Annotated in this window: 54 protein-coding genes (2 of these 54 running past the window's edge); 20 read left to right on the top strand and 34 right to left on the bottom strand. The window is 70.7% G+C overall.

Translation table 11 applies throughout. The annotated features are described in order from the left end of the window. On the bottom strand, positions 1 to 277 hold the beginning of the coding sequence (gene mmsA / locus EDF42_RS12295) for a multiple monosaccharide ABC transporter ATP-binding protein (protein WP_123338695.1). It extends 1,274 nt beyond the left edge of the window; only the first 277 of its 1,551 coding nucleotides appear in the window; it begins with the start codon at positions 275 to 277; its stop codon lies off the left edge, out of view. A 102-nt stretch (positions 278 to 379) separates the two neighbouring features. Continuing rightward, positions 380 to 1,510: a multiple monosaccharide ABC transporter substrate-binding protein gene (gene chvE / locus EDF42_RS12290; protein ID WP_123672475.1), complete on the bottom strand. Its 1,131-nt coding sequence runs from the start codon at positions 1,508 to 1,510 to the stop codon at positions 380 to 382. Positions 1,511 to 1,691: 181 nt separating this feature from the next. On the opposite strand from chvE, the gene EDF42_RS12285 reads away from it, so the two are divergent. Beyond that, entirely contained in the window at positions 1,692 to 2,741 is a 1,050-nt protein-coding gene (locus EDF42_RS12285) for a substrate-binding domain-containing protein (protein ID WP_123338697.1), read from the top strand. Positions 2,742 to 2,928: 187 nt separating this feature from the next. Here EDF42_RS12285 and EDF42_RS12280 read toward each other — a convergent pair whose 3' ends face one another. From EDF42_RS12280 to EDF42_RS12265, 4 genes are read right to left on the bottom strand one after another with little or no spacing between them, the layout of a single operon-like run. Beyond that, the gene (locus tag EDF42_RS12280; protein WP_123291928.1) at positions 2,929 to 3,882 is read right to left on the bottom strand and encodes a carbohydrate ABC transporter permease; all 954 of its coding nucleotides are present in this window, start codon (positions 3,880 to 3,882) and stop codon (positions 2,929 to 2,931) included. Between the two features lie 3 nt (positions 3,883 to 3,885). After that, positions 3,886 to 4,854, bottom strand: a complete 969-nt coding sequence (locus EDF42_RS12275; RefSeq protein WP_123672474.1) for a carbohydrate ABC transporter permease — start codon at positions 4,852 to 4,854, stop codon at positions 3,886 to 3,888. 34 nt (positions 4,855 to 4,888) lie between these two features. Then, a complete protein-coding gene (locus tag EDF42_RS12270; protein ID WP_123672473.1) occupies positions 4,889 to 6,196 on the bottom strand; it encodes a sugar ABC transporter substrate-binding protein in 1,308 nt (435 codons plus the stop codon). 4 nt (positions 6,197 to 6,200) lie between these two features. Next, entirely contained in the window at positions 6,201 to 8,192 is a 1,992-nt protein-coding gene (locus EDF42_RS12265; RefSeq protein ID WP_123672472.1) for a glycoside hydrolase family 127 protein, read from the bottom strand. Positions 8,193 to 8,365: 173 nt separating this feature from the next. On the opposite strand from EDF42_RS12265, the gene EDF42_RS12260 reads away from it, so the two are divergent. The 11 genes from EDF42_RS12260 to EDF42_RS12210 all read left to right on the top strand — a co-directional run bounded on the left by EDF42_RS12260 (position 8,366) and on the right by EDF42_RS12210 (position 22,456). Next, on the top strand, positions 8,366 to 9,379 hold the full coding sequence (locus EDF42_RS12260) for a LacI family DNA-binding transcriptional regulator (RefSeq protein ID WP_123672471.1): 1,014 nt from the start codon (positions 8,366 to 8,368) through the stop codon (positions 9,377 to 9,379). 503 nt (positions 9,380 to 9,882) lie between these two features. After that, a complete protein-coding gene (locus tag EDF42_RS12255; protein ID WP_123672470.1) occupies positions 9,883 to 11,658 on the top strand; it encodes a xylulokinase in 1,776 nt (591 codons plus the stop codon). Then, positions 11,655 to 12,365 (top strand): L-ribulose-5-phosphate 4-epimerase, encoded by a 711-nt coding sequence (locus EDF42_RS12250; protein ID WP_123672469.1) that lies wholly within the window; start codon positions 11,655 to 11,657, stop codon positions 12,363 to 12,365. The genes EDF42_RS12255 and EDF42_RS12250 overlap by 4 nt, the downstream gene beginning before the upstream one ends. Further along, entirely contained in the window at positions 12,362 to 13,918 is a 1,557-nt protein-coding gene (gene araA, locus EDF42_RS12245) for an L-arabinose isomerase (protein ID WP_123338705.1), read from the top strand. Before EDF42_RS12250 ends, araA begins: the two co-directional genes overlap by 4 nt. Positions 13,919 to 13,944: 26 nt before the next feature. Then, positions 13,945 to 15,210 (top strand): D-arabinono-1,4-lactone oxidase, encoded by a 1,266-nt coding sequence (locus EDF42_RS12240; protein ID WP_311316783.1) that lies wholly within the window; start codon positions 13,945 to 13,947, stop codon positions 15,208 to 15,210. A gap of 13 nt (positions 15,211 to 15,223) precedes the next feature. Further along, positions 15,224 to 15,490 (top strand): DUF2510 domain-containing protein, encoded by a 267-nt coding sequence (locus EDF42_RS12235; RefSeq protein ID WP_311316766.1) that lies wholly within the window; start codon positions 15,224 to 15,226, stop codon positions 15,488 to 15,490. A 482-nt stretch (positions 15,491 to 15,972) separates the two neighbouring features. Next, the gene (locus EDF42_RS12230) at positions 15,973 to 16,905 is read left to right on the top strand and encodes a cation-transporting ATPase (protein WP_123672467.1); all 933 of its coding nucleotides are present in this window, start codon (positions 15,973 to 15,975) and stop codon (positions 16,903 to 16,905) included. 217 nt (positions 16,906 to 17,122) lie between these two features. Further along, entirely contained in the window at positions 17,123 to 18,790 is a 1,668-nt protein-coding gene (locus EDF42_RS12225) for an ABC transporter substrate-binding protein (RefSeq protein ID WP_185040924.1), read from the top strand. Beyond that, positions 18,787 to 20,529 carry an ABC transporter ATP-binding protein gene (locus EDF42_RS12220; RefSeq protein ID WP_123672465.1) on the top strand — a complete coding sequence of 581 codons (1,743 nt, stop codon included), beginning with the start codon at positions 18,787 to 18,789 and terminating at the stop codon, positions 20,527 to 20,529. Before EDF42_RS12225 ends, EDF42_RS12220 begins: the two co-directional genes overlap by 4 nt. Then, the gene (locus EDF42_RS12215) at positions 20,526 to 21,461 is read left to right on the top strand and encodes an ABC transporter permease (RefSeq protein WP_123291939.1); all 936 of its coding nucleotides are present in this window, start codon (positions 20,526 to 20,528) and stop codon (positions 21,459 to 21,461) included. The genes EDF42_RS12220 and EDF42_RS12215 overlap by 4 nt, the downstream gene beginning before the upstream one ends. Next, positions 21,458 to 22,456 (top strand): ABC transporter permease, encoded by a 999-nt coding sequence (locus tag EDF42_RS12210; protein WP_123672464.1) that lies wholly within the window; start codon positions 21,458 to 21,460, stop codon positions 22,454 to 22,456. Before EDF42_RS12215 ends, EDF42_RS12210 begins: the two co-directional genes overlap by 4 nt. A gap of 1 nt (position 22,457) precedes the next feature. Here the strand turns inward: EDF42_RS12210 and EDF42_RS12205 are convergent, their stop codons facing one another. The 5 genes from EDF42_RS12205 to EDF42_RS12185 all read right to left on the bottom strand — a co-directional run bounded on the left by EDF42_RS12205 (position 22,458) and on the right by EDF42_RS12185 (position 27,301). Further along, entirely contained in the window at positions 22,458 to 23,435 is a 978-nt protein-coding gene (locus EDF42_RS12205) for a squalene cyclase (RefSeq protein WP_123672463.1), read from the bottom strand. Positions 23,436 to 23,508: 73 nt separating this feature from the next. Further along, positions 23,509 to 24,828, bottom strand: a complete 1,320-nt coding sequence (locus EDF42_RS12200; RefSeq protein ID WP_148067769.1) for a GNAT family N-acetyltransferase — start codon at positions 24,826 to 24,828, stop codon at positions 23,509 to 23,511. Positions 24,829 to 24,857: 29 nt separating this feature from the next. Continuing rightward, the gene (locus tag EDF42_RS12195) at positions 24,858 to 26,333 is read right to left on the bottom strand and encodes a cryptochrome/photolyase family protein (protein WP_123338715.1); all 1,476 of its coding nucleotides are present in this window, start codon (positions 26,331 to 26,333) and stop codon (positions 24,858 to 24,860) included. 38 nt (positions 26,334 to 26,371) lie between these two features. Further along, positions 26,372 to 26,734 (bottom strand): hypothetical protein, encoded by a 363-nt coding sequence (locus EDF42_RS12190; protein ID WP_123291944.1) that lies wholly within the window; start codon positions 26,732 to 26,734, stop codon positions 26,372 to 26,374. Positions 26,735 to 26,761: 27 nt separating this feature from the next. After that, positions 26,762 to 27,301 carry a hypothetical protein gene (locus EDF42_RS12185; RefSeq protein ID WP_148053785.1) on the bottom strand — a complete coding sequence of 180 codons (540 nt, stop codon included), beginning with the start codon at positions 27,299 to 27,301 and terminating at the stop codon, positions 26,762 to 26,764. Between EDF42_RS12185 and EDF42_RS12180 the strand changes: the two genes are divergently transcribed. After that, the gene (locus EDF42_RS12180) at positions 27,300 to 27,518 is read left to right on the top strand and encodes a hypothetical protein (RefSeq protein ID WP_123338717.1); all 219 of its coding nucleotides are present in this window, start codon (positions 27,300 to 27,302) and stop codon (positions 27,516 to 27,518) included. The two genes, EDF42_RS12185 and EDF42_RS12180, sit on opposite strands and share 2 nt — an antisense overlap. 50 nt (positions 27,519 to 27,568) lie before the next feature. After that, complete coding sequence (locus EDF42_RS12175; RefSeq protein WP_123338718.1) at positions 27,569 to 28,105, top strand: hypothetical protein; 537 nt, start codon at positions 27,569 to 27,571, stop codon at positions 28,103 to 28,105. Between the two features lie 48 nt (positions 28,106 to 28,153). Here the strand turns inward: EDF42_RS12175 and EDF42_RS18990 are convergent, their stop codons facing one another. The 6 genes from EDF42_RS18990 to EDF42_RS12150 form a co-directional block, all read right to left on the bottom strand. Continuing rightward, positions 28,154 to 28,294 (bottom strand): hypothetical protein, encoded by a 141-nt coding sequence (locus tag EDF42_RS18990; protein ID WP_165901085.1) that lies wholly within the window; start codon positions 28,292 to 28,294, stop codon positions 28,154 to 28,156. Between the two features lie 17 nt (positions 28,295 to 28,311). Continuing rightward, positions 28,312 to 28,839: a hypothetical protein gene (locus EDF42_RS12170; protein ID WP_148053786.1), complete on the bottom strand. Its 528-nt coding sequence runs from the start codon at positions 28,837 to 28,839 to the stop codon at positions 28,312 to 28,314. A gap of 11 nt (positions 28,840 to 28,850) precedes the next feature. Next, positions 28,851 to 29,552, bottom strand: coding sequence for a signal peptidase I (locus EDF42_RS12165; RefSeq protein ID WP_123338720.1), 702 nt, complete (start codon positions 29,550 to 29,552; stop codon positions 28,851 to 28,853). Further along, positions 29,549 to 30,433, bottom strand: coding sequence for a hypothetical protein (locus EDF42_RS12160; RefSeq protein ID WP_123672461.1), 885 nt, complete (start codon positions 30,431 to 30,433; stop codon positions 29,549 to 29,551). The genes EDF42_RS12165 and EDF42_RS12160 overlap by 4 nt, the downstream gene beginning before the upstream one ends. Next, positions 30,430 to 31,029: a TasA family protein gene (locus tag EDF42_RS12155; protein ID WP_148067767.1), complete on the bottom strand. Its 600-nt coding sequence runs from the start codon at positions 31,027 to 31,029 to the stop codon at positions 30,430 to 30,432. The genes EDF42_RS12160 and EDF42_RS12155 overlap by 4 nt, the downstream gene beginning before the upstream one ends. 92 nt (positions 31,030 to 31,121) lie before the next feature. Beyond that, positions 31,122 to 31,676, bottom strand: coding sequence for an alternate-type signal peptide domain-containing protein (locus tag EDF42_RS12150; RefSeq protein WP_123672459.1), 555 nt, complete (start codon positions 31,674 to 31,676; stop codon positions 31,122 to 31,124). Between the two features lie 356 nt (positions 31,677 to 32,032). Here EDF42_RS12150 and pnuC point away from each other — a divergent pair, with 356 nt between their 5' ends. Both pnuC and EDF42_RS12140 read left to right on the top strand, forming a co-directional pair. Then, positions 32,033 to 32,698 (top strand): nicotinamide riboside transporter PnuC, encoded by a 666-nt coding sequence (pnuC, locus tag EDF42_RS12145; RefSeq protein WP_123291957.1) that lies wholly within the window; start codon positions 32,033 to 32,035, stop codon positions 32,696 to 32,698. A gap of 127 nt (positions 32,699 to 32,825) precedes the next feature. Then, complete coding sequence (locus EDF42_RS12140; RefSeq protein ID WP_123672458.1) at positions 32,826 to 33,536, top strand: hypothetical protein; 711 nt, start codon at positions 32,826 to 32,828, stop codon at positions 33,534 to 33,536. On the opposite strand, the gene EDF42_RS12135 is transcribed toward EDF42_RS12140, so the two are convergent. The 6 genes from EDF42_RS12135 to EDF42_RS12110 all read right to left on the bottom strand — a co-directional run bounded on the left by EDF42_RS12135 (position 33,533) and on the right by EDF42_RS12110 (position 40,726). Beyond that, entirely contained in the window at positions 33,533 to 34,756 is a 1,224-nt protein-coding gene (locus EDF42_RS12135; protein ID WP_123672457.1) for an ABC transporter permease, read from the bottom strand. The two genes, EDF42_RS12140 and EDF42_RS12135, sit on opposite strands and share 4 nt — an antisense overlap. Next, entirely contained in the window at positions 34,753 to 35,679 is a 927-nt protein-coding gene (locus tag EDF42_RS12130) for an ABC transporter ATP-binding protein (protein WP_123338726.1), read from the bottom strand. Before EDF42_RS12130 ends, EDF42_RS12135 begins: the two co-directional genes overlap by 4 nt. A gap of 145 nt (positions 35,680 to 35,824) precedes the next feature. Beyond that, entirely contained in the window at positions 35,825 to 37,486 is a 1,662-nt protein-coding gene (locus tag EDF42_RS12125; protein WP_123672513.1) for a glycoside hydrolase family 13 protein, read from the bottom strand. A gap of 68 nt (positions 37,487 to 37,554) precedes the next feature. Continuing rightward, positions 37,555 to 38,460, bottom strand: a complete 906-nt coding sequence (locus tag EDF42_RS12120) for a carbohydrate ABC transporter permease (protein WP_111084433.1) — start codon at positions 38,458 to 38,460, stop codon at positions 37,555 to 37,557. Then, positions 38,460 to 39,416, bottom strand: coding sequence for a carbohydrate ABC transporter permease (locus EDF42_RS12115; RefSeq protein WP_185040923.1), 957 nt, complete (start codon positions 39,414 to 39,416; stop codon positions 38,460 to 38,462). The genes EDF42_RS12120 and EDF42_RS12115 overlap by 1 nt, the downstream gene beginning before the upstream one ends. An 11-nt stretch (positions 39,417 to 39,427) precedes the next feature. Continuing rightward, complete coding sequence (locus tag EDF42_RS12110; RefSeq protein WP_123672456.1) at positions 39,428 to 40,726, bottom strand: ABC transporter substrate-binding protein; 1,299 nt, start codon at positions 40,724 to 40,726, stop codon at positions 39,428 to 39,430. Between the two features lie 132 nt (positions 40,727 to 40,858). Here EDF42_RS12110 and EDF42_RS12105 point away from each other — a divergent pair, with 132 nt between their 5' ends. After that, entirely contained in the window at positions 40,859 to 42,115 is a 1,257-nt protein-coding gene (locus EDF42_RS12105) for an ROK family protein (RefSeq protein WP_123672455.1), read from the top strand. On the opposite strand, the gene EDF42_RS12100 is transcribed toward EDF42_RS12105, so the two are convergent. After that, positions 42,021 to 42,740, bottom strand: coding sequence for a CoA pyrophosphatase (locus EDF42_RS12100; RefSeq protein WP_123672454.1), 720 nt, complete (start codon positions 42,738 to 42,740; stop codon positions 42,021 to 42,023). The two genes, EDF42_RS12105 and EDF42_RS12100, sit on opposite strands and share 95 nt — an antisense overlap. Before the next feature lie 147 nt (positions 42,741 to 42,887). Next, positions 42,888 to 43,718: a siderophore-interacting protein gene (locus EDF42_RS12095; RefSeq protein WP_185040922.1), complete on the bottom strand. Its 831-nt coding sequence runs from the start codon at positions 43,716 to 43,718 to the stop codon at positions 42,888 to 42,890. 113 nt (positions 43,719 to 43,831) lie between these two features. On the opposite strand from EDF42_RS12095, the gene EDF42_RS12090 reads away from it, so the two are divergent. Both EDF42_RS12090 and EDF42_RS12085 read left to right on the top strand, forming a co-directional pair. Further along, positions 43,832 to 44,368 carry a hypothetical protein gene (locus tag EDF42_RS12090; protein ID WP_123672453.1) on the top strand — a complete coding sequence of 179 codons (537 nt, stop codon included), beginning with the start codon at positions 43,832 to 43,834 and terminating at the stop codon, positions 44,366 to 44,368. Next, on the top strand, positions 44,365 to 44,979 hold the full coding sequence (locus tag EDF42_RS12085) for a bifunctional 2-polyprenyl-6-hydroxyphenol methylase/3-demethylubiquinol 3-O-methyltransferase UbiG (RefSeq protein WP_123672452.1): 615 nt from the start codon (positions 44,365 to 44,367) through the stop codon (positions 44,977 to 44,979). The genes EDF42_RS12090 and EDF42_RS12085 overlap by 4 nt, the downstream gene beginning before the upstream one ends. A 28-nt stretch (positions 44,980 to 45,007) precedes the next feature. On the opposite strand, the gene EDF42_RS12080 is transcribed toward EDF42_RS12085, so the two are convergent. Continuing rightward, positions 45,008 to 45,457, bottom strand: coding sequence for a DUF4279 domain-containing protein (locus tag EDF42_RS12080; RefSeq protein ID WP_185040921.1), 450 nt, complete (start codon positions 45,455 to 45,457; stop codon positions 45,008 to 45,010). Between the two features lie 129 nt (positions 45,458 to 45,586). Between EDF42_RS12080 and EDF42_RS12075 the strand changes: the two genes are divergently transcribed. Next, complete coding sequence (locus tag EDF42_RS12075) at positions 45,587 to 45,835, top strand: hypothetical protein (RefSeq protein ID WP_260235419.1); 249 nt, start codon at positions 45,587 to 45,589, stop codon at positions 45,833 to 45,835. A gap of 113 nt (positions 45,836 to 45,948) precedes the next feature. Here EDF42_RS12075 and EDF42_RS12070 read toward each other — a convergent pair whose 3' ends face one another. The 8 genes from EDF42_RS12070 to EDF42_RS12035 form a co-directional block, all read right to left on the bottom strand. Further along, positions 45,949 to 46,932 carry a glycoside hydrolase family 16 protein gene (locus EDF42_RS12070; RefSeq protein WP_123672450.1) on the bottom strand — a complete coding sequence of 328 codons (984 nt, stop codon included), beginning with the start codon at positions 46,930 to 46,932 and terminating at the stop codon, positions 45,949 to 45,951. A gap of 274 nt (positions 46,933 to 47,206) precedes the next feature. Beyond that, positions 47,207 to 48,400, bottom strand: coding sequence for an alpha-hydroxy acid oxidase (locus tag EDF42_RS12065; protein ID WP_123672509.1), 1,194 nt, complete (start codon positions 48,398 to 48,400; stop codon positions 47,207 to 47,209). A gap of 128 nt (positions 48,401 to 48,528) precedes the next feature. Beyond that, positions 48,529 to 50,004, bottom strand: coding sequence for a rhamnulokinase family protein (locus EDF42_RS12060; protein WP_123672449.1), 1,476 nt, complete (start codon positions 50,002 to 50,004; stop codon positions 48,529 to 48,531). Between the two features lie 21 nt (positions 50,005 to 50,025). After that, complete coding sequence (locus EDF42_RS12055; RefSeq protein ID WP_123672448.1) at positions 50,026 to 52,110, bottom strand: bifunctional aldolase/short-chain dehydrogenase; 2,085 nt, start codon at positions 52,108 to 52,110, stop codon at positions 50,026 to 50,028. 4 nt (positions 52,111 to 52,114) lie between these two features. Further along, entirely contained in the window at positions 52,115 to 53,287 is a 1,173-nt protein-coding gene (rhaI, locus tag EDF42_RS12050; protein ID WP_123291971.1) for an L-rhamnose isomerase, read from the bottom strand. A 404-nt stretch (positions 53,288 to 53,691) separates the two neighbouring features. Continuing rightward, entirely contained in the window at positions 53,692 to 55,998 is a 2,307-nt protein-coding gene (locus EDF42_RS12045) for an alpha-L-rhamnosidase (RefSeq protein ID WP_123672447.1), read from the bottom strand. Positions 55,999 to 56,118: 120 nt separating this feature from the next. Then, the gene (locus EDF42_RS12040; protein WP_235036067.1) at positions 56,119 to 56,925 is read right to left on the bottom strand and encodes a carbohydrate ABC transporter permease; all 807 of its coding nucleotides are present in this window, start codon (positions 56,923 to 56,925) and stop codon (positions 56,119 to 56,121) included. Between the two features lie 86 nt (positions 56,926 to 57,011). Then, positions 57,012 to 57,090 carry the end of a carbohydrate ABC transporter permease gene (locus EDF42_RS12035; RefSeq protein ID WP_243649937.1) on the bottom strand. It continues 857 nt past the right edge of the window, so the window shows 79 of its 936 coding nt (coding positions 858–936); the start codon falls outside the window, past its right edge; the stop codon is at positions 57,012 to 57,014.

Raw genomic sequence — 57,090 nt, 5'->3', positions numbered from 1 at the left:
GCGCGAGCTCCTGGTGGATGATGACGACGCCGGCTGCTTCGGAACCGTTGATGTCGTGGAACGCGACGGGCGACCCGTCGAGCAGGATCTCGCCCTCGAAGGAGCCGTGCGGGTAGACGCCCGACAACACCTTCATGAGGGTCGACTTGCCGGCGCCGTTCTCGCCGCAGATGGCGTGGACCTGGCCACGCTCGACCTCGATCGAGACGCCCTGCAGGGCCTTCACGCCGGGGAACGTCTTGGTGATGTCACGCATCTCGAGGATCGTGTCCGTCACGTCGACCGCCTTCCGTGGTGCGCGCCGTGGCGCGCGGATGGGGCGGACGGGAGGCACGGGGCGGGGTCGACCCGTGCCTCCTGTCCGACAGGTGGGTTGCGACTACTTCAGGTCGGCTTCGGTGTAGTAACCCGAGTCGACGAGGACTTCCTTGTAGTTGTCCTTGGTGACGACCGTCGGCTGGAACAGGAAGGTCGGGACGACCTTGACCTTGTTGTCGTAGCTCTTCGTGTCGTTGACCTCGGGCTTGTCACCGGTGAGCAGGTCCTCGGCCATGGTGACCGACTGCTTGGCGAGCTTGCGGGTGTCCTTGTAGATGGTCGAGTACTGCTGACCGGCGATGATCGACTTGACCGAGGCCGCCTCGGCGTCCTGGCCCGTCACGATCGGCAGCGGACGGTCGCTGGTGCCGTAGCCGGCACCCTGCAGCGCCGAGATGATGCCGATCGAGATGCCGTCGTACGGCGAGAGCACGCCGTCGAGCGTGGTGCCGCCCGAGTACGACTTCGCGACCAGGTTCTGCATGCGGGCCTTGGCGGTCGCCGGGTCCCACTGCTGCGTGGCGGCCTGCGAGAGCTGGTCCTGACCCGACTGGATCTTCAGCGTGCCGTCCTCGAGGTACGGCTTGAGGGTCTTCATGGCGCCGTTGAAGAAGAAGCTGGCGTTGTTGTCGTCGAGCGAGCCGGCGAAGACCTCGATGTTGAACGGGCCCTTCTCGCCGGTCTTCTCGCCCTTGTCGTCGAGGACGCCGAGGCCGGTGAGCAGGCTCGTCGCCTGGTCGACGCCGACCTTCTCGTTGTCGAACGACACGTAGTAGTCGACGTTCTTGTTGCCCGTCAGCAGGCGGTCGTAGGAGATCACCTTGATGCCGGCCTTGGCGGCGGCGTCGAGCTGGTCGGAGAGGGCTCCGCCGTCGATCGACGCGATGATGAGGACCTTCGCGCCCTTCGTGATCATGTTGCTGACCTGCTGGGCCTGCTGCTGGACCTTGTTGTCGCCGTACTCGAGGTCGACCTTGTAACCGGCCTTCTCGAGGTCGCTCTTGACGGCGTCGCCGTCCTTGATCCAGCGTTCCGAGACCTTGGTCGGCATGGCGACGCCGACGAGGGCGCCCTTGTTGTCGCTGCTGCTGCCGCCGCCGTCGGTGGACGCGCGGCCACCGGCCGAGCAGCCGGCGAGTGCGATCGCGATGCCGAGGGCTGCAACGCCCGCGATGATCCTGCGCTTCGTCATCGAAGTACCTCTGTTCCTCTCGCGTCGTCCTCGACGCGCTCAGGTGCCGGGGCTGCTGTGCCCCGAGGGATGTGCTCGTGTGAGCGCTCACATACTGGGGCTTTCGTAACGGGGTGTCAACTCGACCTGACCGTTTCGCGATCTTGCCGCGCGGGCCGGACTGCGCGGTACGGTTGGCCTCGTGACGACCACGACCGCCCCAGGGGGCACGGGCGGCAAACGCCGGAAGGCTCCGACGATCTTCGACGTCGCCGAGCGCGCGGGCGTCTCCCACCAGACCGTCTCGCGCGTCATCAACGGCGACCCGACGGTCCGCGACGCCTTCCGCACGCAGGTCACCGACGCCGTCCACGACCTCGGCTACCGGCCCCGCGCCGCAGCCCGCGCACTCGCCGGGGGGCGGAGCCGCGCGCTCGGCATCATCACCGCCGGCGACGCGCTCTACGGCCCGTCGAGCACCGCGATCGGCTTCGAACGTGCGGCCCGGTCGGCCGGGTACCACGTGCTGCTCTCGACCCTGCCCGAGGACCCGACGCCGTCCGACCTGTCCGGTGCACTCACGACGCTGCTCGCGCAGGACGTCGCCGCGATCGTGCTCGTCGCCGCCGACAACCGGGTGCTCGACGCCCTCGGATCACTCACCGTGCCGGTCACCGTGCCCGTCGTCGTGTCGAACGCCGTGCAGCGCGACGCCGTGCGGACCCCGGCGGCGTCGACCGTCGCCGCCGTCGCGATCGACCAGGCCGCCGGGACGTCGCTCGTGATGGAACACCTGTTCGGGCGCGGGTACCGGCGGATCGTGCACATCGCCGGCCCGCCCGTCTCGCAGGAGTCCGAGGTGCGTCGCGCCACGTACGTCCGGATCATGCAGGACGCCGGCCTCGAGCCCGTCGTGCTCGACGGCGACTGGACCCCGGGGAGCGGGTTCGCGGCCGCACGGCACATCGACGTGACGGCCGTCGACGCGGTGTTCGCCGGCAACGACCAGATGGCGCTCGGGGTGCTCCACGCCTTCGCCGACGAGGGCCTGCGCGTGCCCGACGACATCGCGGTGGTCGGGTTCGACGACGTCCCCGAGGCCGCGCACTTCACCCCGCCGCTGACCACCGTGCGGCAGGACTTCCGGGCGATGGGGGAGCGGGTGCTCGACACCGTGCGGGCCCTGGTCGAGGGCGAGCCGCTCGACGAGACCCTGCTGGCGCCCGAACTCGTGGTGCGCCGGTCGGCGTAGAGCGCACGGTGCGGTGTTGTGCGGCCGGTGCGAGGTTGGTCGCTCGGTGCAGCGCTACAACCCCGCATCGAGCGGGCAACCCCGCACCGGCCGATGGGCGGCGCACGGTGCGAGGTCGTGGCCGTCCCGCACCGAGCGGGCAACCCCGCACGGTGCGAGCGGGCCCGGCCCCGAGCCGACCCGACCGTCAGCCCTTCAGCGCACCCGACGACAGGCCTGCGACGTAGAACCGCTGCAGTCCGACGTAGAGCGCGATGCACGGGATCATCGCCACCACCGACCCGGCGACGAGGTTGCCGTACGACACCTGCCCGTACGCCCCGGTCTGCAGGTTGAGCAGCGCCACCGGCAGCGTGTAGAGCGAGTCCTTCGTCAGGAAGGTCAGCGCTCCGAGGAACTCCGTCCACGACGCCAGGAACGCGTACAGCGCAGCGGTGGCCGCGCCGGGCAGCAGGAGCGGGCGGAGCACCGACACGACGACCCGGAAGCGTGAGGCCCCGTCGACGAACGCCGAGTCCTCGAGCTCGGTCGGGATCGACTCGAACGCGTTCCGCATCACGAACACCCCGAACGGCAGGTTCACCGTCGTGTAGAACAGCACGAGCCCGAGCAGCGAGTTCGTGAGCTTCATGGCGTTCATCTCGAGGTACAGCGGGGTGAGGATCGCCTGGAACGGCACCATCATCGTCAGCAGCACCAGACCGAACACGATGCCCGACCCGCGGAACCGGAAGCGGGCGAACCCGTACCCGGCCATCGTGGCGATCACCGCGGTCAGCACCGCGGTGGCGATCGACACGATCAACGAGTTGAACACGCCGGTCAGCAGGTGCGACGACGAGCTGAAGACGGCGGCGAAGTTCTGCCAGCCGAGCTGGAAGAAGGTCGCGGGGTCGGCGGCCTGCGTGATGACGGCCTCGGACTGGAACGCCCGCAGGATCGACCACAGCAGTGGGACACCGAACACGAGCACCGACCCGACGCCGGCGATCACGTACAGGGTGCGCTTGACGGCGGTGTCGCGGGGGTGCCGGACGCTGCCCTGGTGGTGGCGCCGGCGGCGTCCGTCGCCGGTGGTGGTCAGCGTGCGGGTGGACAGGTCCGGCGCCGCGAGGCCGGCACGGGAGGTCGTGGTGCTCATGGCTCAGTCCTTCTCTCGCAGTGCCCAGAACTGGAACACCGTGACGGCGGCGATGACGACGACCAGGGCGATCGACTCGGCGGTCGCGGCGCCGAGCTGCAGGTTGACGAAGCCACGGTTGTAGATCGCGTTGACGATCGTCGTGGTCTCGGTCCCCGGCCCGCCCTGGGTCAGGATGTAGAACTGGTTGAACGCGAGCAGCGAGCCGATCACCGAGATGATGGCGCTGAGGGCGATGGTCGACCGGATCATCGGCAGGGTGATGAGCCGTTCGGTCTGCCACCACGACGCGCCCTCGAGCTGGGCCGACTCGTACACCTCGTCGGGGATGCCCTGCATGGCCGACATCAGGAGCACCATCGTCAGGCCGGACACCGCCCAGACCACGAGCACGCAGATGAGCAGCGTGGCGAGGGGGCCGTTGACGAGCCAGGCGGTGCTGCCGTCGGTGATCCCGAGCCAGCGGAGCACCATGTTGACGGCTCCGGAGTTCGGCTGCGCCTCGAGCACGAGCATGAACGACAGCGTGGTCAGGCCGACGACGTACGGCAGGAAGAACACCGTCCGCAGCAGGGTGCTGCCCCGTCGCCGTGCCCGGATGAGCACCGCCAGGAAGTAGCCGAGCACCAGGATCGGCACTGTCACGATCGCGGTGTACAGCAGCGTGTACCCGATGGCGTGCACGAACGTCGGGTCCTGGAACAGGGTCAGGTAGTTCTGCAGCCCGATGAACCGGTACGGGCCGATCAGGGGCCAGTTCGTGAACGAGATGTAGAGCGCGAACACGAGCGGGGCGAGGACGAACACCGCGACGAAGACGATCGCCGGGGTGACGAGCACGGCGCCGGCGCGCGGCGGGTGGGTGAGCGACCCGCGGGACGGACCCGGGCGGCCCGAGCGGCCCGGACGGCCAGCGCCGCGCCCGACGGTCGGGCGGCCGGCGCCGGTCCGTCGGTTGGAGATGGTGGTCATGTCTGCACCTCTCTGTGCAACGAGCGAGCGAAGGTCAGGCCTGGACCTGGTCGAGGATGCGGGTGTAGTCCGCCTGCGCCGTCTTCATCGCGGCAGCGGTGCCCGAGCCGAACACGGCCTCGCGGAACATCGCGAAGTACGGTGACGACGGCTGGTTGTTGAGCAGGTTGTACGCCAGGGTCTGCGGCGCGTAGCCCTTGTCGATGGCGTCGAGGGGGCCGAACGCCAAGGGGAACCGCTTCCGGTACTCGGGCGTCGCGGCGTCGGAGCGGGTGGGGAAGTACCCGCCGTCGGGCAGTGCCTGCTGTTGCTGCAGGCCGTTCGCGTACTGCATGAACGCCCAGCCTCCGGACGGGTTCGCCGCCCCGTTCGGGATGCACATGTTGTCGCCGCCGTCGAAGAACGACCGCTGGCCGTCCCACGACGGGATGAGGACCGTCTGCATCTTCGCCCGCATCGCCTTGGTGGCCGCGGGCACGGTGGCGCCGTAGGAGGTCGGGAAGATCCCGACCTTGCCGGCCCGGAAGTCCGCGCCCCACGTGGTGCCGGCGTCCGAGTACGTCGCCTTCGACAGCGCGCCGTCCTTCCAGAGCTGCCGGTAGAACTCGAGCATCCGTTCCAGCGCTTCGTTGCCGGTGATGTTCGCCGTCTGGGAGCCGACCTCGCCGGACATCATGTCGACACCCGTTGCCCATACGTGCGGCTGGGTGACGAAGCCGATGATGCCGGCGGCGTTTCCGGAGATCGACCACCCGTAGACGTCGTCGCCGGTCTTCCGGATGGCCTTCGCCGCCGCCAGCAGGGAGTCGAGGTCCTTCGTGGAGTCCTCGACGTCGAGCCCGGCCCGGTCGAACAGCTCGGTGTTGACGAACAGCTGCGAGTTGTCCGCCAGGTAGGGCAGCCCGTAGTACCGGTCGCGGTACTCGAGCAGCCGCAGGTGCCCCGGCGAGATCGCGTCGAAGTAGTCGAGGCCCTTGACGACGTCGGTCAGGTCGGCGAACGCCTCGCGGAAGATGAACAGCTGCGAGTTGATGTCGTCGATGTCCACGACGTCCGGCGGCTCACCACCGCGGATGGCCGTTGCGAGCTTCGTCACGTACTGACCGTCCGGCACCGGGGTCAGCTCGACCTGCAGCTTCGGGTTCGCCTTGTTGAACCCGGCCACGGCCGAGGTCAGTCCGGCCTGGGTCGCGGACCGGCACCAGACGTGCACGGTGCCGGTCGCGTCCTTCCCGAAGCTCGCCACCTTCGCGTCGACCTTGGGCAGGGTGCCGGAGCACCCTGCCAGGGCGAGTGCTGCGCCGCCGGCGACACCGCCGACCAGGAACGCTCTGCGGTCCATCAGATCACCGCGCCAGCGGGAGCCACACGCGCATCGGCGCCGCGCCCCGGTTCGCCCAGGCGTAGTAGGGAACCGCTGTCGCGGTGACCGACGGGAGGCCCGTGGTGGCGTTCTCGGAACCGGCCACGTCGCCGACGTTGGTCGCGTCGAGAGCGTTCGTCGCGCCTCCCGGCCCGTCCAGCCGCTGGTACGGCCACGATGCCTGCTCGTGTCCGGCCGGGGCGTGTCCGGGCACGCGCAGCGTGACGATGCCGTCGAGCAGGTCGTCGCGACGTTCCTCGGTGATCGGTGCGACCGCGTCGACCGTCAGGTCGTCGACCGTGAAGCCCTGCTGGTCCGCCTGCTCCACGGCGTACACGAGGGGGCCGCGCTCGATGGCGACCTGACCGCGGGCGGCGTCGATGCGGGTGTCGGCCACGTACCGGTGCGGCGTCGTGTCGAAGACGAGCTCGACGGTGTCCCCTGCGGACCAGTGCCGGTCGACGACGTGCAGCGTGCCCGGCTCCGGGTGCGCGGTACCGTCCGGTCCCTGCACCGTCGTCGTGTCCGACCAGACCGGGATCCGCAGGCCGAGGGCGAGCGGGCCGTCCTCGGTGACCGTGACGACCACGCGGCCGTCGTGCGGGTAGCCCGTCTCCACCGACACCGGCCCGAGGTCGGCGGTCGCGTACTGGTGGATCTGCAGGCCGCCGTCGGTCGCGGTCGCCAGGTAGCCGTCCAGGCTCGCGAACGTGCGCATGATGTTCGGCGGGCAGCAGGCGCAGTCGAACCAGCCGCGGCGCCCGTGGGCAGGGGAGCGATTCTCGTCCTGGTGCGCGTGGTCCCGCTGCTGCAGGGGGTTCACGTAGAAGTACTCGGTGCCCGCCAGGCTCACGCCGGCCAGGAACGCGTTGTAGAGCAGGCGCTCGATCGCGTCGGCGTAGACCGGCTTGCCCGTGGCGAGCAGCAGGCGCCACGCCCACTGCACACCGCCGATGGCCGCGCAGGTCTCGGCGTAGCCACGGTCGGTCGGCAGCTCGTAGGGGTCGCCGAACGCCTCCCAGTCCCAGCGCGCACCGAGGCCTCCGGTGATGAACGCCTTCGTCGCCATCATGTCGGCGAACTGTCCCTCGCTCGCGGCCAGCAGCTCGGTGTCGCCGGTCTCGATCGCGACGTCGACGGCGCCGGCTGCCAGGTACACGGCGCGGACGGCGTGGCCCTCGACGGTCGTGGCCTGCCGGCTCGGCACCCGGTCGGAGAAGTACGTCGGCTCGCCGCCGGCGCGCTCGATGATGCCCGTGCCGCGGGCGTCGACGAACCAGTGCGCCAGGTCGAGGTAGTCGCGGTTGCCGGTCTCGCGGTAGAGCTCGACGAGGCCCATCTCGACGACGGGGTGGCCGTCGACGTCGCGGGTCTTCGGCGTGCCGTCCGGTGCGGTGCCGTCGCCGAACGTGCGGACCAGGTGGTCGGCGTTCTTGATCGCGACCTCGAGCAGGCCGGTGTCGCCCGTCGCCCGGTGCTGCGCCACGGCCGCCTGGTACAGGTGCCCGGCGCAGTACATCTCGTGGCTCCACTTGAGGTCCGTGTACCGCTCGCCCTTCCCACGGATCTGCTGCACGGAGTCGAGGTAGCCGTCGTCGGCCTGCGCCTGGGCGTACAGGGCGGTGACCTCGCGCTGCAGTTCGAGCAGGTCCTCGGACGGGGCGCGGCCGTACTCCCACGCCACCGCCTCGAGCCACTTCGTCACGTCCGAGTCCATGAAGATCGGGCCGGTGGCCTCGCCCTCCTCGAGCCCGGCGGCGATGCGCAGGTTCCGGAAGTTGCCGGCGGTCTCGAGCAGGGCGTACCCGCCGCGGACCGCATCACGGCCGTTGCGCTCCTGCCGGAGAGCCCAGAAGCCGCTGGTGATCCGGGCGTCGCCCGTCGGCAGGGGCCGGAGCGTGAGGTGCGCGTCGGCGGTCGGGAGGACCGGGGTCGCGGTGTGCGCACGGCTGTCGGTCGCGAGCGTGGTGGTCATGTCGCCTCCTTGCGATGTGACTGGGACCGTCCCGGTGTCCGCCGTTCGTGCAGCGTTTCGGAAAACGGTTTCTGCGGTGGACAGTACGACACCGACCTGGCGTGCGCAAGAGTTGTGGGCGTTTTTCTGCGTATGCTCATCGTCACGTCCCGCGATCCGGAAAGGAACTTGCCGTGACCCTCGAGCGCACCGGTGCCGACCGCAGCACGCAACCCGTCCGGATCACCGACGTCGCCGCGCTTGCCGGGGTGTCGATCGGCACGGCGTCGAAGGCGCTCAACGGCACCGGACAGCTCCGCGACTCCACCAGGGCACGGGTCAAGGACGCCGCCGAGAAGCTCGGGTTCGTCGGAGACGCCCGGGCCCGCGCACTGTCCTCCGGCCGGACCTACACGGTCGGCATGATCACCACCGACTCCTTCGGTCGGTTCTCGATCCCGGTGCTCCTCGGCGCCGAGGATGCCCTGTCCGCCGGGCAGATGGCGGTCCTGCTCTGCGACACCCGCGACGACCACGTCCGCGAGGCCCACTACCTCCGTTCCCTCGCAGCCCGCGGCGTCGACGGGATCATCGTGACCGGACGGTCCGCCGACCCGCGACCGCCGATCGACGTGGCGATCCCGGTCGTGTACGCGTTCACGCCGTCGACCGCGGCCGACGACGTGTCGATCACCCTCGACGACTCCGCAGGGTCCGCGCTCGTCGCCTCGCACGTGCTGACGCTCGGGCGGCAGCGGGTTGCCGTCGTCACCGGGCCCGCGCGGCACCGTTCCGCCGAACGTCGGGTGGCGGGGGCCGCCTCCGTGCTCGGGTCACGACTGGTCACGCCGCCGCTGTTCGGCGAGTGGTCGGAGCGGTGGGGGCGCCAGGCCGTCGACGTGCTCGCGCGGCAGTCTCCCGATGTCGACGCGATCATGTGCGGCAGCGACCAGATCGCCCGTGGCGTGTGCGACCGGCTCCGGGAGCTCGGACGATCGGTCCCCGAGGACGTCGCCGTCACCGGGTACGACGACTGGGACGTGATGGCGCTCGCCTCGAGGCCGCCGCTGACGACGGTGGACCTGCGGCTCGAGGAGCTCGGGCGCGTGGCCGGGCAGGCGTTGCTCGGCCTGATCGACGGCGGTGCGGCGGCCTCGGCGACGGTCACCCCGTCGCTCGTCATCCGCGAGAGCACCGCCGGCGCGTAGCCCGGCGCCCGCCCCGTCCCGCCCCTCCCCGCCCGTCGCGCCCGTCCGCCGAGGTTCCGAAATCTCGGCATCTGGGCGGGTCTCCGAGCCGTTCGTGGAACCTCGGCGCCACGGCGGCGGCGAGTCGTGGAACCTCGACGGGGAAGGGGCCGGGCGAGTCCCCGCCGCGAAGGGGTCGGTCGGAACGTGCCGAAGGCCGCTGTCCCGGGGGCCCCCTCGGTGCTCGGGGTTCCGAGATTTCGGCATCTGGGCGGGGATCCGGGTCGTTCGTGGAACCTGGGCGTGGCGGGGGCGGCGAGTTGTGGAACCTCGGCGGACGTGAGCGGGGGTGTCGTGGTCAGGCTCGAGATCGGGTGGGAACCGGGTGGGAACCGGGCGGAGCCGGGTGTGGCGCGGGCGTGCAGCGCGGCCGAGGGGGCGGCGCGCCCGGACGTTGCGAGAGTGAGCGCTCACGTGCCAGGATGTGAGCGCTCACGGAGGACGACGGAGTTCTGGAGGAACGCATGGGCGACGACCCCACCCAGCAGGTCGCGAACGGCCGCACGACACTTGGGATCGAGCTCGGCTCCACCCGCATCAAGGCATGCCTGGTGGACGAGGACCTCGTGCCCATCGCCGCCGGCTCCCACGAGTGGGAGAACGAGTTCGTCGACGGCCGCTGGACCTACTCGCTCGACGCCGTCGAGACCGGTCTCCGGGCCGCCTACGCCGCGCTCGTCGCCGACGTCGAAGCGCAGTTCGGCGTGCGTCCGACCACCTTCCGCGCAGTCGGCGTGAGCGCGATGATGCACGGCTACCTGGCGTTCGACGCCGCGGGCGACCTGCTCGTGCCGTTCCGGACCTGGCGGAACACCTCGACCGGGCCCGCGGCCGAACAGCTCAGCGAGGCACTGGCGTTCAACGTGCCACTCCGCTGGTCGATCGCACACCTGTACCAGGCGGTCCTCGACGAGGAGCCGCACGTGCAGCAGATCGCGGGCATCACGACGCTCGCGGGCTACGTGCACCGACGACTCACCGGACGGAACGTGCTCGGCGTCGGGGATGCCTCCGGGGTGTTCCCGATCGAGGGTGGCCCCGTCGACAGCGGCCCGGGCGACCCCGGCTCCCGCGGATGGGACGAGCACATGCTCGCCACGACGCAGGCCCTGCTCGGCGAGCACGTCCCCGACCTCCGCGCGGTCCTGCCCGAGGTGCTCGTCGCGGGCGAGGAAGCCGGTGAGCTGACCCCCGAGGGCGCCGCGTGGCTCGACCCCACCGGCACGCTCGAACCCGGCGCGCCGCTCTGCCCGCCCGAGGGCGACGCCGGCACCGGCATGGTCGCGACGAACGCCGTAGCACCCCGCACCGGCAACGTCAGCGTCGGCACGAGCATCTTCGCGATGGTGGTCCTCGAGAACCCGCTCAGCACCCCGCACGAGGAACTCGACGTCGTGACCACCCCGGCGGGCGACGCCGTGGCGATGGTGCACTGCAACAACGGCGCCAGCGAGATCGCGAGCTGGGCGAAGGTCTTCGGACGGTTCGCCGAAGCGGCCGGGCAGCCCCTCGACGTCGACACCGTCTACGCGACACTGCTCACCGAATCGATCGCGGACAGCACCGACCCCGACGCCGGCGGCCTGCTCTCGTTCAACTACCTGGCCGGCGAACCCGTCACCCATGTCGAGGACGGCCGGCCCCTGCTGCTCCGCACCCCCGACGCCCGCTTCACCCTGGGCAACCTGGTCCGCTCCGAGGTGCACGGCGCGTTCGCCACCCTGGCGATCGGCATGGACGTGCTGCACGGCGAGCGGGTGCAGGTCGACCGGATGACCGCGCACGGCGGGCTCTTCCGCACGCCGGGTGCCCCGCAGCGACTGCTCGCCGCGGCACTGCGAGTGCCGATCGCCCTCGAGGAGACCGCGGGCGAGGGCGGGGCCTGGGGCATCGCCGTCCTGGCCGCCTACCTCGAGCACACCGACCAGCAGCTCGCCGACTTCCTTGCGGACACCGTGTTCGGCGGGGACGCCGTGCACGTGGCTGAGCCCGAGCCGCGCGACGTCGAGGGCTTCCAAGCGTACCTCGGCCGGTACCGCGCTGCCCTGCCCGTCCAGGCCGCGGCGGCAGCGGCGACCAGACCCGAGACGACCGGAACCGGTGCCGCAGCGGCGACCGGACCCGAGACGACCGGAACCGGTGCGGCAGCCGCCCCCGGCGCCGACGCGACCACGACCCGAGGCGAGGGGACGGCGGGAGCCGAGCCGCGCCTCCCGGCAGAGCAGGAAGTGACCAGATGACCAGCGCAACCGACCCCGACACCCAGCGGGCCGTCGCGACCACCCGGGAACGCGTCGCCCGCCTGCACGGCGAACTCGTCCGCTACGGCCTGGTGATCTGGACCGGCGGCAACGTCTCCGAGCGCGTGCCCGGCACCGACCTGTTCGTCATCAAGCCGAGCGGCGTGTCGAGCGACGACCTGACCCCCGAGAACCAGGTCGTTTGCACCCTCGACGGCGAGCCGGCCGACGGCTGGGAGAACAGCCACGGGCCGAGCTCCGACACCGCCGCGCACGCCCACGTGTACCGGAACATGCCCGAGGTCGGCGGTGTCGTGCACACCCACTCGACGTACGCGACGGCGTGGGCCGCACGAGCGGAACCCATCCCGTGCGTGATCACCGCGATGGCGGACGAGTTCGGCGGGCCGATCCCGGTCGGCCCGTTCGCGATCATCGGTGACGACTCGATCGGCCACGGCATCGTCGAGACGCTGACCGGCCACCGATCCCGCGCGGTCCTCATGCAGAACCACGGCGTCTTCACCATCGGCAAGGACGCCAAGGACGCCGTCAAGGCCGCCGTGATGTGCGAGGACGTCGCCCGCACCGTGCACATCGCGAAGCAGGGCGGGGACGTGGTCCCGATCGCGCAAGCAGACATCGATCGACTCTTCGATCGCTACCAGAACGTCTACGGACAGAACCCCGAAGGAGCCATGCGATGACGCAGGACACCCCGACGCACGACACCCCGACGCACGACACCACCGTCGACCCCCAGGCCACGCTCGACGGCTACGAGGTCTGGTTCCTCACCGGCTCCCAGGGGCTGTACGGCGAGGAGACGCTGCGCCAGGTCGAGGAGCAGAGCAAGGCCGTACACGCCGAACTGGCCGGCGCGCTGCCGGTCAAGCTCGTCTGGAAGCCGGTCCTGAAGGACGCCGACGGCATCCGCCGCGCCCTGATCGAGGCCAGCGCCGACGACAAGGTCATCGGTGTCACCACCTGGATGCACACCTTCAGCCCCGCGAAGATGTGGATCGGCGGCCTGCAGGCGCTGACGAAGCCGCTGCTGCACCTGCACACGCAGGCGAACGTCACGCTGCCGTGGGCGGACATCGACTTCGACTTCATGAACCTCAACCAGGCCGCGCACGGCGACCGTGAGTTCGGCTACGCCCTGGCACGCCTCGGTGTCCGGCACGCCACCGCCGTCGGCCACGTCTCGGACCCCCGCGTCCAGCAGCGCGTGTCGAACTGGACCCGCGCCGCAGCCGGCGCCGCAGCCGTCCGCGAGCTGAAGCTCACCCGCTTCGGCGACAACATGCGCTACGTCGCCGTCACCGAGGGCGACAAGACCGAGGCCGAGATCGAGCTCGGCGTGCAGGTCAACACCTGGGCGGTGAACGAGCTGGCAGCGGCCGTGTCCGCCGCGTCGGACCACGAGATCGACGCGCTGCTCGCCACCTACGACGCGTCCTACGACCTCGTACCGGAACTCCAAGAGGGGGGCGAACGCAGGAGCGCGCTCCGCGACGGCGCCGCGATCGAGATCGGCCTCCGCACCCTGCTCGCGCAGAACGGGTCCGCCGCCTTCACCACCAACTTCGAGGACCTCGGCACGCTCAAGCAGCTGCCCGGCCTCGCGGTCCAGCGCCTGATGGCCGACGGTTACGGCTTCGGCGCCGAGGGCGACTGGAAGACGGCCGTCCTGGTCCGTGCGATGAACGTCGCCGGCGCCGGACTGCCCGGTGGTGCGAGCCTGATGGAGGACTACACCTACGACCTCACCCCGGGTGCCGAGAAGATCCTCGGTGCCCACATGCTCGAGGTCTCGCCCACGCTCACCACCACGAAGCCGACGCTGGAGATCCACCCGCTCGGCATCGGCGGCAAGGACGACCCGGTCCGCCTGGTCTTCACGGCCGACTCCGGCGAGGCCGTGGTGGTCGCGCTCTCCGACACCCGCGACGGCTTCCGTCTCACCGCGAACGTCGTCGACGTGGTGCCCCCGACCGAGGCCCTGCCGAAGCTCCCCGTCGGCCGTGCCGTCTGGGAGCCGCGCCCGTCGTTCCCCGTCGCCGCCGAGGCCTGGCTCACCGCCGGCGCCGCCCACCACACCGTGATGACGACGGCCGTCGGTCTGCAGGTGGTCGAGGACCTGGCGACCATGGTCGGCACCGAGTTCCTGGTCATCGACGAGCACACCACCGCCCGCGGCTTCCGCGACGAGCTGCGTCTCCAGCAGACGTGGCACCGTCTCGACCGCGGCTTCTGAGGGACGCGGACCGTACGATGAGCGACGTGATCGCAGAGCAGCGCACGCGGACGAACTGGGCGGGCAACGTCACCTACCGGGCGTCCGGTCTGGCGCGTCCGACGTCGGTGGCCGCGTTGCAGGAACTGGTCGCGTCGACCCCGCGCCTGACGGCGCTCGGCTCACGGCACTCCTTCAACACGATCGCCGACACCGACGCCGTGCAGGTGTCGCTGCAGGACCTGCCGCCGGTGCTCGACATCGACACGTCGCGTCGTGTGGTCCGCGTGGCCGCCGGCATGACGCACAGTCAGGTCGCGGCCGGTCTGGAGGCCCGTGGCTGGGCACTCGGGAACCTCGCGTCCCTGCCGCACATCTCCACGGCCGGGGCCGTCGCCACGGGCACGCACGGCTCCGGCGTGCGCAACCCGTCGCTCGCGCAGGCAGTGGTCGGGCTCGACGTCGTCCGCGCTTCCGGGGCGATCGAGCACGTCGATGCGTCCTCGCCGGACGGGGCCCTCGACGCCCACCGGGTGGCCATCGGTGCGCTCGGTGTCGTCACCACGGTGGAGCTCGCGATCGAGCCGACGTTCCAGGTCGCCACGACGGTGCACCTCGACCTGCCGTGGGACGCGGTGTCCGCCCACTTCGACCAGGTCATGTCCGACGCCTACTCGGTGTCGATGTTCACCTCGTTCGACGACCGCGGTGCCCGGCAAGTCTGGGTGAAGCACCGCGCGGACGAGCCCTCGCCCACCGTCGACCTCGTCGCCCTCGGAGCGCGGCCCGCCACCGGCCCCGTGCACCCGGGGGAGAACGACCCCGCCGGCGTCACCGAGCAGGGCGGCGTCCCCGGGCCGTGGGCCGAGCGGCTGCCGCACTTCCGGTCCTCGTTCACGCCGTCGACCGGTGCCGAGATCCAGGCCGAGTACTTGATCCCGGCAGCGTCGGCGGTGTCCGCGCTCGAGGCCCTCCGTCCGCTCGAGTCGGTGTTCGCGCCGATCCTCATCGCCGCCGAGATCCGTACGATCGCGCCCGACGCCGCCTGGCTCGCGCCGTCGTCCGGTCGGCAGTCGGTCGGCATCCACTTCACGTTCCGCCGGGACGCCGCTGCCGTGGCGGCCGCGGTGACGAGGATCGAAGAAGCGCTCGCGCCCTTCGACCCGCGGCCGCACTGGGGCAAGGTGTCCGGCGTGAGCGTCGAGCGTCTGCACGAGGCGTACCCCCGGCTGTCGGACTTCGCGGCGGTCGCGCGCGACGTCGACCCCACGGGCCGGTTCCGCAACGCGTACCTGGCGCGCGTCCTGTCCTGACGGGGCGTGCCGCGTGGCGCCACCACTGGGGCGTGCGCGTGACGACACCGGTTCCGGAGCCTCCTCGGAGGCAACGGAGGGGAGCACAGTGACGCTGCCGATCGCCGGGTGGTACCCGGACCCGCAAGACTCGAACCGCACACGGTGGTGGGACGGAGCACGTTGGGGAGCACTCGCACCCCAGCCTGCTGCAACTGTCCCCACGCCACAGTGGGAGCCGGCACTTCGTCGTCCGAGCGGCACAGTTGCTCGCGTGACGACAGGTGTCCCGCACCGTTGAGCGCGATGCGGGACACCCGGGTCCTCAGTCCCTGCGGAACAGGTCGATCAGGAGCCTGACCACGGTCACGAGCAAGCTCGCGATCCCCAGCCAGGGCACCCGACGCCTGGACCGATCATCGGTGTCGTACGACATCGGTGACCTCCTGGTGTCGTCGCCGGCTGACACGAGGAGCTTCGACCGAGGGATGCGTCGCCGAGCGTGCTCGGCTACCATCGGTTCCGAGCGTTGGACTCGGGATGGTTGGTGCATCCCTTGGCTTTCCACTCGGAAGGCGAATCGAAGCCCGGAACTGTTGTCGCAGTCCCGGGCTTCGTACTTTCGCCCGGATCGCGCTCCGGCTGTGGCGCAACCGGATCAAGCCTACGACGAACTGTCCGGTGACATTCCGGTCGTCGCTCACAGCGGTTTCCCGCCGGATGTGCGGGCGACCCGCCGGTTCGTCGCTGGGAGCGCACATGTGCATCCACAAAGGTCGGGGGATGGCGAACTTCAACCGCATCCTGGGTATGGCCTCGAAGGTCATCGACAAGCAGCTCCAGAAGCGTGGGCAGGGGGACGGTGCGCCCGGCAACGGAGCGCAGCGCGCTGGCGGGACCGACTGGCGTGACGTCGTCCGCGGCGCAGCGGACCGGCTGACGGGCGATGACCGGAGCCAGCAGCGGCCGCAGCAGCAGTACGGCCAGCAGCAGCAGCGGCCGCAGCAGCAGTACGGCCAGCAGCAGCAGCACGGCCAGCAGCAGTACGGGCAGGCGCCCCAGCAGCAGTACGGCCAGCCGCAGCAGCACGGCCCGGCCGACTCGGACAAGGTCGCCCTGGCGAAGTACGACTACCTGCTCCGCACCTCGTCGCCGGACCAGCTCGAGCAGGTCCACCACGACGCCTTCGCCCGCCTCACCCCGGCGCAGCGGCAGCAGGTGCGCAACCGTCTGAACTCCGAACTCCCGCCGCACGAACACCTGCGCGACGACTCGGCCGGCGGCATGGCGCGCGCGATGACCCGCGGCGAGGTCCGCCGTCCGGGCCTGATCCGCCGCGTCCTCGGCGGCTCGAGCAACGGCAACGGCAACGGCCGCGGGCGTGGTGGCGCCTTCGCCGGCGGGGCCGCGGTCGGCGCCGGCGCGATGGCGCTCGGCGGCATCGGTGTCGCGGTCGCCGGGGGAGCGGTGCTGAGCGCTGCCGCCGGGCCCGTGCTGGCCGAGGCAGCGAACCTCGGCGTCGACTTCGACGGCATCGCCTCGGGCATCGGCGACCTCGGACTGGCCGACCTCGGGGCCGACCTCGGCGGCGGCTTCGAGGGGATCGCGGGCGAGGGTGAGCAGCTCCTCGGCGGTCTCGGCGAGCAGGCGTCGGGCCTCGGCGAGCAGGCCTCGAACCTCGGCAACGACTTCCTCGGGGGCCTGTTCGACCGCTGACCCACGCCCCTCGGGTGGACTCGGTGCAGATCCATCGGGAATAGACGGACGTCGCACGGCACTTGGATTGTTTCGTCGTGCGACGTCGGTCGCACGCGGGATTCGGACGGGCGACCGCCGCGGTGTCAGGATGGACGCCGCCCGGCGACCCGGTCCGTGCAACCACAGCGGCTGCAGCACGGTCGCCACCACCCTTCCCACGAGGAGCTCCACCGTCATGAGACGCCCGAACCGCCTGACGATCACCGCGGCCGTCGCCGCAGCAGCAGCCCTGGTCCTGACCGGCTGCTCGGGCGGCAGCTCCTCGGACGACGCGGCGAACGGCACGGCCAAGGGCGGCACGCTCAACATCCTGCTGCCGCAGACGGCGTTCCACCTCGACCCGGCGACGAGCCAGAGCCTGGGCATCACGTCGCTCGCTCTCGTCGCGCGGCGCCTGACCACGTGGGACGTGGAGCCCGGCAAGACCGCGAAGGTCGTGCCGGACCTCGCGACGGACACCGGGAAGTCCAGTGACGGCGGCAAGACGTGGACGTACACGCTGAAGGACGGGCTGAAGTTCCAGGACGGCACCCCGATCACCACGAAGGACATCAAGTGGGGCATCGAGCGCTCGTTCGCCCCCACGCTGACCGGCGGCCTGAGCTACCACAAGTCGCTCCTGGTCGGCGGCGACAGCTACAAGGGTCCGTTCGACGGCAAGACCCTCGACAGCATCGAGACCCCGGACGACAAGACCATCGTCTTCAAGCTCAACAACGCCTACGGCGACTGGCCCTGGCTGGCCTCGATGCCCGCGTTCACCCCGGTCCCCGAGGGCGACGGCACGGACACCGGCGCCTACGACCTGAAGCCAGTCGCATCCGGTCCGTACAAGGTGCAGTCGAACACGCAGGGCACGCAGGTCACCCTCGTCCGCAACAAGGAGTGGAGCGCGAAGACCGACGACGTCCGCACCGCCGGCCCGTCGAAGGTCGTCTTCAAGGAGAGTCAGGACCCGTCGACCGTCACACAGACGCTGATCGCCGACAACGGTGACGCGAAGGACTCCTTCGGTGCGAGCTACCTGGGCGCAGCCGAGCTGAACCAGGTGCGGAGCAACCCCGCCGCCCAGGACCGCCTCGCCACGTCGAAGGCCGGCCCGATCAACTACATGGCGATCAACACGCAGAAGGGCTCGCTCAAGGACCTCAAGGTCCGTCAGGCCCTGCAGTACGCCGTCGACAAGAAGTCGTACCGGATCGCTGCGGGCGGTGCGCTCGCCGGTTCGTACGCCACGACCCTGATCACCCCGGGCATCGCGGGCCGCGAGGACTACGACCTGTACAAGCCCGGCGCGAACGGTGACGTCGCGAAGGCGAAGCAGCTCCTCAAGGACGCGGGCGTGTCCGACCTCAAGCTGACCCTGGCGACCCAGAACGACCCGACCTACCTCGCCCAGGCGCAGGCGCTGCAGTCCGGCCTCAAGCGCGCCGGCATCACCGTCACGCTGAAGCCGCTGGACGCGGACTCGTTCTACACCGCGACGACCGACGGCACCGACTTCGACCTGGCGCTGTTCAGCTGGCAGCCGGACTTCCCGAGCGCGAACGCCAACATCCAGCCGCTCTACGACTCGTCGCAGATCGGTGGCGGCGGCTACAACGTCTCGAAGTACAGCAACCCCGAGGTCGACGCGCTGATCAAGAAGGCCAGCGCCACCGTCGACCAGCAGGACGCGCAGAAGCTGTGGGTCGAAGCGGACAAGAAGATCATGGCCGACGCGCCGATCGTCCCGCTGACCTACGCGAAGCAGTCGTTCCTGGCCGGTTCGAACGTGCAGAACTTCCAGATCGCGGACTTCCCGGCGTACCCGAACTACCTCAAGGTCTCGCTCGCGAAGTGAGTTCGCCGCTGCTCGAGGTCGAGGGGCTCCACGTCGCGTTCGGCGACGCGGAGCCCGTCGTCCGTGACGTCTCCTTCACCCTGACCCCCGGTCGTGTGCTCGCCCTCGTGGGGGAGTCCGGCTCCGGCAAGTCCGTCAGCGCCATGAGCGTGCTCGGCCTGCTGCCGCCCGAGGCGCGGGTCTCCGGCAGCGTCCGGTTCCGTGGCGAGGAGCTCGTCGGCGCCTCCGACGACACGCTCCGTGCCGTTCGCGGCGCCGGCATCGGCGTCGTGTTCCAGGAACCGATGAACTCGTTCACGCCGGTGCTGTCCATCGGCACGCAGGTCGCCGAGGCGATCCGGGCGCACCCGACGGACCTCGACCGTGCAGCGGTCTCCGCGCGCGTCGACGAGCTGCTGCGTGCCGCAGGCCTCACCGACCCCGAGCGCATCCGCAAGGCCTACCCGCACGAACTGTCCGGCGGGCAGTTGCAGCGCGCCATGATCGCGATGGCCCTGGCCGGGGACCCGGTCGCACTGATCGCCGACGAGCCGACGACCGCCCTCGACGTCACGGTGCAGGCCGGGATCCTCGACCTGCTCCGCCGACTCGGTCGCGAGCGCTCCTTGGCCGTCCTGCTCATCACGCACGACATGGGTGTGGTGGCGGACGTCGCGGACGAACTCCTGGTGATGCGCCGCGGCGACCCCGTCGAGCACGGCACGGTCGCCGAGGTCTTCGCGCACCCGTCCGCCGACTACACGCGCGAGCTCCTCGCCGCCGTCCCCAGCCTGGAGGCCCGTCCCGCGTCCGCCACGCCGGCTGCGGACCCCGAGACTCGGCCTGGACGACAGGACGCGGCCCCCGGGACGCACGCCGTGTCGTCGAACGCGGGTCTCGGTCCGACCGAAACGAGTCTCGCGGAGGCGAGCCGCGCCTCCCGAATGCCGGTCGCGCAGCTGCGCGACGTCGCCGTGCGGTACTCGCGCCGCGGCGGACCGACCGTGTCGGGCATCGACCTTGACCTGCGGGCCGGCGAGACCGTCGGGCTGGTCGGGGAGTCCGGGTCCGGCAAGTCGACCATCGGACGAGCGCTGGCGGGCCTGGTGCCCGTCGTCGCGGGCTCGGTCGAGGTCGACGGCAGCGACCTGCGGACCGCCAGGGGCCGACGGCTTCGCGAACTCCGCAGCCGCGTCGGCATCGTCTTCCAGGACCCGGCATCGTCGCTCAACCCGCGGCAGACCATCGGCTGGAGCATCGCCGAGCCGTTGCTCGTGCACGGGACCGCCTCGGCGGCCGACCGTGCGGAACGCGTCCGTGAACTGCTGACCGCCGTGCAGCTCGACCCGTCGTGGGCCGAGCGGTTCCCGCACCAGCTCTCCGGCGGGCAGCGCCAGCGCGTTGCCGTCGCGCGGGCGCTGGCGCTCCGTCCGGCGCTCGTCATCGCCGACGAGCCCACCTCGGCGCTCGACGTGACCGTGCAGGCGGCCGTGCTCGACCTGCTCGCACAGCTGCAGGACGAGTTCGGGTTCGGCATGCTCCTCATCAGCCACGACCTCGCCGTCGTCCGGCAGCTCGCTGACGAGGTCGTCGTCCTGCACGACGGTCGCGTGGTCGAGCGGGGGACCACGGACGCCGTGCTCGACGACCCGCAGCAGGACTACACGCGCATGCTGCTCGCAGCGGCGCCCGTCGCCGATCCCGTGCGACAGGCGGCCCGCCGCGAAGCCTGGCGCGCCTGGGAAGGAGTGTCCTCGTGACCGCCAACGTCGTCGAGCGCCCCGTGGCCTCGTCCGGACGCACCACCGGCTTCCGCGCCGTGGTGCGCCGCATCCGGCAGGACCGCTGGGCCGTGACCTCGGCCGTCGTCATCGTGGTGTTCCTCGTGGTCGCCGTCGCGGCGCCGCTCATCAGTGCCGTCACCGGGCAGGACCCGTACGGGTACGACATCGACGCGCTCAACTCGTTCGGGGCGCCGAAGGGCTTCGGCGGGGGGATCAGCGCCGAACACTGGTTCGGCGTCGAGCCGCTGACCGGTCGCGACCTGTTCGCGATCGTGACGTACGGTGCGCGGACGTCGCTCGGCATCGGGCTCGCGGCGACCTTCCTGTCGATCGTCATCGGGGTGCTCGTCGGTGTCACCACCGGCTTCTTCGGCGGCTGGTACGACCGCGTGCTCTCCCGCGTGGTCGACGTGATCTTCGGCTTCCCGTCGCTCGTCTTCATGATCGCCCTGACCGCGATCGTGCCAACGTCGTTCCCGAAGCCCGTCCTGGTCGTGCTCGTCATCGGGTTCTTCGGCTGGCCGTCCGTCGCCCGCGTGGTCCGCGGCCAGACACTGTCGCTCGTCAGCCGGAACTACGTCGTCGCCTCCACCGCCATGGGCGCCGGCCGGTGGCACGTCATCCGCACCCAGCTGCTGCCGAACCTGGCGGCGACGATCACCGTCTACGCGACGATCTCGATCCCGTCGATGATCGGAGCCGAGGCCGCGCTGTCGTTCCTGGCGGTCGGCGTGACCCCGCCGACGCCGTCGTGGGGCCGCAGCATCGGCGACGCCGTCGGCTGGGTGCAGACCGACCCCATGTACCTCGTGTTCCCCGGAGTGGCACTGTTCCTCATCACCCTCGCGTTCAACGTGCTCGGCGACGCCCTGCGTGACGCCCTCGACCCGAGAGGAGCACGCCGATGAGCACCTTCCGCTTCATCGCGATCCGCGTCCTCGGTGCAGCCGTCGTGCTGCTCGTCGTCGCCGCGATCACCTACGCACTGTTCATGCTGCTGCCGACGAACCCCGCGAGGGCGATCTGCGACAAACCGTGCACGCCGGACCGGCTGCGTGAGGTGCAGGCGTTCCTGGGGACCGACAAGCCCTGGCTGGCGCAGTTCGGCGCCTACCTGGCGGGGATCTTCACCGGTCGGACGTTCGGCAGCGGCGCGTCCGTGATCACCTGCGCCGCGCCGTGCTTCGGGTACTCGTTCCAGCTGCACGAGAGCGTCACCGACCTGATCCTGTCCCGCCTGCCCGTCACCGCGTCGATCGCCGTCGGTGCCGCCGTGCTCTGGCTCGTCGCCGGGGTGTTCGGCGGAGCCGTCTCGGCGCTCCGTCGCGGCACGTTCGTCGACCGGGCCGTGATGACCGTCGCGGTCGCCGGGGTCTCGTCGCCGGCGTACCTGATCGGGTTGCTCGGCATCCTGCTGTTCGGGTTCGTGCTCGGCATCCTGCCGACGAGCGGGTACGTCGCGTTCACCGACGACCCGGTCGGCTGGTTCACCCACCTGATCCTGCCGTGGTGCGTGCTCGCGTTCATCAGCGCCGCGATCTACGCGCGCCTGACCCGTGGCGAGATGCTCGAGTCGATGTCGCAGGACTTCGTGCGGACCGCTCGGGCCAAGGGCCTGCGCGAGCGCCAGGTCGTCGTGCGGCACGGACTGCGTACCGCGATCCTGCCGGTGGTGACGCTGTTCGGGCTCGACCTCGGGTCGCTGCTCGGCGGTGCGGTCATCACCGAGAAGGTGTTCTCGATGCAGGGCCTCGGCGCGCTGCTCATCGATGCCGTGCACACCCTCGACCTGCAGGTCGTCGTCGGCTTCACGCTGTTCTCGGCGCTGCTGATCGTCACCGCGAACGTGATCGTCGACGTGGTCTACGCGTTCGTCGACCCGCGGGTGCGGCGCCGGGCGTAGCTCAGCCGGCGTCCCACCAGCGCAGCACGCGGGTGCCGTACAGCGTGAGCCACTTCGACGGCTCGCCCTCGGGGACGTCGACCTCGAACCACTGCCGACCCGGTGGCCGCGTTCCCTGGGTCCACGTCCCGTCGTCGTTCCTGGCGGCTCGGACGACCTCGACCGCCTCGGCGGCACGTGGGTCCGGCGCGGTGCCGTCCTGCAGCGCGGCAGCCCGCAGGTGGTCGGTGACCCGCAGCGCCGAGTAGATCCACCGCAGCGGGTACGCGAACCGGCTCGCCCAGGGCCCGACGAGCTCGCCGTCGTGCTTCCGGAACAGCAGTCGCCGTTCGAGCAGGTACTCGGTGCCGCGGAGTCGAGCCGCTCGGAGTTCCGCCGCGCGGGGGTGGGTGCCGCTGGTCAGTTGCTCGTGCTGCAGGAGCCCCTCGATCACGTTGAGGGTCGAGTGGAACGACGACACCGTCGACCCCTCGATCCACTCGCAGTTCCAGCCGCCGTCGTCCAGCTGGTGGTCGAGGAACCACTCCGCCAGCTGCCCGACGTCGGCACCGAGCCAGGCGCCGTTCGCCAGGGTGAAGGCGTTGATGCAGCAGTCGACCTCGCCGCTCCAGTAGGGCAGGTCCTCGTACTCCCAGCGGCTGTTCGTCGCGAGCCGGGCGGCCGTGTCCCCGAGGACCGCGGCGTCGAGTCCCCAGTCGCGCAGGGCGTTCAGCGACCAGGTCGTCGCCGTGTAGGGCTGCCCGGGCTCGTCCGCCTCGGGACCGTCGAAGTCGAAGTCCGCCGGGAAGTACGCGCCGCCGGCCCACTGCCCGTCGGGGTCCTGGTGTGCGAGCATCGCCGCCCCGACGCCCTCGGTCGCGACCCGTGCCCGGGTCTGCTGCCACACCGACGGCGGTGCACCGGCCAGATCACGCTCGACCTGCCACCGGACCGCCGGGTCCGAGTCGAGCAGCCACTCGACCACCGCGTCGTCGCTCATGGCGCGGAGGCTACGCCGAAGGCGCCCGGTCCGGCCGCAGAGCGGTCGGACCGGGCGCCCCGGTGACGGTGGATCAGAAGTAGGTGATGCCGTGCGGGGTCCGCGGGGGCAGGAGCATCGCGCGCAGCAGCTCGACCGACGCGGTGTCCGCAGCACGGACCAGGCCGGCGGCCGCCAGGGTGACCGGCGAGACCGACCCGATGAGCAGGGCACCGAGCTCTGCCACGTCGAGCTGGACGTCGGAACCGGCCACGTCGGCGTCGTCGGCGATGCGCGTGACGCTGCCACGGGCCTCCTGGACGTCCAAGCGGTACGTGCCGGTCGTGTGGCCGAGCGCATCGGTGACCGCGAGTGTCAGCGAGCCGTCGACGGCGAACGGCCGCGACTCGAGCACCGCGGCCACGTCGAGGACGCGCAGCCAGACGTGGTCCTCTTCGTGGTCGACGTCGTACGCACGGTTGTCGCCGAGGGCCGCGACGATCGGGTCGTCGAGGCGCGAGCGGTTGTACTTCACGACGTCGTTCAGGTCGATCGACAGCACGAACTCCCACAGCGCCGTGTAGGCCTGGTCGTCCGCGTAGACCAGGTCGACGATCTCGAGCGCGGTGTCGGAGGACCCGTCTTCCTTGACGCGCCAGGTGACGTAGCCGTCGATCTCGTCGGTGCCCTCGGCACGGTGCACCGCCGCACGGACGTCCTTCGCCTTCTGGCCGTCGTTGCCGAGCAGTCCGAAGACGACCGGCCAGGTGCCCGCGTTGCGGACCATCGAGCCGGGCGTGCGGGTGTGGAAGCGCTCGAAGACCGCCTTGCCGGGGCCGTCGGCGAGCCACTGCGGCGTGACGACGGACACCGAGCCCGACGTCGGGGCGAGGAGGGGGAGTGCGCGTTCGCGACGCACGCGCACCGCGCGCTCGCGGATCGCGCTGCCGAACCCGAAGCGGCGGTAGATCGTGCCCTCGGACGCGGTCAGGGACGCCACGGCGTAGCCCTCGGCGACACCGCGCTCGAGCGCGTGCGTCATCATGCGGCGCAGGATGCCGCGGCGACGCTCGGTGGGCCGGACCGTGACCGCGGAGATGGCCTGCGTGTCGACGGACGACCCGTCGCCCCAGCTCAGCGCCTTGCGGAACCACGTGAAGGTGCCGGCGGGCCAGGTCTCGTCGACGGAGCCGGGGAAGGGCTTCCGGACGTAGACGCCCAGGAAGGTCTCCTCGTCGGCGATGAAGTGGGACGCCATGCGCGCTGCACCTTCGGCGTCCGGATCGGCTTCGTGGAAGCCGAGGCCGACGGCCTGCATCCACGATCCGGTCTCGGCGTTCGGTGCCCCCTCGTCATCCGTCCCGGGCGCGAACTCGCGCAGCTCGTAGCGGTCGTCGAATGCCTCGTTGCTCACGCTCACGACCCTATCGGGACCGGGTGACGTCACGGCAAGGTGCGACGGGCCTCCTGCGCGACGACCTCGTCGAGGTCCGCCAGTGACCGCATCTGCTGCAGCGGGCGGGCCATCCGGTGGTTGTCACGGAGTGCCGGCTCGGTGCGCGCGAGGAACGCCCAGTACCCGGCAGTGAACGGGCAGGCGTCGTCGCCGACCCGCTTCGTCGGGTCGAACCGGCAGCCCTCGCAGTGGTCCGACATCCGGTCGATGTAGCGACCGCCCGACGTGTACGGCTTCGTGGCGACCATCCCGCCGTCGGCGTGCTGGGACATGCCGATGATGTTCGCGGGCATCACCCAGTCGGTGCCGTCGACGAACACGTCGGTGAACCACTCGGTCAGGTGCACCGGGTCGTAGCCGCGCTGCAACGCCCAGTTGCCGAGCACCATGAGGCGCTGGATGTGGTGCAGCCAGCCGTGGTCGTGCAGGCCCTCGATCGCGGTCCGCACGCAGACGGCATCGATCTCGGACGCGTCGAGCTCCCGCCACCAGTCGGGCAGCCGTCCGTGCGCGCCGAGGGCGTTCTCGGACGCGCCGTAGTCGTCGCCGAACCACCAGTACAGGTGCCAGACGTAGTCCCGCCAGCCGGCGACCTGGCGGACGAAGCCCTCGACGCTGGCGAGCGGGGCGGCCTCGGTCCGGTGCGCTTCGAGGGCGGCGTCGATCGCCTGCCGCGGATCGAGCACCCCGAGGTTCATCGGCACGCTGAGGAGCGAGTGCGCCATCGTCCAGTCGTTCGTCAACGTGGCGTCCTCGTACGGCCCGAAGTCGCCGAGGCGCACCGCGACGAAGTCGTCGAGCGCGCGCTGGGCCTCGTCCGCCGTCACCGCGAACCGTCGGGTGTCGTCGCGGCCGACGAATCGGGCGGTGCCGTCCCGCTCCCACCGGTCCAGATCGTGCCGCACCTGGTCGTCGATGTCGTCCTCTTCCGGCCACCAGGGCTCGGGCAGCCCGAGGGTCGTCGCGCCCTTCGGCGGCGGCTCGCGGTTCTGGTCGTCGAGGCTGAACTTCCCGCCGATCGGCTTGCCGTCGCGCAGCAGCCAGCCCTCGCGGCGCCGGACACGCTCGTAGTGGTCCTCCATGCGGAACCGACCCGTGCCCTGGGCCGCCCACTCCACGAACTCGTCCTCGTCGGTCACGAAGCCGCGGCTCGGCAGGACCACGGTGCCCCGGCCCCAGTGCCGGATCTGCGCGCGGAGGGTGCGGGACGGCGGATCGATCGCCTCGAGGTCGTCGCGGCCGGTCAACGCTTCGCGGAGGGTGTCGACCTGGACGTGCTCGGCACGGTCACCGAGTTCGTGGGCGCGGTGGCGCAGGGCGCTCAACCAGAGGTGGGCCTTCGCCCGGTGGACGGGGCGAGCGGTGAAGAACTCGCGTGCCTCGACGACGAGGGCTGGGCCACCGTCGTCGAACAGGGGTCCGTACTGCCCGGGGAGGAGCAGGCGACGACGTTCGGTGGGCATGGGTGGACCGTACCCAGCGGGTTGGGTCGAACTGTCAGTCAGGGGCGTTCGTCGACGAGGGCGATGAATCGGCTGCCGATGCCCTCGACCTCACGCCGGGTGAGCCCCGCGGTCGGTTCCGGCGCCTGGTACGGCTCGTGGTAGTCGCACATCAGGTAGTCCCACTCGGGCCACCACTTCTTCGGCCGCGCTTCTTCGGCGAACGCGCAGACGACGCACTCGAGACGGACCCAGACCTTCTTGGCACCCGTGCGGTTCGCTCGGGACTGCACGAGCCACGCGGGCGGATCCTGTTCGATCGCGTCGAGTTCGGCTTCGCTGAGACGCGAGGGGATTCCGTGGTGGGTCGCCATCTCGAGGGTGATGTCGAGTCGAACGGCGGCGTCGCGTCGGGAGAGCATCCGACAAGAGTAGGTTCTGGCGGGGGCTCAGTGCCCGTCGAGGGCGTGGCATCCGCCGTCGAGGACCCAGCCCGCGGTCGTGACCTCGGGCGTGCCGTCCCGCTGGACCTCGCCGATCAGGCACCCGGACATCTCGACCTGCGCCTCGAACAGCACCTTCTCGCCGGTCTGCGTCGTCACGATCCAGCGGTTCGGTGCTCCGACGCCGTCGAGGATCCCCTCGATCGCCGGCTGCAGGACCGGGGTCGGCTCCGCGGCGACCTCCCGCACCACCTGAGCGCGTGCGACGTCGAGCGCTGCCGCCGACTCCGCGCTCAGGTCGGTGCGGTCGTGGTGCCGCTTGTTGAGCCCGTACTGCGATGGGCTGTCGGCGCCCGGGCCGGCGCCGTCCCCGGATGGGGCGTAGGTGCCCGCGGCGCCCGTCGGCTCTCTGGTCGTGGTGCCGGTCTGCGCGCTGCTCGTCGACGGGCCACCGGAGGCCGGGCCGCTCTCGGTGGCGCAGCCCGTCAGCAGGATCAGCGCGAGCAGCGCTCCGGTCACCGATGCGGTCGTTCTGTGGTCCCCCATGAGCGGCATCCTGACAGAGCGCGGGGGAGAGCACGGAGCTCGTCACCGGATCGTGATGCGGGAGCGTGGCCGCGACGTCGCTCCCGGGCAACCCGGGGACGATGAGGGCCACCGCGACGATGACCTTCCCGGCAGCATCGGCGGGGCCGAAGATGGCGCCCAGGTCGTCTTCTTCGCCGGCGCATCGGGGCCGTACCGGCACGACGAGTCCGACTGAACGCACCCGGTGCGGCCGGATCGCGCCTCCTGCCCGGTAGCGTCTTCCGCGTGAGCATCCCCGACTTCGACGTCGAGCCCGCCGTCGGGCCGCGGTTCTGGATGGTGCTGCTCGGCGTGGGGAGCGCGATCACGGGGCTCCTCGCTGTCATCGGTTGGCCGTTGCCCCTGGTCTCGGGGCGAGGCGGCCCGGATCGGCACGCATGGGCTCAGACAGTTCGTTCGGTCCGGGACTGGTTCGCGTACGACGGCTGGCGCATGTCCGGCGCTTCTTGGTTCTACGGCGCCCTGGCGGCCGCGGCGTTGGCCGGCATCCTCGTGCTCCGCAACCCGGCCTGGAGCGGCACCCGGTCGTTGCTCGTCGTCGTCGTCCCAGCCGCCGCGCTGCTCGGGCTCGGCCCCGCGGCGCAGTGGGCGCTCGGGCTGCCGTGGTCGAACTACGGGGCCGGGTCGACCGGCGGGATCGCACTCGGCATCATCGTCACGGTCATCGTGGGTGCCGCGATCACGTGGTTGCGCAGAGCCTTCCGGCGCAGCGCCCGCTCAGACGACGACGATGTGAACCCGCCGCCCAGGGGCGTGCACTGAACCCGAGCGGCTGGAGCACCACCTCGTTGCTCCGGCCGCTGTCCCGCCTCAGTAGTCGGGGTCCTGGCGATCCTGGTCCTGCCAGGGCAGCATCCGGCCGGCGACCAGCGACAGCACGCCCCCGAACATGAAGACGAGCAGCACCGCCCACCAGGGGTTGCGTCGTTCGCGCGGCTGCTGTCCGTCCACGCCTTCACGATAGCGGGTCAGTCGGTCGCGCCCCGGGGCGGTTCGACGAGCAACCCGACGCGATCGGCCAGGTAGTCGGCGAGCGGGACGGCGGAGCCCGCGGCCGGTGACCAGCGGACGAGCGGCACGTCGTCCTCGACGAAGAGCACCCCGGTCGAGCCGACGAGCGTTCCGTCCAACGCGACCGCCGTGGCGCCGTGGTTGACAGTGTCGCCGGCCGCGAAGTGTCCCTTCGCCGCAGCAGCGCGGTAGGCCCGGCGGACCTCGGCGGAGACCGACTGGAACTGCGCTCGGCCTGGATCGGTCACACGGGTGATCGACCCGGTGGCCCAGACCCGACCGCCGGACTCGAGCGACGAACCGATGAGCAGGGCACCGACGCGCCACACGCGACCGAGCGGCCGCATGGTCGCTTCGCGGCGGATGCCGAGCACCGCCTTCGGCTGCGCGTACTCGCCGAGTGCCTCGTCCGGCACCCCGGCGGAACGGAGCCGTCGTGCGGCGTCGTCGAGCAGTTCCCTCGCTCGCTGAACTCCGTCGGTCACGTCCACCGAGCCTAGACCGGAGCCGGCCCCGAACCCCGGTGCGATGCGCTGCGGCGCCCGCGACCGGACGTCGCACGCCGCCCGCGACCGGACGTCGCACGCAGCCCACGACCGGACGTCGCACGTCGCCCGTGGCCGGTCGTCGAACGTCGCCGGCGGGCGGCCGCGACGGTGCCGATGGTGATCATCACGCCGCCGTACGCCAACAGGACCCCGGCGACGGTCGGGATGAGCCAGCTCCGCGACCCGTTGACGAGCTGGTTGACGACACCGACCTCGGGGATGCTGTACCAGACCACGCCCCGGATCTGTGCGGCGGTGACGGGGTGCGGGTCGGCCTTCGCGTTGTTGTCGCCCTTGAGGACGAACGTGCGCGCCCCGTTCGACGACGAGGACACCGAAGTCACGCGGTGGCTGATGACGGCCGGCTGGCCGGAGACGATCTGGTAGGTGACGACGTCGCCCACCTCGATGTCGTCGACTGCGGTGGGACGGACGACGAGCAGGGTGCCCGGGGGCAGCGTCGGCTCCATCGACTGGGTCAGGACCGTCAGCGGCATCGACCCGGTGGCCTTGGGGACGACGATGAGCACGACGGCGAGGGCTGCGACCAGCAGGAGCAGTCCGGTGCTGAGACCGAGGACGACGGCGTGCACGACCGCACGCCCACCGGAGCCCTCTGCACGTTCGGGACGAGCCGCCGCGCAGGTCATGCGCCGCACCGGATCGCCGCGCCGTTGTTCTGCGTGAAGAGCGTGACCGGGCCGCTGCCGGCGACGGTCGAGGTCGGGTTGCCGGCGCTGTCGAGGACCTTGACCGTGACGGTGAGCGTGCCGGAGGTACCCGCGCTCGCCGGGATGTCGCTCGGGGCGATGGTGATGAACGCCGAGTAGTCCTGGGCCTTCTGTCCGACCGGCGTGGTCCCGACGTAGGCGGCGTACCAGGTCTCCTTGGGGCGGCCTGCGGCGTCCCAGGTGACGTCGACGTAGTTGCCGCTGTGGTCGTTGCAGGTCAGCGCTGCTTCCGCTGCCGAGGTGTTCAGGTAGAAGCCTCCCTGCACGACGCCCGAGGTCCAGCTGCCGCTCGCCACGGTGAGGTTCACGTTCACGTTGGCCGTGGCGGATGCCGGCGCCGAGGACTTGGGCGTGCTGCGGGTGCACCAGATGGCCGAGGCGCCGGCGGCGAGCTTGGACGTCATGCTCGGCAGTGACGCCCAGGTGCCGGTGACCGAGCCGCTGCCGACCGCGGTGTTCGTCGTGCACGCCGCGTTCGTGGCGACGGGCCACGCGACGACGGTGACCGCCTGCGCGAGCGCCGTCGAGCTGCCGGAGACGACGGACACGGTGGTCGTCGCGGTGCCGGCGATGGAGCCCGAGTTGGTGAGCGTGATCGGCTTCGTGACCGACGTCACCGTGGACGAGAAGGTGGTGGTCAGCGCGCTCGTGCCGGCGATCGAGGCGGAGACCTTGCCGATCGTGACGCTCGAGGCCGTGGTGCCGGACGCACTCCACAGTGCCCAGGCGGCGCTCGACCCACCGCCGACGAACACGGCGGTGAGCAGCACAGCGACGACGAGCCGGAGACGGCGGTTCATGCGGAGACCTGCGTTCCGGTGACGGTGAGGGTGAAGTCGGTGACGGCGCCGGACACGCTCTGCGGCGCGTCGGCGTCGAGGACCAGCTCGACACAGCCGACGGTGCTCGCACCGGGCTGGAGCGTGAACGAACCGCTACCGGTGTCGAAGGCGGCGAGACGGCCGCTCGCGCCGGACAGCCCGGCGGTGCAGGCAGCAGCCGATGACACGTTGGTCAGACGGAGCGTCAGCTCGCCGAGCACGGCCGCCGACGACGACGCGTTCGTCGCGTAGGCGACGTTCGTGGACGTCGTGGCGACGCGCATCGACAGCGGGATCGAACCGGTGTTCTTCACGGCGAAGGTACCGGTGACTCCGGCACCCGGTCCGAGGACGGTCGTGTTCATCGTCGACAGGGTGCCGACGGTGATCGTCGCCGTCGCGGACTTGACGGTGGTGGCCGCGGTGCTGGCGGTGCCGTTCCAGAGGGCGTAGGTCCCGCCGACGCCGAGGAGCGCCGTGGCGACGGCAACGACCAGGGCGAGCGCGACGGGCAGGATCCACCGGTGGCGTCGTGCAGCGCGGTGGCGGCCCGTCGTCCTCGGTGTCCCGGTCATGTGCGTCCCCTGGTGCTCGTCGATCGTGCGGGAGCAGGCCACGACCGGCGGATCAGGGGCCGGTCGTGGCCCGCGTCAGTGCGATCGGTGGATCAGGAACCGATCGCGGTCTGGGTGAGCGTGAAGGCCAGGGCGCCGACGTTGATCGACCCGTTCTGCCCGGTCGTCGCCGAGGACGGCAGCGTGATCGTGAAGACGACCTTGACGGTCGAGGTCGACGCCGACGGCGAGACGACGAAGGTGTTCGCGTTCGACGTGGACTGCACGACGGTGGCGCTCGAGGACGTCACGGCGAGGGTCTTCTGCGTCGCGGCGAGGAGTGCGGAGTCGCCGGTGATGGACTGGCTGGCGTAGGTCAGGTTCGCCTTCAGGTCCTGGCCGGTCGCGCCGATGTTCAGCGTCTGCGTGAACTGGAACGTGTTGCCCGGCACCATCAGGGCGGTGCTGGGGTTGATCGCGGTCGAGCGGCCGTTGGTGATGTCCGTCCAGGAGCCGTCGTTGTTCGCGCTGAGGGTCAGCGTGCCGGAGCTCACCGAGGACGCGGCGCTGGATGCACTGGCGTTCCAGAGGGCGAAGGTGCCTGCTCCACCGAGGAGGAGGGCGATGCCGGCTGCGCCGGCGATGGCGCCGGTGACGATCTTGTGCATGGTGGCGGGTCCGTTCTGTGCGTTCGGGGCGCACTGGATTCCACCGGCTCGTGATTCGGGTCGTCGTGCCGGTGGGACGGTGTCATCGACCTCGCGGGTGAGGGGTCGCGGCTGACCTTTGCCGAGAGCGGTCGCCGGGCTCCGGAGCGCAGATCTGCTGCTCGGGCGGGCTGGACTCGCTCTGGTGACGACGCTACTCGTCCCCCAAAGTGCGGACAAGCGGGAACATGCCTTTGCATGGACCCAAAACGGGGGTGATTCCTGTCCACCCTGTGGAGGACATGTTTGTACCCCGATCATCACTGGAATGCCGGACGTCCCCCGACCGTTGCACCGACCGGAAACGAGGAGGGCCCATGGGCATCGTGCGCTGGCTGTTCGACGCGCAGATCGTGATCGGCGACCAGACGGTGCTCTGGCGCGAGGTGATCGGCAACGTCTTCGGGCTGCTCAGTGCGCTCGGCGGGATGCGCCGCAAGGTCTGGGCCTGGCCCGTCGGGCTGGTCGGCAACGCGCTCCTGTTCACCGTCTTCATGGGCGCACTGTTCGACACCCCGAACCCCGTCAACCTGCTCGGCCAGGCAGGCCGCCAGGTGATGTTCATCATCGTGAGCATCTACGGCTGGTACCGCTGGACCCACCGCCCCGACGACACGTCCACCGTGATCGAACCGCACTGGGCGTCGTGGCGGACCCGCGTCCTGCTGGTCGTCGGCATGGTCGGTGGGACTGCCCTGCTCACGCCGGTGTTCCGCGCCCTCGGGTCGTACGAGCCGGTGTGGAGTGACGCGTGGATCTTCGTCGGCTCGCTGCTCGCCACCTACGGCATGGCGAAGGGCTGGGTCGAGTTCTGGCTCATCTGGGTCGCGGTCGACCTGGTCGGTGTCCCGCTCCTGTTCTCGGCCGGGTACTACGCGTCGGGTCTCATGTACGTCTTCTACGGCGTCTTCACGCTGACCGGCTTCTTCGTCTGGGCGAAGCAGCGGGTGAAGCCCCCGGCAGCCCCCGTCACGGTCGGCTGACGAGTCGGCCGACGACCCGGCTGAACGGCCCGCCCACGCCGAGCTGGTCCACGCCGACCCGGCGTGGATGTGACGGCCCCCGGTCTGGGACGAGACAATGGGGTACCGCACACGATGGGATGGTCGGATGGAACCCCTGCACGGCGAACGCGTCGAGGACGATGAGTCCCTCGCCGAGCGCACCGTCCGCGGAGCGATCCGCGCCTACCGGCTGCACCCCTTCGACGCGGTCGACGCCTCGGTCGTGGCCGAGGTCGCGGGCATCCCGCTCGAGACCGTGGAGCGGTTGTTCCCCGCGTGGGAAGCGCTGCTGCTGGTGACGTACGACCGGTGGACGCAGCTGCGTGGCACCCGTCGGAAGACCCCGCCGGCCTGCACGATCGACCACGTCCGGCTGACCCTGGCCGAGGACGTCGCCGACCCGGGGCTCGTCCGCGTCCTCGCGGGCGTGATCACGGTCGCGAGCTCGGAGTCCGGCTTCGCCGAGCTGTTCCGCAAGCGCTTCGACGAGTACGTCGAGCAGCTCAGCAACGGTCTGCAGCGCGACTTCGACAACGGTGCCGAGGAATCGGCGATCCCGTCGTACCAGGCGGCCACGCAGCTGCTCGCGGTGTACGAGGGACTGCAGATCCAGATGCTCGTCCGGCCGCACATCGACGTCATGGTGGAGTTCGACCGGTCGGTCCGGACGCTCCGGCAGGGCTGGAAGCAGCACGAGCTGCCGTCGTGGGACCTCGACGCAGACGTTCAAGAGCGCGAGACGCCGCAGCGCCAGCGATCGGCGGAGCACCAGCAGACCGCACGCGAGCCCGAGCGGGAACCCCAGAGCCGTCCCTAGCGGGAGACCGACCGCCGCCGCCACGACACGATCTGCCGCAGCGTCACCTTCGACCCGTACTGCGCGACCGAGTGCCGGAACAGGTACTCGGCGAACCAGAGCAGCAGGCCGGCGGCGACGAACACCTCGACGATGCAGACCACTGACTCGACGACGCTCAGCGAGCCGACGGCGTTCCGCACCATGGCGGTGACGGGCGTGAACGTCGGGAAGTACGTGAAGAACGCGGCGACCGGCGACGTCGGGGTGGTCATCACGAAGAACGCCGCGTAGAGCGGGATGATCAGGGCGAAGATCGCCGCCGACTGCAGTGCCGAGGCGTCCTTGATCGACGGCACCGCGGCACCGACGGCGACGAACAGCCCGGACGCCAGCAGCACGCCGCCGACGAGCAGCAGCGCACCGACGAGCATCCGCCACGGGTCGATCGTCAGCCCGCCGAGCTGCGAGGCGACGAGTGGCAGGACGGCGAGCATCCCGACCAGCCCCGGGATGACGAACACCCCGACCTGCACGAACCCGACGAGCAGCATCGCGATCACCTTGCCGCGGATCAGGTCGCCGGCGGTGACGGCGGTCAGGATCATCTCGGAGATGCGGTTCTCCTTCTCCTCGACCACGACGGTCACCATGCGTGCCGCGAGCAGGATGACGAGTCCGAAGAAGGCGGCGACGTACAGGAACGGCGGAACGATCGACAGCCAACCCGGCGCGACCTGCCCGTCGGCGTAGGTCGTGACGTCGGTGGCCGGTGGGGAACGCAGGAGCTCGACGGTCTCGGGGTCGTCGACGGTCGCGGCGACGCTCTGCTCGAGCACCCGTTCGGCGAGCGACGAGTAGCCACCGTTCGCGAACAGGCCGCGGTCGGCGGCGTCGACGGTGATCGGCGAGGTCGAGGGGGAGGACGGGAACGAGATGAAGGCGTCGAGGTCCCCGGAACGCACGGCGGCGCGGTCGGCGTCGGCGTCGGTGGACGGCGACCCGCCCCACTTCGCCGCGACGGAGTCGGACACCAGCCCGGAGTGGTCGACGTAGCGGAACGGGGTCTTCGTGGCCGACGATCCCGAGACGACCGAGTCGGTGCCGGCTGCCTGTCCGATGCCGACGAGCAGGGACACGATGACGATGACGACCGGCAGCGCGAGCGTGCCGATCCAGAACGCGGGCTTCTTGACCGCGCGGACGAACTCGAACCGGACGACGGTCCCGAGGCGGCTCACGCCGCTGCCCCCGCGGCGGCGAGCGCGTCGTGGCCGTAGACCTGCACGAAGATCTCGTCGAGCGGGATCCGACGCATCTCGAACGCGGTGACGCGGACACCGTCCGCCACGAGCGCGGCGAGGATGTCGGCACCGTCTGGTGCTGCGGCGGACGTCGGCACGAGGTAGGCGACGTGGCCCTCGTGCCGCGCGAGCTTGTACAGCGGCGAGCGGGGGACCGGTCCGTCGAGGCCGACACGGGCGACGGCGCCGCCGAAGGCGTCCTGCACGTCGGGGATCGACCCGTAGGCGGCAGCGGTGCCGTCCTTGAGCAGCAGGATCCGGTCGCAGAGCCGCTCGACCTCGTCCATGTGGTGGGTCACGAGGATGACGGTCGCGCCGTCGGCCTTGCGTTCGTCGACCAGGTCGAGCAGCAGCCGTCGGTTCACGGGGTCGAGGCCCTTCGTCGGTTCGTCGAGGATGAGCAGCCGCGGCCGGTCCATGATCGTGATGCCGAGCTGCACCTTCTGCTGCTGCCCGCCGGAGAGCTTGTCGACGCGGAGCTTGGCGCGGTCGGCCAGGCCCACGCGTGCCAGGTAGTCCATGCTCCAGGCCGTCGCCTCGGGACCTCGGAGCCCGCGGAGCCGTCCGAAGTAGGACATCACGTCGATGACGGATTCCTTGCGGTAGAGCCCGCGCTCTTCGGGCAGGTACCCGATGCCACCGGTGGCGGGCCGGTAGGGCTGGCCGTCGATGGTCAGGGTGCCCGCGGTCGGGGTGGTGATGCCGAGCAGGGCACGGATCGTCGTGGTCTTGCCGGAGCCGTTGCTGCCGAGCAGGCCGAACGTCTCGCCGGCGGCGACGTCGAACGACAGTCCATCGACCACGTTCCGGTCCCCGAACCGCATGACGAAGTCCTGCACGCTGATCGTCGCCCCGCTCATGCGGCGACCCTACCGTCAGCGGCTGACGTCTCGGATGCCGGTCGCGGCCCGAGATGGTGACCCCACGGCGGACGGGAGGCCCGGTGCCTGCCCGCACCGCGCCTCCCGTCCGTCACCTGGTCGCGTCCACGACGCGCACCCTGCGTCAGGAACGCAACCAGGCCGTCCCCACGCCCGTGAGGGCACCGTCTGCCACCGGTGCCGAGGCGAGCAGCAGCTCGCCGGCGGGGAGTTCGTAGGGCTCGTCACCGAACACCGTCACGCTCGTCCAGCCGTTCGGGCGTCGGAACGCGAGCACGTCGTCGCGGCCGGTCTCGAGCCACTCCAAGTGCTCCTCGGACTGCAGCTGGCCGCGCAGCCCGAGGGCCTTCCGGTACAGGTTCAGGGTCGAGTCGGGGTCGGGGTCCTCGGCCTCGACGCTGGCGTCCGCGAACCACGCCGGCTGCGGCAGGTGCGCGGGGGCGGAGCCGAAGCCGAACGACGGGCCGGACCGGGTCCACGGGATCGGGACACGGCAGCCGTCGCGGCCGACGTCGACGCCCGGGTTCCGGAAGAACGCGGGGTCCTGGCGGTCGGCGTCGGGGATGTCGCCGACCTCGTGCAGGCCGAGTTCCTCGCCCTGGTACAGGTAGGCGGAGCCGGGCAGCGCCAGCTCGAGCAGGGTTGCCGCCTGCGCGCGGCGCAGCCCCAGCGAGCGGTCGAGGGCGTCCTGCGCGCCGCCGGCGAGCAGCCACGCGCCGCCCTGCTTGTCGGGGGAGCCGTTCCGCGCCGGCAGCGCGTAGCGGGTCGCGTGCCGGACGACGTCGTGGTTCGAGAACACCCACGTGGTCGACGAGCCGGACTGCTCGGCCAGGCCGAGGTTGAACTCGATGATCTCCTTGAACGAGCCGGCGTCGAAGTCGGCCTCGAGCAGGTCGAAGTTGAACGCCTGCCCCAGACCGTCGGCGCTGGCGTACCGGGCGCGGCGGTCGGCGGCGACCCAGGCCTCGGCGACCGCGGTGCGCGCCGGGGTGTACTCGTTGAACACGGTCCGCCACTCGGCGTAGATCTCGTGGACGTCGTCGCGGTCCCACAGCGGGTGCGAGCCGTCCTTCGGGATCTCGGCGAGCTCCGCCCAGGTCGGCAGGGCTCCGGACGGCAGGTCCTTCGCGAGCCCGTGGGCGACGTCGATGCGGAAGCCGTCGACGCCGCGGTCCGACCAGAAGCGCAGGGTGTGCAGGAAGTCGTCGCGGACCTCGCGGTTCGCCCAGTTCAGGTCGGGCTGCTCCTTGGCGAAGGAGTGCAGGTACCACTGGCCGTCGCCGACCGCGGTCCACGCCGGGCCGCCGAAGATCGAGATCCAGTCGGCCGGCGCCTGTTCGCCGGACGGTCCGGTGCCGTCGCGGAAGACGTACCGGTCGCGCGCGGGGGAGCCCTTCGGCGCGGCGAGCGCCTCGCGGAACCACTCGTGCCGGTCGCTCGTGTGGTTCGGCACCACGTCGACGATCACCCGGATGCCGGCGGCGTGCAGCGCCTCGACCATCCGGTCGAAGTCGTCGAGCGTGCCGAGCTTCGGGTCGACGTCGCGGTAGTCGTCGACGTCGTAGCCGCCGTCGGCGAGGGCGGACGGGTAGAACGGGCTGAGCCAGACGGCCTCGACACCGAGCGACGCCAGGTACGGCACGCGCTCGGTGATGCCGGGCAGGTCGCCGATGCCGTCGCCGTTCGCGTCCGCGAAGGAGCGCGGGTAGATCTGGTAGACGCTCGCCTGGCGCCACCAGGTCTCGTCGGCGCTGGTGGTGGCGGGCTGGGCGAGGGTGTCGGTCACGACGGGCCTTTCGTGGTTCGTGGCGGTGTCGGTCGGCTCGGTCGTGCCGGCCGGGTCGGTCGTCTTGCTCACTTGATGGCGCCCTGGGTCACACCGGCCATCACCCATCGCTGGGTGACGAGGTAGACGATGATCGCCGGGGCCATCGCCATCAGGTACGAGGCGAACGAGACGTTGTAGTTGTTGCTGAACTGGGTCTGGAACATCTGCTGCAGCACCGGCAGGGTCTGCAACGCCGGGTCCGAGGTGATCAGCGACGGCATCACGAAGTCGTTCCACGACGCCAGGAACGCGAAGATGCCGACGGTGGCGCTCATCGGTGCCAGCAGCGGGAACACGAGCCGCCAGAACACCTGGCCCGTGCTCGCGCCGTCGATGCGGGCGCTCTCCTCGAGCTCGGCCGGGATCGACCGCAGGAACGCGGTGAAGAGCAGCACGCTGAACGACAGCTGGAACATGACGTGCAGCAGCGCGACGCCGAACGGGTTGTCCAGGTGTGCGAGCCCGGTGAGCTTCACCTGCGACAGCGCGAGCACCGGGAACGGCAGGAACATCGCGGCGAGCAGGTAGAAGAACGACCAGCGGAACAGCCGACGGTCCCAGTTCCGGGCGATCGCGAACGCGGTGAACGACGCGAGCAGGATCGTGCCGACGACGGTGATCGCGGCGACGAGCACCGAGACGCCGAACGCCCGCGGGAAGTCGGTGAGCTCCCACGCCTGCACGAAGCCGTCGACGCTGAACGGAGCCGGCAGCGAGAACGCGTTGCCGTCGACGGCCTGGCCGGTCGTCTTGAACGCCATCGTCAGGGTGACGTAGAGCGGCACCAGGATCGAGAGCGCGCAGAGCACGAGGACGACGGTGACGGGCCAGTTGGACCGGCCGCCCCGGCGGCCGGCGGTCCGGTCGGCGTCGACCGATCTGATGCTGCCCGTCTTCGTCGTCCCCGGACGGAGGGGTGTCTGGATGGTCATCAGAGCGCTGCCTTCCCGCGGGTCGCCCGCAGCTGGATCACGGCGATGACGACCGCGATGATGAAGAAGATCGTGGCGTTGGCCATCTGGTAGGCGTAGTCGCCGCCGTTGAAGCCCTTGAAGATCGACATCGCGACGCTCGTGGTCGAGGTGCCGGGGCCACCGTCGGTCAGGCCGACGATGATGTCGTACGAGTTCAGGAAGTTCTTGAACCCGATCACCAGGTTGATCAGGATGTAGCCGGCCGTCAGCGGCGCGGTGATCGAGATCAGCTGACGCCAGGCGCTCGCGCCGTCGAGGGCAGCTGCCTCGTAGACCTCGCCGGGGATGGACAGCACCCCGGCGATGTAGATGAGGAGCGTCGACGGGATCGCCTGCCACGCGGTGACGATCACGATGGCGACCCACGCCAGGTCGGGGTTCGCCAGGATGCTCTGCTCGAGCGGACCGAAGCCGATCGCACCGGCCAGGGCCGGCAGGCTGTTCGCGAACAGGAACGAGAACACGTACGCGATGACGATGCCCGAGATCACCATCGGCAGCACGAACACCGCGCGGAGGGCGATCTTGCCGCGGATCTTCGACGTCAGCGCGATGGCGAGCAGGAACGCGATCGCGTTGACGACGATCACGGTGACGAGCGAGAACCCGAGGGTGAACAGGTACGCCTGCAGGATCGCGGGGTCGGAGAACACCGCGACGTAGTTCGTGAGTCCGATGAAGCGGAACTCACCGAAGCCGACGGAGTTCGTGAAGCTGAGCACGATGCCCATCACGGCCGGCAGCGTGATGGCGAGCGTGAAGAGCAGCAGGGTGGGGAGCAGGAAGGCGAGGAAGAGCGGGTCGACGCGGGGCTTGCGTCGTCCGGCCCGTCGTCCGGCCTGGAGGCCCGGGGCGGCTCCGCTACGTCGGCGGCGGTCCGCCGTCGTGATGGCTTCGGTGGTCGTGGTTGCCATGGGACGTCTCCTTACGCGGCCGTGCGGAGCGCGAGACGCGCCCAGTCGGCGTCGAGGGTGCGGAGCTGGCGCTGCGGGTCGCCTCCGAAGGCGATCGACTGCGCGTAGTTCGCGACCGGGATCTCGGCGGGGATGAGCTGCGACGCACCGAGGTAGAAGGCGGCGTCGTCGTAGTACGACTGCATGCCGGTCAGCGCCGGGTTCGACGCCGGGGGAGCGTCCTTCCGGACACCGAAGCCGTTGTTGTCGGCGTTGTACTTGTCGTTGACCTTCGACTGCATCAGGAACGTCAGGAACTCGCGGGCGGCCTCCTGCTTGCGGGACGCCTCCGGGATCCAGAGCGCCAGGTCGACGTTCACCCGCACCTTGTTGTCCGTGGCGTCGTCGGTGACGGGCAGCGGGAAGGTGCCGAGGTCCATGTCCTTGTTCGTCTTGGCGATCTCGCCGAGCGCCCACGGCCCCTGCAGGTACATCGCGGCCTTGCCCTGTGCGAACGCGAGGTTGCCGTCGCCGTACCCGCGGCTGGCGGCACCGTCCTGGTGCCATGCGCGCAGCTGGGTCATGCGTTCCATCGGCGTCCGGAGGTCCTTCTCGAACGACACCGACGAGTCCTTGCCGACCTTGGTTCCTTCGTTGCGGAGTGCCGCGAACGTCTTCGGGGTGTCGATCGCACCACCGACCGTGTAGTCGAACATGCCCTGCGCGATCGTCCAGTTGTCCTTGAACGTCCCGTAGATCGGGGCGATGCCGGCCTGCTGCAGGCGCCCGCAGAGATCGGCGAACTCGCTCCAGGTCGTCGGCACCTCGAGCCCCTGCTCGGCGAACAGTGCCTTGTTGTAGATCACCGAGGCGGCGGTCACCGAGTACGGCAGCGCGCTCTTGCGACCCGGGTAGTCGGCGGTCTGCTGCATGAGCGGCCACAGGTCCGGGTTGATCGTGTCGGCCTGCGACAGGTCGGAGAGGTCCGTCAGGGCTCCGTGCTCGACGAACGGCACGACCGAGAAGTTGTAGTTCCAGCAGCCGAGGTCCGGCGGCCGGTTCCGGACGAAGTTCGCGGACATGCTCGAGGTCGAGTCGCGGACGACCCGCACCTTCGACTGGCTGTCGTGGAACTGCGCGATGACGCCGTCGAAGTACCCGATGACCTCGGGCTTCGAGACGTAGAACGTGATGGTCTCCGGCTTGGCGCTCGAGGACCCGATCGGGGCGCACCCGGCGAGCGCGAGCCCGCTGGCGATGCCGCCGGCTCCGAGCAGGAACGAGCGCCGGCTCACCGATGCCGCCGTCCTGGTCGTGGCGTGTGGTTGCACGTCGTCTCCGTCCGTCCGGACCCGGCAGCCTTGCCGTTCCGTCCTGCGATCGGCTCCGATGCCGACCGCGGGACTAAATCTAGCGACAAAATCTAATTACGCAAGGAACTCGTTGCGCGATAAGGTCACGGCATGCCGCCACCCCGTCGAACGAGCGCCGAGACACTGCTCGCGCACGCCTTCGACGCTGGCGCCTTCACCGCGACCGAGGCCATCGACGCCACCGGTCTGACCCGCTCGACCGTGCTGGCCGCGTGCGAGGAACTCGTCCGGCTCGGCTGGCTCCTCGAGCTCGACGACGCCCGTGCCGCCGGGGAGTACCGGATCGGCCGGCCGGCCCGCCGCTACGAACTCGACACCGCCGCCGGCGTCGTCGTCGGCGTGGACGCCGGACAGCACCGGGTCACCGCCATCGTCGCCGACCTGCGCGGCACCGTGCTCGGTCGCGCCGAAGGGGCACTCGGTGAGTCGGGACTCGAGGTCCCCGTCCGGCTCGCAGTCCTCGCCCACACCGTGGACGACGCGCTCGCCGCGGCCGGAGCCGACCGCTCTCGCGTCCTGGTCACCGTCGTCGGCATCCCCGCGCCGGTCGACGCCGGCGGGGCGTCGCCGGGCGACGGCGGCTTCTGGGACCGGATGAACCCGGGCTTCGCCGGCGCCGTCCCGCACGGCCGCGTCGTCGTCGAGAACGACGCGAACCTCGCCGCGCTCGCCGAGCGGCCGTCATCGGGGGACGCCTCGTTCGCCGCGCTGCTCTCCGGCGAGCGGTTCGGCAGCGGCCTCGTGGTCGACGGTGTCCTGCTCCGCGGTGCCCACGGCGGCGCTGGGGAGATGCGCGTGCTCGACATCGTCCAGGGCGTCGGGTCGTCGGACGGCATCGGCGCGACGGCGCGGACGCTGGTCGCCGAGGCCGTCGCCGCGGGCGAGGTCCGGCCGGGCAGCCCGCTCGCGGTGGACGCCGGCGCCTCCGCCGTGTTCCGCGCAGCGCAGGACGGCGACACCGTGGCGCTGGCGATCGTCGACCGCCTCGGCGACCGACTGGCCCGCGTCTGCGTCCTGCTCGCCAGCCTGCTCGACATCGACCGGGTGGTGGTTGCGGGTGCGATCGCCCAGCCTGCGGTCGCCGTCATCGACCGTGCCCGCGCGCTGCTCGACGGCTGGCACTTCGACCCCGTGCCCGACCTGGTGGCGTCGACGCTCGGGGGCGACGTCGTCGTCATCGGGGCCGTCGCCCACGCGGTGGACGCGGTCCGTGCCGACCCGCTGTCGTTCCCGCTGGGCGGTGTCGATCGGATCAGTACCGACGGTCGAGCGGCAGTTCCCGCTCCCGATCCCAGTCCTCGGTCCACCCGAGCCGGTCGAACAGCGCATCCAGCAGCATCGCGGTGAACCCCCACACCAGGTGGCCGCCGCCGTCGGGGTGCTCGCTGTCCTCCGCATCGACGGTGAAGCCCGGCCCGCGCCACTCCTGACCACCGCGTCGGATCACCGTGACCCCGCGGTTCGCCGGGTCGAGCAGGTCCGCCACGGGGACCCGGAAGACCGCGGCCGACTCGCGCTCGTCGACGACCCGGATCGGCGACGGTTCCCGCCACCACGCGAGGACCGGGCGGACCAGGTGGTTCGAGAACGCGAGCGGTACGGCGGGCAGGGTCCCGAGCACCTCGACGCCGGACGGGTCGAGGCCGGTCTCCTCGCGCGATTCGCGGAGGGCTGCGGCGACGGCGTCGACATCGCCCGGGTCGATCCGTCCGCCGGGGAACGCGACCTCGCCCGGGTGCGCGCGCAGGGTCGTGGCACGCGCGAGCAGCAGGACGTCGAGGTCGCGTGGGACGTCGGCGGCGACGGCCGGGCGGTCGCTGGGGGTGCGGTCGAGCGTGCCGAAGAGCATCAGGGCGGCGGCGTGCCGCGGGGTGGACGAACCGGTGAGTTCGCCCGCCACGGGCCCGGCATCCGCCCACCCGTTCGCCGCGACGGTCGCGAGTGCCGCCCGTGCTCGCCCCTCGTCGCCCATCACCCGCCCACCCTAGGCGTGCGGCGCTGGTGGCCGTGCGTCGTGCTTCGTGCGTCCGCGTCGTGCTTCGTGAGCAGAAATGGTCGGGTCGGGAATCGGCACTCGACCATTCCTGCTCACGAAGTCGCCGGAGGTGCCCGAACGCAGTCAGCCGGACCGGCCCGCGCGCCAGTACCCGGTGAAGGCGATCCGCTCCTTCGGGATGCCCGCGCCGACCCAGTGCCGTCGTGCTCCGCCGGCGAGGGACTGCTCGCCGGCGACCCAGGCAGCGTGGTCGGGGCTCACCGACGATCGGGTGACCGCGTCGAGCGCCGCGGCTCCGGGACGTCGACCGGGTTCGCGGGTGATCCACGTCACGTCGATGCCGGTCGGCGCATCGATGGTCCGCACGTCGGCGTCCGTCGGGACCTCGAGGATCGCGGTGCCCTTGGTCGAACGGGGGAGCGACTCGAGGATCCCGGCTGCAGCGGGCAGGGCGCTCTCGTCCGCGACGATCACGATCGGACGACCGAGGGCGTCCCGGTCGAAGCCGATGCCCTCGTCGATGAGCCCGGCCACGTCGCCGGGCTGTGCGCCGAGTGCCCACCCAGCCGCGGTCGGTCCGGTCGGTGCGTGGTCGTCACCAGTGCCGTGCACCACGAAGTCGACGTCGAGCTCGTCGCCCTGGTGCAGTCGGCGGAGGCTCCGCACGGTGTAGCTGCGGAGGATCGGTCGGCTCGCCTTCGCCATCGTCAGGAACTTCAGGTAGCTCACGGTGTCGAGCTTCTGCGGGGCCCGCGTGAGGTCACCGCCGTCCACCGGCAGGAACAGGCGGAACCACTGGTCGTAGCCCATGTGGGTGAATCGGCTCAGGTCGTCGCCGCCGAACACAACGCGGATGAAGGACGGCGAGATCCGTTCGGTCCGCACGACGTGCAGGGTGAGGAGCTCGACGCGTTCCGGCTTCGTGCGGGTCGCCTGCATGTTCGTCCGTGCCATGTAGGTAAGGCTAACCTAACTAATACTCGAGCGGGAAGGCTCAGCCGACTCCCGGGCACCGTCGGCATGGTGGAGGAACCGAGGACCACTCGAACATTCGACGAGGAGACACCGTGGACCGCTTTCGACGACTCCCGCTGCCGGCACTGCTGCCCATCGTGTTCGTCCTGGTCGGCGGACTGTACTTCGCCATCGGTCTGGCTTCGAACCCCGACGGTGGCAGTCTGGCCGCTCGCGCGATCGGATCGCTCTTCTACGCCGTCTTGATGACGGTGTTCTTCGGCTTCCTCATCGCCTACCGTCGCCGCCGAGCGGGTGGCACCGAGGGTGCTGCCGCGATCCAGCGAGCGGTGCGCTCCGGAGACCTGCCGGACGACGTCGACCACGTCGTGTGGACCCGCGAGCTCGAGTCGACCCGTAAGCGGTACCGGAACAACCGGGTCATCGTCCCGATCATGGTCGTCGTCTTCGCGGCCTTCTCGGTGTGGGCAGCTCTGACGGTCAGCCCGTTCTGGTGGGCGATCCTGGTGCTGTTCATGGGGATGTGCGCGTACTCCGTCTGGGAGACCCGACGGGCACTGCGGAACATCGACCACCTGCTGGCCACCCTGCGCGGAACCTGGACCGTCCCGCAGTCCAGCAGCCCGTGACCCAGCGCGTCCCGAGTCCGGAGCGGCGCTGGAACCACAACACGCACTTCCACGCCCGGGTGCTCGATGCCGTGCCGGACGGGGGGAACACCGCCCTGGGCGTCGGGACCGGCAACGGTCTGCTCGCCCGTGACCTGTACGACGCGGGGCTCGACGTCACGGCGATCGACCTGAATGGGGACGTCCTGCGGGCCACCCGCAGCGCGAACGCCAACACCGGGATCCACTGGCTGCACGGTGACGTGATGGGACACGACTTCGGTCAGCAGTTCGACGTGGTGGCCTCGGTCGCGACGGTGCACCACCTGCCGGACCTGTCAGCCGGGCTCGCTCGCCTCGCAGACCTCACGGCGCCGGGCGGCACCCTGGTGGTCGTCGGACTCGCGAAGCCCACCCGGCTGCGTGATCACGTGCTCGGGTTGGCGGGTGTCGCGCAGCATCGTTGGTCCTCATGGCGGCGCGGTTACTGGGAGCACTCCGCGCCGACGTGCTGGCCACCACCGCATTCGTACGCCCAGGTCCAGCAAATCGCGCATGCGGTCCTGATGGGGTCCGAGTACCGCCGACACCCGCTGTGGCGGTACGTGATCACGTGGCGCCGGCCGCGCTGACGCACGGGTGAACTGACGGCGCCGGGATTCACCAGACGTCGCGGTACGAGATCTCCATGTGCTCGGTCGACACGGGTGTCAGTTCGAGATCGAGCCCAGCGGCTCCCACCTGGCGCAACACCTCCGCCGGCACAACGAAGGTGTTCTCCTTGTGGTCGGTGATGAGGGACACCGACAGGCTGACCACGTAGCCCTCCTCGCGCAGACGCGCGAAAAGGTCCGCCGCGTTCTCTGGCAACAGCTGCAGGACCCACTGCACACGCCCCCAAGGGTCCTGCCCGTTGTCGGCGCGGATCTCGTCGACGTGAACGACGCTGAACACGTTCCAAATCGATACGTCGAACACGCGGGGCCCCTCACCCTTGAGGTCGCCGATCTCGTACTGTTCGTCGGGCCTGACACCCAGGAGCTGTGTCACGTGCTCCGAAGAGCCCCGCTGGCCATGGATGTTCAGCTCCACCTGGATGTTCTTGATCACTCCGGCAGTGTCCCACTCGGGCTGCGCCGAGATCGCGGCGGGCTCTCCGCGTGGATGCGCCGGACTTCCACCAGCCGTGGTGTGCGCTGAGGATCGGCCAACGGACAGCGCGCACCTACACTCTCCATCGTGAGTAGACGGAGCCCGGGGCCACGCTTCTTCCGACGCCCGAAGCCCTTCGCCGGCGGGGAGGTCTGGATCGTCCAGCACGACGAGTCACCGGACAACACGGTCCTCGGCGTCTTCGCCACAGACGACGAGGCGTACGCCTTCGTGGACACGGTCAAGGACGACTACGAGAACGGCGTGATCTGCTCGAGCTTCTCGATCCCGTACCGGTCCACCGACGGCGCCGTTCGGTATCAGGCCATGGACTGACGTCGACCTCGGTCGGCCTGTCGGCCACCCTGCGAGCGAGGCGCCAGTGAGCAGAAGACGTCGGGTCCCTGGTGGGGACCCGACGTCTTCTGCTCACTCTGTGGGCCGAACGCTCACTCCGTGGTGGAGACCCAGTCGATGAGCAGGTTGCCCTGGTCGCCCCAGTTGCCGACCTGGAACATGAAGCGGTGCGGGGTCGTCGGTACGTCGTGGGTGATCGTGTCGAGGACCTTGCCGTCGACGCTGTAGGTCACCGACTGTCCGGGCACCCAGTCCACCGTGTAGGTGTGCCAGTCGCGCCACGAGACGCCGGTGCCGATCTGGACGCGGTCGGCTTCCTTGCCCGGGGTCATCGAGTGGTGGAAGGCCGAGGGGCTGTCCTCGAAGTTGCCCTCGGGGAAGTCGATCTCGCCGTCGGACCAGGTGCCCGACGTCGGCCACAGCATGAACGCCGCGCCGTTGCCGTCGCCACCGGTCGCCTTGGCGCGGACGGAGAACGAGCCGCCGACGTGGTCCCAGGCTCCGGCGGAGGAGCCGAACGTGCCGGCCGCCCCCGCTCCGGTGCCGAGGGCGACGTCCATCACGCCGTCGTGCACCGAGACGGTCTTGCTCGGCGCGTAGATGCCGGAGGTGCCGTCGGGGTAGGGCTGCCACGACTGCGGGTAGAGCCGCGAGACGAGGCCGGTGACGGCGTCGGTGGTGAAGTCCTCGACGAACGAGGCGGCCGGCGCAGCGGAGGTGTCGGCGACCTCGTCCTGCGGTTCGGCCGCGTCGTCGGCGTCCGACTCCGCGGCTTCGGCGTCGTCGGTGGGCGCAGCCGCCTCGGGTTCCGCGGTCGGGGTGGTGTCCTCGATCGGCGCGGCCTCGGCGGTCGGCGCGGGCGTCTCCGTCGGCGTCGTGTCCGACTCCTCGTCGTCTGACGGGGCCGGGGTCGCAGTGTCCGAGGGGGTGGGGGTGGGGGTCACCGGGGCGTGCTGCCCGTGGCGGTGTCCGCCCCAACCCCACCAGCTGTCAGCGGAGGCGGCGGAGGCGGTGGGGACTCCGAGTGCCAGGCAACCGGCGGTCGCTGCCGCAAGGATCGCGCGACGGCGGCTCATCGGGTGTGCCGTTCGGTGGCGGGGGTGGTGGGCGTGGTGGTCGCGGGGGTCGTGCCGCGCATGGGCGTGCACGTGCTTCGGGTCGAGATGTCGGGCTCCTCGGGGTGCTCGGGCGCAGGATGCGGGGAGGGGACGGCGCGCCAGGGGGCAGGATGCCGAGGGGTTCGGTGACGCGTCCACGGACATCTTGCATCATTTGTGCCCCGTTCGGGGGTAATCGCCCGAATCGGCACCCGAACGCGCGGTGAACGGCGGGCAGCCCGCGCCCGCCGCCTCAGCCGCGCGGCACCGGCTGCAAGCGCTGCAGCTGCGTCACGTGACCGGGCTCGAGCTCGTCGAGCGACGTGACCCCGAGCAGCCGCATCGTGCGCTCGATCTGCTCCGACAGGATCTGGATCATCCGGTCGACACCGGCCTCGCCGCCCGCCATCAGCCCGTACAGGTACGCGCGGCCGACCATGGTGAACTTCGCACCGAGCGCCACGGCGGCGACGATGTCCGCGCCGGACATGATGCCGGTGTCGAGGTGCACCTCGGTGTCCATGCCGACCTCCTTCACCACGGAGGGCAGCAGGTGGAACGGCACGGGTGCCCGGTCGAGCTGGCGTCCGCCGTGGTTCGACAGCGTGATCCCGTCGACGCCCATGTCCGCCAGACGACGGGCGTCGGCCAGGGACTGCACGCCCTTGACGACGACCTTGCCCTTCCACTGGTCGCGGATCCAGGCGAGGTCCTCGTAGGTGACGGTCGGGTCGAACATGTGGTCGAGGAGCTCCCCGACGGTGCCGGACCACCGGTCGAGCGACGCGAACGCCAGCGGCTCGGTGGTCAGGAAGTCGAACCACCACCACGGTCGCGGGATGGCGTTCAGCACGGTCCGGGCGCTCAGCTGCGGCGGGATCGAGAAGCCGTTGCGCTTGTCCCGCAGACGCGCGCCGGCGACGGGCACGTCCACGGTGACGAGCAGCGTGTCGAACCCGGCCTTCTCGGCGCGGGAGACCAGCGCCATCGACTTCTCGCGGTCCTTCCACATGTACAGCTGGAACCAGTTGCGGCCGTTCGGGTTGGCGTCGCGGACGTCTTCGATCGCCGTGGTGCCCATGGTGGAGAGCGAGAACGGGATGCCCGCGCGTCCGGCTGCCCGGGCTCCGGCACGCTCGCCCTCGGTCTGCATCATGCGCGTGAACCCGGTGGGGGCGATGCCGAACGGGTACGCGACCGGCGCACCCAACACCGAGCGCGAGGTGTCCACGGACGACACGTCGCGCAGGATCGCGGGCGTGAACTCGATGTCCTCGAACGCCTGGCGGGCGCGGGCGAGCGAGATCTCGGCCTCGGCGGCGCCCTCGGTGTAGTCGAACGCGGCCTTCGGCGTGCGGCGGGCGGCGATGTCGCGCAGGTCCCAGATCGTCAGGGCCTGTTCGAGGCGCTGACGCCGACCGGGCAGCGAAGGCTTCTTGAACTGCATGAGCGGCGCGAGGTCACGCACCGTCGGCAGCTGCCGCTTGATCGGTGTCCGCCGGGTCGACGGCGCCCCGGGGGTCGCTGCCGGAGCCCCGGTTGCGGGGTCGACTCGGTGCTGGTCGTCGATCGAGGTCATACAGACATCCTACGTCTCGGAGCGGATTGTGGGGAGGTGTGATCGGCCCGCGGGGTGTACCGGACGGGCTCGACGGTGCGGGCGATCGTTGCGCGCAGGGCCTCGAGCGAGGCGCCGCCGAGGCCGCCGAGTCCAGCTGCCCGCGCCTGCACGAGAATGTTGCCGAGTGCCGTCGCCTCGACGGGCCCGGCCAGGACGGGCAGCCCGGTGCGGTCGGCCGTCAGCTGGCAGAGCAGTCGGTTCTGCGATCCGCCACCGACGATGTGCACCTGTCGGACGTCTTTGCCCGTGATGGTGCTGATCGTCGCGAGTGTCTCGGCGTACGCGGCGGCGAGCGACTCGAGGATCGAGCGCACGAAATCGGCCCGCGACGCGGGCGCGCTCAGCCCGTGGTCGCCGCACCAGGCGGCGATGCGCGCGGGCATGTCGCCAGGCGCCGTGAACGACTCGTCGGCGGGGTCGAAGACGGGGACCGGGGCCGTGACGGCCGCGGCGGAGGCGAGCAGGGCCTCCAGGTCGAGCGAAGCGCCGTCACGCTCCCAGGTGCGGACGCTCTCGGACAGCAACCACAGTCCGGACACGTTCTTCAGGAACCGGACGCGGCCGTCGACCCCGCCTTCGTTCGTGCAGTTCGCGTCGCGCGCCGCGTCCGACAGGACGGGTGCGTCGAGCTCGACGCCGACGAGGGACCACGTGCCGGAGGAGATGTACGCGAAGTCCGGTTCGGTCGCGGGGACCGCGACGACGGCGGAGGCCGTGTCGTGCGAGCCGACGAGCGTGACGGGTGCCTGCCCGCCGACGGCGTCGGCGACGGACGGCAACAGGGGCCCGAGTCGGTCGCCCGGGTCACGCAGGGTGGGCAGGAGGCAGGCCGGGAGGCCCGCAGCAGCCCGCAACGCCGGGTCCCACCCGCGGGTCGTCGCGTTCAGGACGCCGGTCGTCGACGCGTTCGTACGCTCGGCCGCCTCGACACCGGTGAGCCAGTAGCCGAGCAGGTCGGGGACGAGCAGCGCCCGCTGCGCGAGCTGCAGCGACGGGTCGGCCGCGAACTGGAACACCGTGTTGAAGGCCAGGTGCTGCAGACCGTTCCGGGCGTACAGCTCGGCAGCGTCCATCCGTCGGTGCACACGGTCGACGCCGCCCTCGTGCCGCTCGTCGCGGTAGTGGTACGGCAGGCCGAGCAGCCGACCGTCGCGCAGCAGACCGTAGTCGACCGCCCACGAGTCGATGCCGATGCTGACGATCGCCGGGTGCATGGCGAACGCCTGACGGAGGCCGTCGGTCACCTGTCGGTGGAGCTCGACGACGTCCCAGTGCAGGGCCTCGTGGTCGTGCTCGTGCAGGGTCACGGGGCCGTTCGGGAACCGGGCGACGTGCTCCATCCGGACGCCGTCGGTGTCGACGTGCCCGAGGATCACCCGGCCGCTGGTGGCCCCGAGGTCGACGGCGGCGACGGTACCGCTGTTCGTCATGTCGCTACCTCTCGTGGGACATCAGCGGAGGAACGCCGCGGCGACACCCGCGTCGACGGGCACGTGCAACCCGGTCGTGTGCGAGAAGTCGTCGGTGCAGATGGCGTAGACGGCGTTCGCGACGTTCTCCGGCACGACCTCGCGCTTGAGGATCGTGCGCTGGGCGTAGAACGCGCCGAGGTCCTGCTCCTCGATGCCGTAGGTCTTCGCGCGGTTCGCTCCCCAGCCGCTCGCGAAGATCCCCGAGCCACGGACGACGCCGTCGGGGTTGATCCCGTTGACGCGGACGCCGTGCTCACCGAGCTCCGCCGCCAACAACCGGACCTGGTGCGCCTGGTCGGCCTTGGTCGCCGAGTACGCGATGTTGTTCGGACCGGCGAACACCGAGTTCTTCGACGAGATGTACACGATGTCGCCGCCGAGGCCCTGCTCGATGAGGACCTTCGCCGCCGCCTTCGACACCAGGAACGACCCCTTCGCCATGACGTCGTGCTGCAGGTCCCAGTCCTGTTCGGTGGTCTCGAGCAGGCTCTTGCTGAGCGACAGTCCGGCGTTGTTGACGACGAGGTCGAGGCCGCCGAAGTGCAGGAGCGTCTGCTGGACCGCTTGGTCGATCGCGCCGGCGTCCGTCACGTTCGCCGCGACACCGATCGCCCGGTCCGGGCCACCGACCTCGGCTGCCGCTTCCTGCGCCTTCGTCAGGTCGAGGTCGGCGATGACGACCGCGGCGCCCTCGGCGGCCAGGCGCTTCGCGATCGCCTTGCCGATGCCGCTGGCGGCGCCGGTGACCAGGGCGATGCGGGTGGCGAGCTTCTTGGGGGCCGGCATCCGCTGCAGCTTCGCCTCTTCGAGGGCCCAGTACTCGATGCGGAACTTCTCGGCCTCGTCGATGGGGGCGTAGGTGCTCAGCGACTCGGCGCCGCGCATGACGTTGATCGCGTTGACGTAGAACTCCCCGGCGACGCGGGCGGTCTGGGCGTCCTTGCCGTACGAGAACATCCCGACGCCGGGCACCAGCACGATGAGCGGGTCGGCGCCGCGGATCGCGGGGGAGTCCGGGTTCGCGTGGCGGTCGTAGTAGGCCTGGTAGTCCGCGCGGTACTGCTCGTGGAGTTCGTGCAGGCGGGCGGTCTGCTCGTCGACGCTCGCGGTGGCGGGAAGGTCGAGGATGAGGGGCTTCACCTTGGTGCGCAGGAAGTGGTCGGGGCAGCTCGTGCCGAGCGCGGCGAGCTCCTCGGCGCGCGACGACGCCAGGAAGTCGAGCACGACGTCACTGTCGGTGAAGTGACCCACCACCGGCTTGTCGTGGCCGGCGATGCCGCGGATCGTCGGGGCGAGGGCGGCGGCGCGTGCATGGCGTTCGTCGGTCGGCAGCGCCTCGAACCCTGCTCGGGTCTCGCCGAACGGGTCGGCCTTCCCGTGCTCCGCGATGTACTGCTCGGCGGTGTCGATGATCCAGCGCGAGTTCGCCTCGGCCTCCTCGCTCGTCCCGCCCCAGGCCGTGATGCCGTGGCCGCCGAGGATCGTGCCGATCGCCTGGGGGTTGTCCAGCTTGATCGCGGCGATGTCGAGCCCGAGCTGGAACCCGGGTCGGCGCCACGGCACCCACACCACCGCGCCGCCGAAGATCGTCGACGTCAGGGCTGGTCCGTCCGCCGCCGTTGCGATGGCGATGCCGGCGTCCGGGTGCAGGTGGTCGACGTGCGCGGCGTCGACGAGGGCGTGCATCGCCGTGTCGATCGACGGTGCCGCACCACCCTTGCCGTGCAGCGTGTAGTCGAACGCTGCGACCATCTCGTCCTCGCGCTCCACCCCCGGGTAGACGTCCTGGAGTGCGCGGACCCGGTCCACCCGGAGCACTGCGAGGCCCGCCGGGGTGAGGGTGCCGAGGTCGCCCCCGGAGCCCTTCACCCAGAGCAGCTCCACCGGCTCGCCCGTGACCGGGTCGGTGTCGGTGCCCTTCGCCGAGGTGTTCCCGCCGGCGTAGTTCGTGATCCGCGGATCCGAGCCGAGCGCGTTCGAGCGCGCGATGAGCGCACTGATCGTGGTGTCTGCATCCGTGAGGTGCGTTGCGGGGTCCACCCGAGCCTCCAGTCCTGTGGTCATCTGTCTACGCGCCCCAACCGGCCTGGACGCCGCCGACGCGGTCCTCGGCGATCGATTGCTGGTACCCGGAGTCCAGGTACGCGCGCATCGGGTTCGCCGGCAGACCGCGGGATTCGCGCCACGCGGCGAGGTCCGCCCGGACGTCGGTCTGGTACGCGTCCATGAAGACCTCGTTCGCGCCGAGGACGTCGTGGGCCTCCTGCGCCGCGGTCAGGGCCACGCGGTCGAGGAGCAGCGCCCGGGCCGTCATCTCCTGCACGTTGAGCACGGAGCGGATCTGACCGGGGATCTTGTCCTCGATGTTGTGGCACTGGTCGAGCATGAACGCGACGTCGTGGTTGTCGTAGCCGCCGCCTCGGATGACCTCGACCAGGATGCGGAACAGCTGGAACGGGTCCGCTGCGCCCACGATCAGGTCGTCGTCGGCGTAGAACCGCGAGTTGAAGTCGAAGCTGCCGAGCTTGCCGAGGCGCAGGAGCTGCATCACGATGAACTCGATGTTCGTGCCGGGGGCGTGGTGGCCGGTGTCGAGGCAGACCATCGCCTTGTCGCCGAGCGCGGCCGTCTGCACGTAGCTCGTGCCCCAGTCCGGAACGTCGGTGTGGTAGAACGACGGCTCGAAGAACTTGTACTCGAGCACCAGGCGCTGGTCGGCACCGAGGCGGTCGTAGATCGTGCTGAGCGACTCGTGCAGGCGGTCCTGGCGGGAGCGCATGTCCTCCTGCCCGGGGTAGTTCGAGCCCTCGGCGAGCCAGATCTTGAGGTCGCGGCTGCCGGTGGCGTCCATCACGTCGATGCAGCGCAGGTGGTGGTCGATCGCCTTCTGCCGGATCGTCTCGTCGACGTGGGTCAGGGCGCCGAACTTGTAGTCGTCGTCCTGGAAGGTGTTCGAGTTCACGGTGCCGAGCGACACCCCGTGCTCTTCGGCGTGCCGCTTGAGGTCGCTGAAGTCGTCGACGAGGTCCCACGGGATGTGCAGTGCCACGGTCGGTGCGAGCCCCGTGTACTTGTGCACCTGGGCGGCGTCGGCGATCTTCTCGTACGGGTCGCGCGGGGTGCCGGGCGTGCTGAACACCTTGAAGCGGGTGCCGGAGTTACCGAAGGCCCAGCTGGGCAGCTCGATCTGCTGTCGTGCGAGCTGGTCGGCGATGCCGGTGAAGGTCGGGGTCGATGTCATCGTGTCACTTCCTCGTGTGCGATTGAATCGTTTCATACAGTACGGGTCGCGGCGGGCTGCCGCAACCGTGTGGGGTGGTGCTGCGTCGCGCGCCCCGTTGCGGTCTTCGCGCCCCGGAGAGTCGGGGCGCGATGCGCGCACGGGGGCGCGACACGGGACGGGCGGGGCGCGATGCGCGCACGGGGGCGCGACACGGGACGGGCGCGGGACGGGCGCAGGACGGGCGCGGGGCGGGGGACGGGCGCGCTGGCGGGCTGCGCGCCCCGTTGCGGTCTTCGCGCCCCGAAGAGTCGGGGCGCGAAGACCGCCCGGGGGCGCGACGCCGGGCGAGCGCCGTCAGGCGTCCCACGCGCCCACGCGCCCACGCGCCCACCGTGACCGGCCCATCTTCCGCGCTCCCCCTGCTACGCCGCGGGGACCGCAGCCGGCGTGCGCAGCTCGTGCGAGCCGGCGCCGAGCCGCTGCTCCGCTGCACCAGGCAAGCGCACCACTGCGGTGACGCCCTCCGGCACCTGTGCACGGACGAGCAGTTCGCCGTCGACGAGCTCCCACCGCACCGCGATGTGCCCGTGCACGGAGTCGAGCGACGTCGACGCCCACGTCAGGCCGCCGCCCGGCTGCGGCGCGATGAGCACGGAGGAGTACCCCGGCTCGAGCGCCGACAGACCGCCGACCACCCGGTGCATCCAGTCCGCCACGGCACCGAGTGCGTAGTGGTTGAACGAGGTCATCTCACCCGGGTTGATGGTGCCGTCCGGCAGCATCGAGTCCCAGCGCTCCCAGACCGTCGTCGCACCCATCGTCACCGGGTACAGCCACGACGGGCACTCCGTCTGCAGCAGCAGCCGGTACGCGTCGTCGAGGTGGCCGGTCTGCGTCAGCGCGTCGGTGATGAACGGCGTGCCCGCGAAGCCCGTCGAGATCCGGTACCCGGACTGCTCGGCCAGCTCCGCCAGGCGGTCGCCCGCACGGCGCTCGTCGTCCTCGTCGAGGATACCGAACACGATCGCGAGCGCGTAGACGGTGGTGCAGTCGCTCCGGATGCGGCCGTCGGTCACGTAGTGCTGACGGAACGCGGCCTGGAGGCCCGTGGCGAGCTCCTCGGCCTCCGTCGCCTCCGCCTCGTGGCCCGTCAACCGCGCCGCCTGCGCCACCAGGGTCGCGCTGCGGTACGCGCACGCCGTCGCGACGACGCCCGGGTCGGCCTTCGCCTTGGCGGCGTCCTCCGGCGGGGCGTCCGGGTCGAGCCAGTCGCCGAACTGGAAGACGGTGTCCCACAGGCCCTCGGGGGACAGGTGGCCCTTGATCCGGCGGAGGTGCGCCGTCATCGAGTCGAGCTGCTCCTCGAGCACCGCGGTGTCGCCGTAGGCCTGGTACAGGGTCCACGGCACCCAGACGCCGGCGTCCGACCAGATGGCGGTGGCGTCGGGGGTGCCGAAGTCCTCAGCGGGGGAGTACTTGAGCACGTCCGGCACCACGAACGGGATGACACCGTCGGCGTGCTGCTGCTCGAGCCACACGTCGCGGAGCCAGTCGCCCAGGAACGCGCGGGTGTCGAACAGGTAGGACGCCGTCGGCGCGAACGCCGCGATGTCGCCCGTCCACCCGAGGCGCTCGTCGCGCTGCGGGCAGTCGGTCGGGACGCTCAGGAAGTTGCCCTGCATGCCCCGGATGACGTTGTCGTGGAACGTGTTGAGCAGCTCGTGGCTGGACTCGAACGTGCCCGTCCGGGTCAGGTCGGAGCCGACCTGCACCGCGGTGACGGCCGATCGGAGTTCGTCGAGCGTGCCGGTCCAGCCGTCGACCTGGGCGTACCGGAAGCCGTGGAAGGTGAAGCGGGGCTCGAAGTGGTCCTCGCTGCCGCTCAGGGTGAAGTTGTCCGTCGCCTTCGCGGTGCGCAGCGGGCGGGTGCCGAGCTCGTCGTGTTCGAGCACCTCGGCGTGCTTCAGGGTCAGCACCGTGCCCGCGGGCCCAGAGGCGACCACGCGGAGCCAGCCCACCAGGTTGACCCCGAAGTCGATCAGCGTCGCGCCGGACGGACTCGTCCAGACCTCGACGGGGGCGATCTCGGCGAGGGGCCGGACCGGCGGCACGGTGTCGGCGACGAGTTCGCGCTCGCCGATGTCGACGGTGCGCACGGCGCTGGTGCGTCCCTCGTGTCCGTCGACGCTCGGTGTGGTGACCTCGCCGGGCGTCAGGAAGGAGGCGTCGCGGAGCCGGGCGTCGATGTCCTCGCCGTCGTACAGCTGGTCGGCGGTGATCGCGCTGGACAGGGCCTGCCAGTCCGTGTCGGTGGCGACCAGCTGTTCGTGGCCGTCGGCGAAGGTGATGCGGAGCTCGGCGAACCCGGCGGCCTCGTCGGCGTACCAGCCGCCGCCACCACCCCAGGCGAGCCGACCGGCGGCCCAGCCCTTGCCGAGCACGAGTGCCAGCACGGCGGCACTGCTCGCGGCCGTCTCGGTCAGGTGCGCCGTGACGTCGTGCGAGACGACGCGGATGCGCCACTCGTAGCTCGTCCACCCCGGTTCGAGCAGGTGGTCGGAGACGCGTTCGCCACCGAGCCACGCCTCGACGACGCCGAGGGCGCTGACGTCGAGGGTCGCTCCGGTGACCGCGCCGTGGCCGTCGTCGAGGGTGAACTCACGGCGCAGGATCGGTGCGCTCCCGAGGTCGGCGTCGCTCGTGATGAACGGTGCTGTCCAGGCGGTCATGTGGTGTGTCCTTTCACGCGACCGGTCGTCGTCGACCGGTGCGGGGGTCCGGGGCCCGGCCGCCCGCCCGGGTGGGCGGTGCGGCGGAGGCGGGTCGCGCCTCCAGGCCGGGGTCGGGCGTCAGCCCTTGACGGCGCCGCTGGTCATGCCGGCGACGATCTGGCGGTTGAAGAAGATGTAGAGGATCAGCGGCGGGATCGTGATGAGCAGGACGTCGGTGAACAGCAGGTTGAGCTGGCTGACCGACTGGCTCTGGAACGAGTAGAGCGTCTGCTGCACCGTGGCGTTCTCGGACCCCGGCAGGAAGTACAGCGGGTTCGTGAAGTCGTTGAACACCGTGACGGACTGCACGAGCACGACCGTGATGATGACCGGCTTGAGCAGCGGCAGTACGACGCCGAAGAACAGACGGATCGGTCCGGCGCCGTCGAGGACGGCTGCCTCGTCGAGCTCCTTCGGGATCGTCGCCACGAACGCCCGGAAGAGCAGGATGCAGAACGACAGGCCGAAGGTCGCCTCGATGAGGATCATCCCGCCCATGGTCTTGAACAGGTTGAGCCCCTGCAGCACCCAGATCGTCGGGACGATCGCGGGCGGGACGATGAGGCCCGCCAGGACGAAGAAGTTGATCACGCCGTTCCACTTGCTCGGACGACGCTGCAGCACGTACCCGACCATCGCGGAGAACACGACCATCACGATCACGCTGCCCACGGTCAGGACCGCACTGTTCAGGAACGCGCGGACGATCACGCCGTCACCGGATCCGAACACGGCCTGCAGGTTCTGCCAGAGCTGCCACTCGGTCGGCAGGCTGAAGCCGAGCTGGTTCGCCTCGGCCGGGTTCTTCATGGCTTGCAGCAGGACGAAGACGAACGGCACCAGGAACACCACGAAGCTGACGACGATGGCGATCGAGCCGATGATCCACCGGCGGGTCCGGCCCGGGTGGCGGTTCTGGCTCGCCGGCGTCGGCGCACGGCCGGCGGTCCGGCGGGGGCTGGTGACGGCGGTCACAGGTCCGCCTCCTTGCGGTTGAGGAGCCACGAGATCGGGACCATGATCGCCGTGACGACCACGAACAGGACCACG

Origin of the sequence: Curtobacterium sp. PhB172, assembly GCF_003752545.1 — a bacterium.
Classification (GTDB): Bacteria; Actinomycetota; Actinomycetes; order Actinomycetales; family Microbacteriaceae; genus Curtobacterium.
This window is presented reverse-complemented; position numbering and strand designations above follow the sequence as displayed.

Coding starts and splice junctions, on each gene's coding strand:
- EDF42_RS12055 (WP_123672448.1), bottom strand. CDS start 52,110: ATGACCACAGGACTGGAGGCTCGGGTGGACCCCGCAACGCACCTCACG.
- rhaI (WP_123291971.1), bottom strand. CDS start 53,287: ATGACATCGACCCCGACCTTCACCGGCATCGCCGACCAGCTCGCACGA.
- EDF42_RS12115 (WP_185040923.1), bottom strand. CDS start 39,416: ATGGCAACCACGACCACCGAAGCCATCACGACGGCGGACCGCCGCCGA.
- EDF42_RS12095 (WP_185040922.1), bottom strand. CDS start 43,718: ATGGCACGGACGAACATGCAGGCGACCCGCACGAAGCCGGAACGCGTC.
- EDF42_RS12105 (WP_123672455.1), top strand. CDS start 40,859: ATGCCGCCACCCCGTCGAACGAGCGCCGAGACACTGCTCGCGCACGCC.
- EDF42_RS12225 (WP_185040924.1), top strand. CDS start 17,123: ATGAGACGCCCGAACCGCCTGACGATCACCGCGGCCGTCGCCGCAGCA.
- EDF42_RS12255 (WP_123672470.1), top strand. CDS start 9,883: ATGGGCGACGACCCCACCCAGCAGGTCGCGAACGGCCGCACGACACTT.
- EDF42_RS12150 (WP_123672459.1), bottom strand. CDS start 31,676: ATGCACAAGATCGTCACCGGCGCCATCGCCGGCGCAGCCGGCATCGCC.
- EDF42_RS12165 (WP_123338720.1), bottom strand. CDS start 29,552: ATGACCTGCGCGGCGGCTCGTCCCGAACGTGCAGAGGGCTCCGGTGGG.
- EDF42_RS12120 (WP_111084433.1), bottom strand. CDS start 38,460: ATGACCATCCAGACACCCCTCCGTCCGGGGACGACGAAGACGGGCAGC.
- EDF42_RS12280 (WP_123291928.1), bottom strand. CDS start 3,882: ATGAGCACCACGACCTCCCGTGCCGGCCTCGCGGCGCCGGACCTGTCC.
- EDF42_RS12230 (WP_123672467.1), top strand. CDS start 15,973: ATGGCGAACTTCAACCGCATCCTGGGTATGGCCTCGAAGGTCATCGAC.
- EDF42_RS12185 (WP_148053785.1), bottom strand. CDS start 27,301: ATGGGGGACCACAGAACGACCGCATCGGTGACCGGAGCGCTGCTCGCG.
- EDF42_RS12100 (WP_123672454.1), bottom strand. CDS start 42,740: ATGGGCGACGAGGGGCGAGCACGGGCGGCACTCGCGACCGTCGCGGCG.
- EDF42_RS12210 (WP_123672464.1), top strand. CDS start 21,458: ATGAGCACCTTCCGCTTCATCGCGATCCGCGTCCTCGGTGCAGCCGTC.
- EDF42_RS12205 (WP_123672463.1), bottom strand. CDS start 23,435: ATGAGCGACGACGCGGTGGTCGAGTGGCTGCTCGACTCGGACCCGGCG.
- EDF42_RS12045 (WP_123672447.1), bottom strand. CDS start 55,998: ATGACCGCCTGGACAGCACCGTTCATCACGAGCGACGCCGACCTCGGG.
- EDF42_RS12065 (WP_123672509.1), bottom strand. CDS start 48,400: ATGCAGTTCAAGAAGCCTTCGCTGCCCGGTCGGCGTCAGCGCCTCGAA.
- EDF42_RS12070 (WP_123672450.1), bottom strand. CDS start 46,932: ATGAGCCGCCGTCGCGCGATCCTTGCGGCAGCGACCGCCGGTTGCCTG.
- EDF42_RS12265 (WP_123672472.1), bottom strand. CDS start 8,192: ATGACCACCACGCTCGCGACCGACAGCCGTGCGCACACCGCGACCCCG.
- EDF42_RS12140 (WP_123672458.1), top strand. CDS start 32,826: ATGGAACCCCTGCACGGCGAACGCGTCGAGGACGATGAGTCCCTCGCC.
- pnuC (WP_123291957.1), top strand. CDS start 32,033: ATGGGCATCGTGCGCTGGCTGTTCGACGCGCAGATCGTGATCGGCGAC.
- EDF42_RS12180 (WP_123338717.1), top strand. CDS start 27,300: ATGAGCGGCATCCTGACAGAGCGCGGGGGAGAGCACGGAGCTCGTCAC.
- EDF42_RS12155 (WP_148067767.1), bottom strand. CDS start 31,029: ATGACCGGGACACCGAGGACGACGGGCCGCCACCGCGCTGCACGACGC.
- EDF42_RS12130 (WP_123338726.1), bottom strand. CDS start 35,679: ATGAGCGGGGCGACGATCAGCGTGCAGGACTTCGTCATGCGGTTCGGG.
- EDF42_RS12190 (WP_123291944.1), bottom strand. CDS start 26,734: ATGCTCTCCCGACGCGACGCCGCCGTTCGACTCGACATCACCCTCGAG.
- araA (WP_123338705.1), top strand. CDS start 12,362: ATGACGCAGGACACCCCGACGCACGACACCCCGACGCACGACACCACC.
- EDF42_RS12060 (WP_123672449.1), bottom strand. CDS start 50,004: ATGACGAACAGCGGTACCGTCGCCGCCGTCGACCTCGGGGCCACCAGC.
- chvE (WP_123672475.1), bottom strand. CDS start 1,510: ATGACGAAGCGCAGGATCATCGCGGGCGTTGCAGCCCTCGGCATCGCG.
- EDF42_RS12270 (WP_123672473.1), bottom strand. CDS start 6,196: ATGGACCGCAGAGCGTTCCTGGTCGGCGGTGTCGCCGGCGGCGCAGCA.
- EDF42_RS12275 (WP_123672474.1), bottom strand. CDS start 4,854: ATGACCACCATCTCCAACCGACGGACCGGCGCCGGCCGCCCGACCGTC.
- EDF42_RS12195 (WP_123338715.1), bottom strand. CDS start 26,333: ATGCCCACCGAACGTCGTCGCCTGCTCCTCCCCGGGCAGTACGGACCC.
- EDF42_RS12250 (WP_123672469.1), top strand. CDS start 11,655: ATGACCAGCGCAACCGACCCCGACACCCAGCGGGCCGTCGCGACCACC.
- EDF42_RS12160 (WP_123672461.1), bottom strand. CDS start 30,433: ATGAACCGCCGTCTCCGGCTCGTCGTCGCTGTGCTGCTCACCGCCGTG.